General features: G+C 62.2%; 65 protein-coding genes (1 of these 65 only partly in view). 26 read left to right on the forward strand and 39 right to left on the reverse strand.

Annotation, left to right across the window (positions count from 1 at the left end; all coding sequences use genetic code 11):
- Positions 1-1,484 carry the 5' portion of a glutamine--fructose-6-phosphate transaminase (isomerizing) gene (gene glmS / locus NIBR502772_RS17880; RefSeq protein ID WP_141141187.1) on the reverse strand. It extends 409 nt beyond the left edge of the window, so only the first 1,484 of its 1,893 coding nucleotides appear in the window; the start codon lies at positions 1,482-1,484; its stop codon lies beyond the left edge, outside the window.
- 88 nt (positions 1,485-1,572) lie between these two features.
- Here glmS and coaA point away from each other — a divergent pair, with 88 nt between their 5' ends.
- The 3 genes from coaA to mscL all read left to right on the forward strand — a co-directional run bounded on the left by coaA (position 1,573) and on the right by mscL (position 3,890).
- Positions 1,573-2,538, forward strand: a complete 966-nt coding sequence (gene coaA / locus NIBR502772_RS17885; RefSeq protein ID WP_141141188.1) for a type I pantothenate kinase — start codon at positions 1,573-1,575, stop codon at positions 2,536-2,538.
- A 5-nt stretch (positions 2,539-2,543) separates the two neighbouring features.
- The gene (locus NIBR502772_RS17890) at positions 2,544-3,413 is read left to right on the forward strand and encodes a D-alanyl-D-alanine carboxypeptidase family protein (protein WP_141141189.1); all 870 of its coding nucleotides are present in this window, start codon (positions 2,544-2,546) and stop codon (positions 3,411-3,413) included.
- 87 nt (positions 3,414-3,500) lie between these two features.
- Positions 3,501-3,890 carry a large conductance mechanosensitive channel protein MscL gene (gene mscL / locus NIBR502772_RS17895; protein ID WP_141141190.1) on the forward strand — a complete coding sequence of 130 codons (390 nt, stop codon included), beginning with the start codon at positions 3,501-3,503 and terminating at the stop codon, positions 3,888-3,890.
- 65 nt (positions 3,891-3,955) lie between these two features.
- On the opposite strand, the gene glmM is transcribed toward mscL, so the two are convergent.
- From glmM to rplM, 3 genes are all read right to left on the reverse strand, one after another.
- Entirely contained in the window at positions 3,956-5,317 is a 1,362-nt protein-coding gene (glmM, locus tag NIBR502772_RS17900) for a phosphoglucosamine mutase (protein WP_141141191.1), read from the reverse strand.
- A gap of 138 nt (positions 5,318-5,455) precedes the next feature.
- Positions 5,456-5,962 carry a 30S ribosomal protein S9 gene (gene rpsI / locus NIBR502772_RS17905; RefSeq protein ID WP_056344277.1) on the reverse strand — a complete coding sequence of 169 codons (507 nt, stop codon included), beginning with the start codon at positions 5,960-5,962 and terminating at the stop codon, positions 5,456-5,458.
- A gap of 38 nt (positions 5,963-6,000) precedes the next feature.
- On the reverse strand, positions 6,001-6,444 hold the full coding sequence (gene rplM / locus NIBR502772_RS17910) for a 50S ribosomal protein L13 (protein ID WP_058931751.1): 444 nt from the start codon (positions 6,442-6,444) through the stop codon (positions 6,001-6,003).
- A gap of 339 nt (positions 6,445-6,783) precedes the next feature.
- Here rplM and NIBR502772_RS17915 point away from each other — a divergent pair, with 339 nt between their 5' ends.
- From NIBR502772_RS17915 to NIBR502772_RS18000, 18 genes are all read left to right on the forward strand, one after another.
- Positions 6,784-7,407, forward strand: a complete 624-nt coding sequence (locus NIBR502772_RS17915) for a prepilin peptidase (RefSeq protein ID WP_246848575.1) — start codon at positions 6,784-6,786, stop codon at positions 7,405-7,407.
- A 280-nt stretch (positions 7,408-7,687) separates the two neighbouring features.
- Positions 7,688-7,882, forward strand: a complete 195-nt coding sequence (locus NIBR502772_RS17920; protein WP_168223569.1) for a Flp family type IVb pilin — start codon at positions 7,688-7,690, stop codon at positions 7,880-7,882.
- A gap of 125 nt (positions 7,883-8,007) precedes the next feature.
- The gene (locus NIBR502772_RS17925) at positions 8,008-8,415 is read left to right on the forward strand and encodes a TadE/TadG family type IV pilus assembly protein (protein ID WP_141141192.1); all 408 of its coding nucleotides are present in this window, start codon (positions 8,008-8,010) and stop codon (positions 8,413-8,415) included.
- Positions 8,403-9,464 (forward strand): TadE/TadG family type IV pilus assembly protein, encoded by a 1,062-nt coding sequence (locus NIBR502772_RS17930; RefSeq protein WP_141141193.1) that lies wholly within the window; start codon positions 8,403-8,405, stop codon positions 9,462-9,464. Before NIBR502772_RS17925 ends, NIBR502772_RS17930 begins: the two co-directional genes overlap by 13 nt.
- Before the next feature lie 57 nt (positions 9,465-9,521).
- Positions 9,522-10,304, forward strand: a complete 783-nt coding sequence (locus NIBR502772_RS17935; RefSeq protein ID WP_141141194.1) for a Flp pilus assembly protein CpaB — start codon at positions 9,522-9,524, stop codon at positions 10,302-10,304.
- Complete coding sequence (locus NIBR502772_RS17940) at positions 10,304-11,503, forward strand: AAA family ATPase (protein ID WP_141141195.1); 1,200 nt, start codon at positions 10,304-10,306, stop codon at positions 11,501-11,503. Before NIBR502772_RS17935 ends, NIBR502772_RS17940 begins: the two co-directional genes overlap by 1 nt.
- A 149-nt stretch (positions 11,504-11,652) precedes the next feature.
- Positions 11,653-12,975 (forward strand): CpaF family protein, encoded by a 1,323-nt coding sequence (locus NIBR502772_RS17945; RefSeq protein ID WP_246848576.1) that lies wholly within the window; start codon positions 11,653-11,655, stop codon positions 12,973-12,975.
- A gap of 3 nt (positions 12,976-12,978) precedes the next feature.
- Positions 12,979-13,920 carry a type II secretion system F family protein gene (locus NIBR502772_RS17950; RefSeq protein ID WP_141141197.1) on the forward strand — a complete coding sequence of 314 codons (942 nt, stop codon included), beginning with the start codon at positions 12,979-12,981 and terminating at the stop codon, positions 13,918-13,920.
- A 10-nt stretch (positions 13,921-13,930) separates the two neighbouring features.
- Positions 13,931-14,809, forward strand: a complete 879-nt coding sequence (locus NIBR502772_RS17955; protein WP_141141198.1) for a type II secretion system F family protein — start codon at positions 13,931-13,933, stop codon at positions 14,807-14,809.
- Between the two features lie 264 nt (positions 14,810-15,073).
- The gene (locus NIBR502772_RS17960; RefSeq protein ID WP_141141199.1) at positions 15,074-15,274 is read left to right on the forward strand and encodes a Flp family type IVb pilin; all 201 of its coding nucleotides are present in this window, start codon (positions 15,074-15,076) and stop codon (positions 15,272-15,274) included.
- 119 nt (positions 15,275-15,393) lie between these two features.
- On the forward strand, positions 15,394-15,765 hold the full coding sequence (locus NIBR502772_RS17965) for a TadE/TadG family type IV pilus assembly protein (protein WP_141141200.1): 372 nt from the start codon (positions 15,394-15,396) through the stop codon (positions 15,763-15,765).
- Positions 15,753-16,793 carry a pilus assembly protein TadG-related protein gene (locus NIBR502772_RS17970; RefSeq protein ID WP_246848577.1) on the forward strand — a complete coding sequence of 347 codons (1,041 nt, stop codon included), beginning with the start codon at positions 15,753-15,755 and terminating at the stop codon, positions 16,791-16,793. The genes NIBR502772_RS17965 and NIBR502772_RS17970 overlap by 13 nt, the downstream gene beginning before the upstream one ends.
- Before the next feature lie 38 nt (positions 16,794-16,831).
- On the forward strand, positions 16,832-17,590 hold the full coding sequence (locus NIBR502772_RS17975; RefSeq protein WP_168223570.1) for a Flp pilus assembly protein CpaB: 759 nt from the start codon (positions 16,832-16,834) through the stop codon (positions 17,588-17,590).
- A complete protein-coding gene (locus NIBR502772_RS17980) occupies positions 17,587-18,783 on the forward strand; it encodes an AAA family ATPase (RefSeq protein WP_141141201.1) in 1,197 nt (398 codons plus the stop codon). The genes NIBR502772_RS17975 and NIBR502772_RS17980 overlap by 4 nt, the downstream gene beginning before the upstream one ends.
- Complete coding sequence (locus NIBR502772_RS17985; protein WP_141141202.1) at positions 18,783-20,300, forward strand: CpaF family protein; 1,518 nt, start codon at positions 18,783-18,785, stop codon at positions 20,298-20,300. Before NIBR502772_RS17980 ends, NIBR502772_RS17985 begins: the two co-directional genes overlap by 1 nt.
- Entirely contained in the window at positions 20,297-21,232 is a 936-nt protein-coding gene (locus NIBR502772_RS17990; RefSeq protein WP_141141203.1) for a type II secretion system F family protein, read from the forward strand. Before NIBR502772_RS17985 ends, NIBR502772_RS17990 begins: the two co-directional genes overlap by 4 nt.
- A 7-nt stretch (positions 21,233-21,239) precedes the next feature.
- Positions 21,240-22,124 carry a type II secretion system F family protein gene (locus NIBR502772_RS17995; RefSeq protein ID WP_141142148.1) on the forward strand — a complete coding sequence of 295 codons (885 nt, stop codon included), beginning with the start codon at positions 21,240-21,242 and terminating at the stop codon, positions 22,122-22,124.
- A 92-nt stretch (positions 22,125-22,216) separates the two neighbouring features.
- Positions 22,217-22,681 (forward strand): Hpt domain-containing protein, encoded by a 465-nt coding sequence (locus NIBR502772_RS18000; RefSeq protein ID WP_246848578.1) that lies wholly within the window; start codon positions 22,217-22,219, stop codon positions 22,679-22,681.
- A 4-nt stretch (positions 22,682-22,685) separates the two neighbouring features.
- Here NIBR502772_RS18000 and NIBR502772_RS18005 read toward each other — a convergent pair whose 3' ends face one another.
- Positions 22,686-23,489, reverse strand: coding sequence for a response regulator transcription factor (locus NIBR502772_RS18005; RefSeq protein ID WP_141141204.1), 804 nt, complete (start codon positions 23,487-23,489; stop codon positions 22,686-22,688).
- 255 nt (positions 23,490-23,744) lie between these two features.
- On the opposite strand from NIBR502772_RS18005, the gene NIBR502772_RS18010 reads away from it, so the two are divergent.
- On the forward strand, positions 23,745-25,406 hold the full coding sequence (locus NIBR502772_RS18010) for a cell wall metabolism sensor histidine kinase WalK (RefSeq protein ID WP_141141205.1): 1,662 nt from the start codon (positions 23,745-23,747) through the stop codon (positions 25,404-25,406).
- Between the two features lie 95 nt (positions 25,407-25,501).
- Here the strand turns inward: NIBR502772_RS18010 and NIBR502772_RS18015 are convergent, their stop codons facing one another.
- The 8 genes from NIBR502772_RS18015 to NIBR502772_RS18050 form a co-directional block, all read right to left on the reverse strand.
- Positions 25,502-26,347 carry a tRNA pseudouridine(38-40) synthase TruA gene (locus NIBR502772_RS18015; RefSeq protein WP_141141206.1) on the reverse strand — a complete coding sequence of 282 codons (846 nt, stop codon included), beginning with the start codon at positions 26,345-26,347 and terminating at the stop codon, positions 25,502-25,504.
- A gap of 78 nt (positions 26,348-26,425) precedes the next feature.
- Entirely contained in the window at positions 26,426-27,007 is a 582-nt protein-coding gene (gene rplQ, locus NIBR502772_RS18020; protein WP_141141207.1) for a 50S ribosomal protein L17, read from the reverse strand.
- Positions 27,008-27,084: 77 nt separating this feature from the next.
- Entirely contained in the window at positions 27,085-28,095 is a 1,011-nt protein-coding gene (locus NIBR502772_RS18025) for a DNA-directed RNA polymerase subunit alpha (protein ID WP_056344331.1), read from the reverse strand.
- Positions 28,096-28,227: 132 nt separating this feature from the next.
- Positions 28,228-28,629 carry a 30S ribosomal protein S11 gene (rpsK, locus tag NIBR502772_RS18030; protein WP_018769149.1) on the reverse strand — a complete coding sequence of 134 codons (402 nt, stop codon included), beginning with the start codon at positions 28,627-28,629 and terminating at the stop codon, positions 28,228-28,230.
- 51 nt (positions 28,630-28,680) lie between these two features.
- Positions 28,681-29,055: a 30S ribosomal protein S13 gene (gene rpsM, locus NIBR502772_RS18035; RefSeq protein WP_104062624.1), complete on the reverse strand. Its 375-nt coding sequence runs from the start codon at positions 29,053-29,055 to the stop codon at positions 28,681-28,683.
- A 177-nt stretch (positions 29,056-29,232) separates the two neighbouring features.
- Complete coding sequence (gene rpmJ, locus NIBR502772_RS18040) at positions 29,233-29,346, reverse strand: 50S ribosomal protein L36 (RefSeq protein WP_009358722.1); 114 nt, start codon at positions 29,344-29,346, stop codon at positions 29,233-29,235.
- A 69-nt stretch (positions 29,347-29,415) separates the two neighbouring features.
- Complete coding sequence (gene infA, locus NIBR502772_RS18045) at positions 29,416-29,637, reverse strand: translation initiation factor IF-1 (protein WP_009358723.1); 222 nt, start codon at positions 29,635-29,637, stop codon at positions 29,416-29,418.
- Between the two features lie 179 nt (positions 29,638-29,816).
- Positions 29,817-30,779, reverse strand: a complete 963-nt coding sequence (locus NIBR502772_RS18050) for a P1 family peptidase (RefSeq protein ID WP_141141208.1) — start codon at positions 30,777-30,779, stop codon at positions 29,817-29,819.
- A gap of 219 nt (positions 30,780-30,998) precedes the next feature.
- Between NIBR502772_RS18050 and NIBR502772_RS18055 the strand changes: the two genes are divergently transcribed.
- The 3 genes from NIBR502772_RS18055 (at position 30,999) to NIBR502772_RS18065 (ending at position 34,339) form a co-directional block, all read left to right on the forward strand.
- Complete coding sequence (locus NIBR502772_RS18055; protein WP_210412319.1) at positions 30,999-31,979, forward strand: carbohydrate ABC transporter permease; 981 nt, start codon at positions 30,999-31,001, stop codon at positions 31,977-31,979.
- The gene (locus NIBR502772_RS18060) at positions 31,976-32,881 is read left to right on the forward strand and encodes a carbohydrate ABC transporter permease (protein WP_141141209.1); all 906 of its coding nucleotides are present in this window, start codon (positions 31,976-31,978) and stop codon (positions 32,879-32,881) included. The genes NIBR502772_RS18055 and NIBR502772_RS18060 overlap by 4 nt, the downstream gene beginning before the upstream one ends.
- A 111-nt stretch (positions 32,882-32,992) precedes the next feature.
- Entirely contained in the window at positions 32,993-34,339 is a 1,347-nt protein-coding gene (locus NIBR502772_RS18065) for an ABC transporter substrate-binding protein (protein WP_141141210.1), read from the forward strand.
- Between the two features lie 103 nt (positions 34,340-34,442).
- Here the strand turns inward: NIBR502772_RS18065 and map are convergent, their stop codons facing one another.
- The 23 genes from map to rpsJ all read right to left on the reverse strand — a co-directional run bounded on the left by map (position 34,443) and on the right by rpsJ (position 47,521).
- Positions 34,443-35,270, reverse strand: coding sequence for a type I methionyl aminopeptidase (gene map, locus NIBR502772_RS18070; RefSeq protein ID WP_104062628.1), 828 nt, complete (start codon positions 35,268-35,270; stop codon positions 34,443-34,445).
- A gap of 71 nt (positions 35,271-35,341) precedes the next feature.
- Positions 35,342-35,911, reverse strand: a complete 570-nt coding sequence (locus NIBR502772_RS18075; RefSeq protein ID WP_181037244.1) for an adenylate kinase — start codon at positions 35,909-35,911, stop codon at positions 35,342-35,344.
- Between the two features lie 5 nt (positions 35,912-35,916).
- Positions 35,917-37,227 (reverse strand): preprotein translocase subunit SecY, encoded by a 1,311-nt coding sequence (gene secY, locus NIBR502772_RS18080; RefSeq protein ID WP_058931723.1) that lies wholly within the window; start codon positions 37,225-37,227, stop codon positions 35,917-35,919.
- 219 nt (positions 37,228-37,446) lie between these two features.
- The gene (gene rplO / locus NIBR502772_RS18085) at positions 37,447-37,929 is read right to left on the reverse strand and encodes a 50S ribosomal protein L15 (RefSeq protein ID WP_104062629.1); all 483 of its coding nucleotides are present in this window, start codon (positions 37,927-37,929) and stop codon (positions 37,447-37,449) included.
- Complete coding sequence (rpmD, locus tag NIBR502772_RS18090) at positions 37,930-38,136, reverse strand: 50S ribosomal protein L30 (RefSeq protein WP_056344352.1); 207 nt, start codon at positions 38,134-38,136, stop codon at positions 37,930-37,932.
- A 3-nt stretch (positions 38,137-38,139) separates the two neighbouring features.
- Entirely contained in the window at positions 38,140-38,877 is a 738-nt protein-coding gene (gene rpsE, locus NIBR502772_RS18095; protein WP_058931721.1) for a 30S ribosomal protein S5, read from the reverse strand.
- Positions 38,874-39,257, reverse strand: a complete 384-nt coding sequence (rplR, locus tag NIBR502772_RS18100) for a 50S ribosomal protein L18 (protein ID WP_104062630.1) — start codon at positions 39,255-39,257, stop codon at positions 38,874-38,876. Before rplR ends, rpsE begins: the two co-directional genes overlap by 4 nt.
- Positions 39,258-39,259: 2 nt before the next feature.
- Entirely contained in the window at positions 39,260-39,796 is a 537-nt protein-coding gene (gene rplF, locus NIBR502772_RS18105; protein ID WP_056344361.1) for a 50S ribosomal protein L6, read from the reverse strand.
- A gap of 18 nt (positions 39,797-39,814) precedes the next feature.
- Entirely contained in the window at positions 39,815-40,213 is a 399-nt protein-coding gene (gene rpsH, locus NIBR502772_RS18110; RefSeq protein ID WP_056344363.1) for a 30S ribosomal protein S8, read from the reverse strand.
- A gap of 78 nt (positions 40,214-40,291) precedes the next feature.
- Entirely contained in the window at positions 40,292-40,873 is a 582-nt protein-coding gene (rplE, locus tag NIBR502772_RS18115) for a 50S ribosomal protein L5 (RefSeq protein WP_141141211.1), read from the reverse strand.
- Positions 40,873-41,232 (reverse strand): 50S ribosomal protein L24, encoded by a 360-nt coding sequence (rplX, locus tag NIBR502772_RS18120; RefSeq protein WP_056344369.1) that lies wholly within the window; start codon positions 41,230-41,232, stop codon positions 40,873-40,875. Before rplX ends, rplE begins: the two co-directional genes overlap by 1 nt.
- Positions 41,233-41,235: 3 nt before the next feature.
- Positions 41,236-41,604: a 50S ribosomal protein L14 gene (gene rplN / locus NIBR502772_RS18125; protein WP_024366126.1), complete on the reverse strand. Its 369-nt coding sequence runs from the start codon at positions 41,602-41,604 to the stop codon at positions 41,236-41,238.
- Positions 41,605-42,150: 546 nt separating this feature from the next.
- Positions 42,151-42,459, reverse strand: coding sequence for a 30S ribosomal protein S17 (gene rpsQ / locus NIBR502772_RS18130; RefSeq protein WP_056344371.1), 309 nt, complete (start codon positions 42,457-42,459; stop codon positions 42,151-42,153).
- Complete coding sequence (gene rpmC, locus NIBR502772_RS18135) at positions 42,456-42,785, reverse strand: 50S ribosomal protein L29 (RefSeq protein WP_058931719.1); 330 nt, start codon at positions 42,783-42,785, stop codon at positions 42,456-42,458. Before rpmC ends, rpsQ begins: the two co-directional genes overlap by 4 nt.
- A gap of 2 nt (positions 42,786-42,787) precedes the next feature.
- Complete coding sequence (gene rplP / locus NIBR502772_RS18140) at positions 42,788-43,204, reverse strand: 50S ribosomal protein L16 (protein WP_056344375.1); 417 nt, start codon at positions 43,202-43,204, stop codon at positions 42,788-42,790.
- A complete protein-coding gene (gene rpsC / locus NIBR502772_RS18145; RefSeq protein ID WP_056344378.1) occupies positions 43,205-44,047 on the reverse strand; it encodes a 30S ribosomal protein S3 in 843 nt (280 codons plus the stop codon).
- Positions 44,048-44,413, reverse strand: a complete 366-nt coding sequence (gene rplV / locus NIBR502772_RS18150) for a 50S ribosomal protein L22 (protein ID WP_056344381.1) — start codon at positions 44,411-44,413, stop codon at positions 44,048-44,050.
- A gap of 38 nt (positions 44,414-44,451) precedes the next feature.
- Positions 44,452-44,733 (reverse strand): 30S ribosomal protein S19, encoded by a 282-nt coding sequence (gene rpsS / locus NIBR502772_RS18155; RefSeq protein WP_056344384.1) that lies wholly within the window; start codon positions 44,731-44,733, stop codon positions 44,452-44,454.
- A 12-nt stretch (positions 44,734-44,745) separates the two neighbouring features.
- Entirely contained in the window at positions 44,746-45,585 is an 840-nt protein-coding gene (rplB, locus tag NIBR502772_RS18160) for a 50S ribosomal protein L2 (protein WP_056344386.1), read from the reverse strand.
- A 29-nt stretch (positions 45,586-45,614) separates the two neighbouring features.
- Complete coding sequence (gene rplW, locus NIBR502772_RS18165) at positions 45,615-45,920, reverse strand: 50S ribosomal protein L23 (protein WP_018773664.1); 306 nt, start codon at positions 45,918-45,920, stop codon at positions 45,615-45,617.
- Entirely contained in the window at positions 45,917-46,540 is a 624-nt protein-coding gene (rplD, locus tag NIBR502772_RS18170) for a 50S ribosomal protein L4 (RefSeq protein WP_141141212.1), read from the reverse strand. The genes rplW and rplD overlap by 4 nt, the downstream gene beginning before the upstream one ends.
- A 4-nt stretch (positions 46,541-46,544) precedes the next feature.
- Complete coding sequence (rplC, locus tag NIBR502772_RS18175; RefSeq protein ID WP_056344391.1) at positions 46,545-47,195, reverse strand: 50S ribosomal protein L3; 651 nt, start codon at positions 47,193-47,195, stop codon at positions 46,545-46,547.
- Positions 47,196-47,212: 17 nt separating this feature from the next.
- Positions 47,213-47,521, reverse strand: coding sequence for a 30S ribosomal protein S10 (rpsJ, locus tag NIBR502772_RS18180; RefSeq protein ID WP_038464699.1), 309 nt, complete (start codon positions 47,519-47,521; stop codon positions 47,213-47,215).
- A gap of 446 nt (positions 47,522-47,967) precedes the next feature.
- On the opposite strand from rpsJ, the gene NIBR502772_RS18185 reads away from it, so the two are divergent.
- Complete coding sequence (locus tag NIBR502772_RS18185) at positions 47,968-49,419, forward strand: GH1 family beta-glucosidase (RefSeq protein ID WP_141141213.1); 1,452 nt, start codon at positions 47,968-47,970, stop codon at positions 49,417-49,419.
- A gap of 42 nt (positions 49,420-49,461) precedes the next feature.
- Here the strand turns inward: NIBR502772_RS18185 and NIBR502772_RS22950 are convergent, their stop codons facing one another.
- The 3 genes from NIBR502772_RS22950 to tuf all read right to left on the reverse strand — a co-directional run bounded on the left by NIBR502772_RS22950 (position 49,462) and on the right by tuf (position 55,185).
- Positions 49,462-49,587, reverse strand: coding sequence for a hypothetical protein (locus tag NIBR502772_RS22950; protein WP_256370759.1), 126 nt, complete (start codon positions 49,585-49,587; stop codon positions 49,462-49,464).
- A 30-nt stretch (positions 49,588-49,617) separates the two neighbouring features.
- A complete protein-coding gene (locus NIBR502772_RS18190; RefSeq protein WP_210412320.1) occupies positions 49,618-53,838 on the reverse strand; it encodes a hypothetical protein in 4,221 nt (1,406 codons plus the stop codon).
- 156 nt (positions 53,839-53,994) lie between these two features.
- A complete protein-coding gene (tuf, locus tag NIBR502772_RS18195; protein ID WP_141141214.1) occupies positions 53,995-55,185 on the reverse strand; it encodes an elongation factor Tu in 1,191 nt (396 codons plus the stop codon).
- Positions 55,186-55,406: the final 221 nt, after the last annotated feature.

Raw genomic sequence — 55,406 nt, forward strand, 5'->3', positions numbered from 1 at the left:
GGGAAGCCGACGTGGCGGCCCAGGAACAGCACAGACTTCGCGTCGGCCATGGACACGCCGAGTTCCTTGATTTGCGCCTCGTTGTCCAGGATTCGCTGGATCTTGGCCGGGATCTTGTTCAGGTCCGCCAGGATGTCCTTGATCTCGCCCTGGAACTTGTTCCCGCGCAGCTGCGCCAGGTACAGGCCCAGCAGGTACGCGGCCGTGATCTGGGCCAGGAACGCCTTGGTGGAGGCCACGGCGATTTCGGGGCCGGCGTGCGTGTACAGAACGGCGTCGGATTCACGCGGGATGGTGGAGCCGTTGGTGTTGCAGATCGAGACCGTCTTGGCGCCCTGTTCCTTGGCGTACCGGACAGCCATCAGGGTATCCATGGTCTCCCCGGACTGGGAGATGGAGACGATCAGGGTGTTCTCGTCCACGATCGGGTCCCGGTACCGGAACTCGTGGGAGAGTTCCACCTCGGTGGCGATCCGGCACCAGTGCTCGATGGCGTACTTGGCCACCTGCCCGGCATACGCCGACGTGCCGCAGGCCAGCACAATGATCTTGTCAACGTTCTTCAGCAGCTGCGGGTCAATGCGGAGCTCATCCAGGGTCAGCCTGCCGTTGACGTCCGAGCGGCCCAGCAGGGTCTGCAGCACGGCGTCGGGCTGGTCATGGATTTCCTTCTCCATGAAGGACGGGAAACCGCCCTTTTCCGCCGATTCCGGATCCCAGTCAACGTGGTATTCCTTGCCCTCGGCCGGGGCGCCATAGAAATCGGTGATCTCCACCGTGTCAGCGGTGATGGTGACAATCTGGTCCTGACCCAGCTCCACCGCACGGCGGGTGTAATCGATGAACCCGGACACGTCCGAGCCCAGGAAGTTCTCGCCCTCGCCCAGGCCCACCACCAGGGGTGAGTTGCGGCGGGCAGCAACCACGACGTCGGGCTGGTCAGCGTGGACCGCCAGCAGCGTGAACGCACCCTCAAGGCGCTGGCAGGCGTACTGCATCGCCAGCGTCAGACCGCCGTCGGACGCAACACCACCGAGCTTGTTGCGGAAAATATCGCCCAGCAGCACGGCCGCGACCTCGGTGTCCGTCTCAGACTCGAACACGTAGCCCTTGGCCACCAGCTCACGTTTGAGCTCGGCGAAGTTTTCGATGATGCCGTTGTGGATCAGGGCCAGCTTGCCGCCGTCGGCCAGGTGCGGATGCGCGTTCTGGTCCGTGGGCCCGCCGTGCGTGGCCCAGCGGGTGTGGCCGATGCCGGTCGTCGTCTCCGGCAGCGGACGCTCCTCCAACTCGGCCAAGAGGTTGCTCAGCTTGCCGGACTTCTTCCGGGACTCGATGGACCCCTCGGAGACCACCGCGACACCTGCAGAGTCGTAACCCCGATACTCCAGACGGCGCAATCCCTCAAGGACTACATCCAACGCACTGTGACCGGCATTCACACGGCCAGCAGAATGGCCCACATATCCAACGATTCCACACATGGGCTCCAGCTTATCGGCAGCGGCGTTGAGATCTAAACTTAGGGTGCTCCATTTCGCTCTCAGCCGCGCGAGGGGCAGAATCTCTAAAGTGACTTCGCAACGCAATGAAGCGAACGGTGAGGGTGTCTCCCCGTTCGTTGAGCTGGACCGCCAGACTTGGTCCCGGCTCGCCGCCCAGATGGAGCAGCCCCTTAACGAAGAGGACATTGTCCGTCTGCGTGGCCTCGGCGATCCCCTGGACATGAAGGAGATCCGTGAGGTCTACCTGCCCCTGTCCCGGTTGCTGCACCTTTATGTGGAGGCCGCGGGCCAGCTTCATTCGGCCACCACCACCTTCCTGGGTGAGCAGACCCAGCGCACCCCGTTTGTCATTGGCGTGGCCGGCTCGGTGGCCGTGGGCAAGTCCACCATCGCCCGCGTGCTCCGGGAGATGCTGCGGCGCTGGCCCGGCACCCCCAACGTTGAGCTGGTCACCACCGACGGCTTCCTCTATCCCCTCGCCGAGCTCAAGCGCCGCCAGCTGCTGGAACGCAAGGGCTTCCCCGAGTCCTACGACCGCCGCGCGCTGCTGCGCTTTGTGAGTGAGGTCAAAGGCGGCGCGGAGGAAGTCCGGGCGCCCTGGTACTCCCACGTTACGTACGACATCGTTCCGGAGAAGGAAGTGGTGGTCCGCCGCCCGGACGTGCTGATTGTGGAGGGCCTGAACGTGCTGGCCCCGGCCCGCCCGCGCCACGACGGCAAGCAGGGCCTGGCCGTGAGTGATTTCTTCGACTTCTCCATCTATGTGGACGCCAAGACCGCCTACATCGAGGAGTGGTATGTGGAGCGGTTCCGCAGGCTCCAGAGCACCGCCTTCGCGCAGCCGGAGTCCTACTTCCACCGCTACGCAACGCTTTCCCCCACCGAGGCCGAGAGCACGGCCCGGGACATCTGGAAGCGCATCAACGAGCCCAACCTGGAGGAAAACGTCCTCCCCACGCGTGGCCGCGCCCAGCTGGTGCTGACCAAAGACGCGGACCACTCCATCCGCCGCATGCTTCTGCGGAAGGTTTAACACACGTGTGCCACGCCTGCGTGGCAGGCTGCCCCTCGGGGGCCAGCCGCCGCTCCTTCGCCCGCTTCCTTGCGGCCGGAGCCGGGCTGACGGTCCTGGCAGCTTGCACGCCGGAGGCACGGTCCGGGGTGGCGCCGTCGTCGCCCTCCCCCGCCCCTGCGGTGACTTCCGCGTCCCCCACGGCCGGCGCGGTCCCTTCAGTGGAAAGCACGACGGCGGCAGCTGAGCCGCCGCCGCAGGCTCCCGTGCCGCCGTCGGCAGCGCTGCCCCGCCAGTTCTCGCTGACGGATCCGGCCAGCCCGTGGCTGGTGGTCAACAAACACCGTCCGCTGGCGCCAGCGGACTACGTTCCGGCAGATCTGGTCCAGCCCAACGTCCGGCTGGCGGTTTCGGGCGAGGCGGCCCTGCTGAACAGCACGACGGCGGCGGCCGCGGAAGCGATGTTCGCCGCGGCCGCGCAGGATGGCGTGGTCATGACGCTCGCCAGCGGTTACCGCTCCTACGGCACGCAGGTGGCCACGTACAACGGCTATGTGGCAGCGCGGGGACAGGCCGATGCCGACACCGCAAGCGCCCGCCCCGGCTACTCGGAACACCAGACCGGCTGGTCGTTCGATATCGGCGACGGCGGCGGGGCGTGCGGCTTCCAGCCGTGCTTCGCTGACCAGCCGGCGGCAGTGTGGGCAAAGGCGAACGGCCACCTGTTCGGATTTGTGGTGCGGTATCCGTGGATGCTCCACCCGATCACCGGCTATTACTATGAGCCGTGGCACCTGCGGTACATCGGCGTGGAGGCCGCCACCGACATGGCGACCCGGGGCATCAACACTGTGGAGGAGTACTTCGGCGTGGAAGCGGCGCCGGGGTACCTGTGACGCGTACAGTGCCCAAGGTCCCGGCACGCCAAGAAGGATTACACCGTTGTCATCCGCCGTTCACAACCGTGCGCTAACTTGGTTCTTATGCTTACAGGATTCAAGAATTTCATCATGAAGGGCAATGTCGTTGACCTTGCCGTAGCCGTTGTGATGGGCGCCGCATTCAGCGCCGTCGTCACCTCAATCGTCGAAGGTCTCCTCACACCCCTCATCGGACGCCTTTTCAGCGCGAAAGGCATGGCGGAAATGCAGTGGGAGGGCTTCATGTATGGGTCCGTCATCTCATCCGTCATTTCTTTCCTGCTGGTGGCCGCCTCCATCTACTTCGTGGTGGTACTTCCCATGAACCACATGATCGAGCTCCGTAACCGCAAGCTGGGAATCAACAAGGACGTCAAGGAAGAGGCTGCGGAAGACCCGCAGATCGCGCTCCTGACCGAGATCCGCGACTCGCTGCAGAGCCGTACCCCGTAACTTCACCGCAGACAAGTGTGGCCCGCTTCCTGACGGAGGCGGGCCACACTTGGTTGTGTCGTGGATCAGTCGGTGACCAGCTCGAGCGCGAGCTCGGTGCGGACAACCTGGGCCAGGCGTTCAGCGATGGAGTGGGCTGTTGCCTCATCCCCTGCTTCCACCATTACCCGCACTACAGGTTCGGTGCCTGAGGGGCGGAGCAGGACACGTCCGTTATCGCCCAGCTCGGTTTCGGCCAGGACCACGGCCTGCGCCAGCGCGTCGGAACTACCCACGCGGGTGCGGTCAACGCCCTTGACGTTGATGAGTACCTGCGGGAGCTTGGTCATCACTGTGGCGAGCTGCTTGAGCGGCCGGCCGGTCAGGGCGACCTGCGCGGCAATCTGGAGCCCGGTGAGGACGCCGTCGCCTGTAGTGGCGTAGTCAGCGAAGATCACGTGGCCGGACTGCTCGCCGCCGAGGTTGTATCCGCCGTCGCGCATCTCCTCAAGGACGTAGCGGTCCCCGACACCTGTTTCGCGGATCGTGATGCCTGCTTGGCGCAGTGCGATCTTGAGACCGAGGTTGCTCATCACGGTGGCCACCAGGACGTCGTCGATGAGCTTGCCTGAGGCTTTGAGGGCGACGGCCAGGATCGCCATGATCTGGTCGCCGTCCACCTCTGTGCCTTCGTGGTCCACGGCGAGGCAACGGTCGGCGTCGCCGTCGTGGGCGATGCCGAGGTCGGCTCCGTGCTTCAGCACGGCGGCTTTGAGCGGACCGAGATGGGTGGAGCCCACGCCGTCATTGATGTTGTGGCCGTCCGGCTCGGCGCCGATCACGATAACGTCGGCGCCGGCGTCCTTGAAGACCTGGGGCGAGCAGCCGCTGGCGGCGCCGTGGGCGCAGTCCAGGACTACCTTCAGGCCGTCGAGTCGGTGCGGGAGCGTCTGCAGGAGGTGGACGATGTAGCGGTCCTCAGCATCGGAGAAGCGCTGGATCCGTCCAACATCGCTGCCGACGGGCCGCTGCGGCTCCTTGCCCATCTGCTCCTCGATGGCGTTCTCCACGTCATCAGGAAGCTTCTGGCCGCCGCGCGCGAAGAACTTGATCCCGTTATCAGGGGCAGGATTGTGGGAGGCCGAGATCATGACGCCGAAGTCGGCGTCGAGGTCTGCCACGAGGTAGGCCGCGGCCGGCGTCGGGAGAACCCCGGCGTCGTAGACGTCGATACCCGAACTGGACAGCCCTGCCTCGACGGCGGCGGCGATGAACTCCCCGCTGGCGCGCGGGTCGCGTGCCACTACGGCGCGGGGCCGGGTGCCACTGGTATTGCGGTCATGACCAAGCACGACGGCGGCCGCCTGGGCCAGGTTCATCGCCAGCTCGGCAGTCAACAGGCCGTTAGCCAGGCCCCGGACACCATCTGTTCCAAATAATCTAGACATCGTGGACAAGTCTAGGTGATGGACGTGCGGGGCTTTGAACCGGCTGGTCAGAGTGACGCCGGCGTCACTGGGCGAAGCGCCGCCTAACGGCAGAAGCCCGCCCCGCCAATGGCGGGACGGGCTTCTGTGCAAGCGGGTTTAGCGCTTGGAGTACTGCTGAGCCTTACGGGCCTTCTTGAGACCGGCCTTCTTACGCTCGATGACGCGTGCGTCACGGCGCAGGTAACCGGCCTTCTTCAGGGTGGCGCGGTTGTTCTCGGTGTCGATCTCGTTCAGTGAACGGGCGATGCCGAGGCGCAGGGCACCGGCCTGGCCGGAGATGCCGCCACCGTGGATGCGGGCGATGACGTCGTAGGCACCATCAAGATCGAGGATCTTGAAGGGCTCGTTGACGTCCTGCTGGTGCAGCTTGTTCGGGAAGTAGTTGTCCAGCGCGCGGCCGTTGATGGTCCACTTGCCGGTGCCGGGGACGATGCGCACGCGGGCAACAGCTTCCTTGCGACGGCCAACTGCGGCGCCGGCAACGGTCAGTGCCGGGCGTTCCTTCTTCGGCGCTTCTGCTTCCGCAGGACCGCTCTCCGAGGTGTAGCTGGTCGGGTTTTCCTCAGCCACAACGGCCTCGGTGGTCTCTTCGTTCTGAGCCACGATTCTCCTTGTATAGATAAGTTGTTTGGTGGCCAGGACTACTGGGCGACCTGGGAAATTTCGAACGTCTTGGGCTGCTGGGCGGCATGCGGGTGCTCTGCACCGCGGTACACCTTCAGCTTGCCCAGCTGCTGTGCAGCGAGGGAGTTCTTGGGGAGCATGCCCTTGATGGCCTTCTCAACGGCGCGGACCGGGTTGGACTCCAGGAGTTCCGCGTAGTTGACGGAGGTCAGGCCGCCCGGGTAACCGGAGTGGCGGTATGCGCGCTTCTGCTCCAGCTTGGCGCCGGTCAGGGCTACCTTCTCGGCGTTGATGATGATGACGAAGTCGCCCATGTCCATGTGGGACGCAAAGGTGGCCTTGTGCTTGCCGCGCAGCAGGATTGCGGTCTGGCTCGCGAGACGACCAAGGACAACGTCTGTGGCGTCAATGACGTGCCACTGGCGGTTGATATCGCCGGGCTTCGGGGTGTACGTACGCACGGTTTTTGCCTCGTTCTTGTTCTGGCGTTCTTGTTTAGGTGTCACTCAAGCGTGTGCACCTACTATCTATGCGCTACCGGAACAGAGGTGAGGGCTCCATGTAACCAGTCATCCTGAAGTCCCGAATGTGCTCGTTGAGTAGTTATCCTGCAACCGGATTCTCAAGCGGGCACGCATCATCGAGAAAGGACACGCACAACGACTACCAATGTTAGCTTGAATCGGGCCTCAGGGTCAAAATGGGGTGACCGGCTGCTCATCCTTCAATCTGCCGGCCCGACGTAAGCAGGGGATGCAGTGACTTCTTGGGGCGACGCTGGCTCAGCCGGACCACTGTTCGTGGCCGTCATCGGCTTCTTGGGACTCATTCTCTCACCGGTGGCCGAGCTGCTCATTGCCAGACTTCTCCCCCGCGTCGGTCCACTGCCTGGCATGCGAACAAGGATCACGACGGCGGCGATCACCGCCGCGCTCTGCGCCGCCTTCGCATTCCGGGCCGACGCCGACGCCGCACTGCCGGCATTCATCCTTCTCATCGTTCTTGGCGTTCAACTGGCCAGAATTGATGTCGCACTGCATTTGTTGCCGAACCCTGTGGTTCTTTCCCTATTAGCAGGGGGCCTTTTGTGCCTCGTAGCGGCCACCTTTAGTGGGCAACCATGGCCTGACCTCGTGCGCGCAGTGGTCGGCGCCGCGATTCTCCTTGTCGTCTACCTGATTCTGGCTTTAATTTCGCCGGCGAGCCTTGGAATGGGCGACGTCAAGCTCGCGGCTCCAGTCGGCCTCTACTTGGGGTACCTAGGTTGGAGCCAGCTCCTCTACGGCGGCCTTCTGGGGTTCATTTTGAACGGCCTTGTTACCGTGCTTGTGGTGGCACGAAACCGCAAGCAACGCACGTCAGAGGTGGCTCATGGGCCGTCGATGATCGGCGCCGCCGTTGGCATAGGACTCGTGTTCTTCTAGTCCTGGGATCCGTCCCAAGCGTCGACCGTAGTCGCCAGTGAGACGGAATCCAAGTAGTCACCCATGGCTACGTTCACCAATCTGAGTACTCGCGTTTAAGTTCCGAGTACGTGCCGAAAAGCGCCCCTGAAAAAGTCGAGTACAACTACGCATTGTTGCCTAGAACCGCCAATGACAATCTCTTCTTAGCGAAGTCCAGCAACCGCTAAGAATTATGGGGGCAGCTGGAAATTCGTTGAAATATCACAAAAATCACTTTCATCGAATTAAGGAAAATAAAATGACTTCTCTTATGGTCTCCATGATGGCTTTTGTTGCCGGCGTCAAGGATCGTCTCTCATCTGAAAAGGGAGCGACGATGGTGGAGTACGGCCTGATGGTCGCTCTCATCGCGGTCATCGTCGCAGTCGGCGCCGGCATCCTGGGCATTGGCATCAACGATCTGTTCGTGGCGGTTGACGGCCAGCTCCCGTAAGTCACACACTGCCTGATGCTTCTGGTACCGGTCTGAAAGACCGGTACCAGAAGCACTTCAGCTCTCATTAATAGGAAAACTACGGGCTGCTAGCCTGCCGAAAATTTCATCCTTGGGAGACGGTCTTGAAACCGAAACACAAAGAGCGCGGCGCAGTGGCGGTGGAGATGGCAGTTCTCCTCCCGCTACTCCTACTCATCCTTATTGGCACGATGGAATTCGGCCGCGTCTTCAACGTTCAGAATTCGTTGACCCAGGCCGCTCGTGAGGGCGCCCGCCATGCTGCCATCCACTACAACGACGCAGACCTTGATGTCGGAGGCACGGCATTGGCAGCAGCTCCATCCCTAGCAGGGCTGGGTGTAGCGGTTGACGACGATGCCGACAGCTGTTCCCCAGGAGCGAATGTGACTGTGACCACCAGCGTCACGCTTGGTTCCCTTTCTGGCTTTCTTGATGCCGGCTTCTTCGGATCTCCAGGTATCTTCCCAATGGCGCTCGAAGGAGTAGGAGTGATGAGATGCGGTGGCTGAACCTGACTTCGAAGGTCGACGGTAAGGGTCCCGAACAAGTCCACGGGAAGGAGCGAGGGGCCGCTGCGGTACTCGTTGCAATCTCTATGGTGGTTCTACTGGGCTTCGGCGCGCTGGCGGTAGACGTCGGAGCCATGTATGCAGAGAAAGCTCAGTTGCAGAACGGAGCAGACGCGACTGCCCTCGCCATTGCAGGCGATTGCGCAAAAGGTCTTAACTGTGCCGCGGCAATGACTGACTCTGATAACCGGCTCGCTGACGACAACGCTAACGATGCCTCCAGCGGGGTTTTCTCGGTTACCCAACCAAATACCAACACTGTTCGCGTTGAGACCAACGCCCAAGCACCGGGTTCCACGGACGATAGCTTCGCCTTGTACTTTGCCCGGGTCTTGGGCCATGAGAGCAGCGTCATTCACGCCAGAGCTGAGGCCACCTGGGGCACTCCTTCAGTAGCGAAGACTTTGCCCTGGACAATCAGCGAGTGCGTGTTCAAGCAGTTTCTGTCGCCCTCGCAGCTTGCCGAATTCAACTCAACGCAGACCTTTACAGGTCTGCCTGTTCCCACTCGCATTCTTTTCCGCTATGACAACAATGTGCCAACGTACCCGGGCTGCGCTGCGGATAACGGCTATGCCCCTGGTGGGTTTGGCTGGTTGGACACCGACAGTGGCTGCACAACCGACATCGACGTGGCCAACAGCGAAGTGGGCAGCAACCCTGGCAACGACCTACCGAATGTCTGCCATGACATGCCGGCGACGATCAAAGACTCACCGGTCCTCATTCCGGTGTTCACCGATGCCACCCAGAATGGCCAGAAGACGCAGTACGAATTGGCTGGCTTTCTCGCGTTCCAAGTAACCGGCTTTAAGTTCGGCGGTGGTCCTGCGCTCACAGACCTCGACCCCCTCGCGCCCAACTGCCCTGGTGGCAACTGCCGCGGCATACAGGGCTATTTCACCCGCTTCGTCTCTCTAGAAGAGGGACTGTCTCTGTCTGGCGGGATACCTAATTACGGAGCGTCCGTAATTGCACTTTCGGAATGAATCCAAAGAATTCCGCCCGTTCAACCGACAAGCATCAATTCTAGAAGGAGCACTCAAGTGAAATCTCGCCTACTGGGAGGCATTGCGGCACTAGTGTTGGCAATCATTGGCACTGTACTACTCGCGGTTTATGTGCAGGGCGCCGACGCTAGAGCAGCGCAAGGACTCGAACCCGTAAATGTGCTGGTGGTCAAAGAATCCGTACCCGCCGGCACCAAAGCAGAAGACCTCAACAAATTCGTCCAGTTGGAAGCAATTCCGCAGGCTGCAGTTCCCGAAGGAGCGCTTGAGCGTCTCAACGATCAGACAGGCAAAGTTACCTCCGTCGCGCTGGAACCTGGAGAACAGCTCCTCGCTTCTCGGTTGGTCGATCCCCGAGAGCTTGTGCCAGGGACCGTTCCCGTTCCGGATGGATTGGAGGAGGTTACATTCCTACTTTCCCCTGAGCGCATCCTCGGCGGCCGAATTGAGGCTGGCGACACGGTCACTGTCTACACATCCTTCAAATCTGAGGACAGCATGCCGGCCGACGCCACTGTTCCAGCCGAGGTCAAGGGCTGGAAGCAGTCCACGGGACTTCTATTCCATGATGTCTTGGTGACCGCGGTGCAGAAGGCGGCACCCGATACCAAGAAGTCGGGGAGCAACGACGGCTCCGGGACCACAGAGAACGGCATCCAGATGCCAAACGGGTCCGCATTCATCACGGTCGCCAGGAGCGACGCTGATGCAGCCAAGATGGTATTTGGCGCTGAGTTCGGCACTATTTGGCTGGCCAAGCAGACAAACACAAGCGTGAAGGGTGACCCTCCGGTAACAACCTTTGGTGGGCTGTACTAATGAGCCGCTTTGTTGCCATCACAGCGGTTCGGGATTTTGAGGGCCGCGTTCGGCAGGCTATAACCGGCGCCCTGCACGGCGAACTGCAGACACTTACTCCGGACGTTCTGCGTGGTGGTCCAGATGACGTCTTCAAGCAGCTCAACGGAGCACCACCGGAAGTCCTGATTCTAGGCCCCGGCGTAGCACCAGACGACGCGCTGAAGCTGGCAACAGTCTTTGACCTCCAGTACCCGGAGGTCAGCCTCCTGCTTATAGCCGAGCCCACCCCCGATCTTGTGCTTCGTGCTATGCACTCTGGCATCAGAGACGTTGTCACTCCGGAAATCGTCGTTAACGACCTCCGCATCCTCCTCGAACGCGCGTGCCTCGCTTCTGCGAGTCGGCGTAGGGGAATGGCGCCGGCTGCCGAATCGGGGCAGGAGCGGGGACGCGTCATCGCCGTAATGTCCCCCAAGGGAGGAGTTGGCAAAACCACGGTGGCCACAAATCTGGCCATCGGGTTGGGCAAGGTCGCTCCGATGGGAGTGGTGATTGTGGACCTCGACCTACAGTTCGGAGATGTGGCTTCGGGGCTCATGCTTGAGCCTGAACACTGCATTACTGAAGCTGTACACGGCACTGCCTCCCAGGATTCAATGGTCCTCAAGGCGTTCCTCACCGTGCATCCCGCAGGCATCTATGCCCTCTGCGCTCCCCGGACACCAGCCGAATCTGACTACATAACAGCCGACCATGTCAGCCGCCTGATCAACCAGCTGGCAGGTGAATTCAAGTACGTCATTGTGGACACTGCTCCCGGGCTGGGGGAGCACGTCCTGGCCACGCTTGAACAGGCCACCGATGGCGTCTGGGTTTGTGGGATGGATGTGCCAAGCGTCCGGGGCCTCCGCAAGTCCTTCAGTGTCCTCAAGGAACTGCAACTCCTGCCGCAAGGCAGGCATACCGTACTTAACTTTGCGGACCGGAAAAGCGGACTCTCAGTGCAGGATGTCGAGGCCACTATCGGGGTCCCGATAGATGCCATCATTCCACGTTCACGGACGCTTCCGTTCTCAACTAATCGCGGCGTTCCGGTGCTGCAGAGCACCACCAGAGACTCAGCCTCAAAAGGCCTTATGAGGCTTGTGGATCGCTTCGACCCGCTTTGGGTGTCTTCAACCCACAACAAACTTCACCGAAGGGTGGTTGTATCGTGAGGCTTTCAGATCGGCTCTCCAGGTCAAACAACGACGGCGGCGCAGCCAGCCCAGAAGACATCGCTGCCACAGCAGTCGAAATCTCTCCGCCAACGCGGGGGCTTAAGGACTTGCCGCCAGCGCCGGCCCGCCCATCATTTGGATCACCGTTGGCATCTTTGAACGGAACACCAGCGCCGGTTGTCGATGCCTTGGCCGGACTCAAACAGCGGGCTGCGCTTGCGCTTTTCGAACGCATGGGAACCCGGTTCGGTGATTCCTCAGGGTCCGAAGAGGAGCTCCGAGCATCTGCAGTCGAGGAGCTTTCGGCGGTCATCGACGATGAACAAGTTCCGTTGTCGCCGGAAGAACGGCGCCGGTTGATCCGGGAGATTGCGGATGAGGTCATGGGCCTTGGGCCGCTTCAGCGTCTGTTGGAAGATCCATCTGTAACAGAAATCATGGTGAATCGATTTGACCAGATCTACATTGAGCGAAACGGCCACCTATCGCTAACTGGTTCGCGGTTCAGTTCCGATGACCATCTTCGGAAAGTCATCGAACGTATCGTCTCCAAAGTAGGCCGCCGGATCGACGAATCATCGCCCCTCGTCGATGCGCGTTTGGAGGATGGCTCTCGAGTGAACGCCATCATCCCACCCCTTGCGGTGAATGGCCCGTCCCTCACCATTCGTAAGTTCAGCCATGTGCCGCTGACGGTGCGTAACCTCATTGAGTGGGGTTCCATAACGGTGGAAATGGCGGAACTCCTTAGTGCGTGTGTCAAGGCCCGGCTGAACATCATCGTTTCCGGCGGAACAGGTACGGGTAAGACCACGCTGCTCAACGTATTGTCCTCTTTCATCCCAGAGGATGATCGCATCGTGACCATCGAAGACGCTGTCGAACTTCAGCTGCAGCAAGAGCACGTGGTTCGTTTAGAGAGCCGGCCGCCGAACATTGAGGGCAAGGGTGCGATCGGCATCCGCGAGCTCGTCCGCAATTCGCTCCGTATGCGCCCGGACCGAATCATTGTGGGTGAGGTCCGCAGCGGCGAGTCTCTTGACATGCTTCAGGCGATGAACACCGGGCACGATGGTTCCCTATCGACAGTGCACGCCAATTCTCCACGCGACGCCGTTGCCCGTCTGGAGACGTTGGTTCTCATGGCCGGAATGGACTTGCCGCTCCGAGCCATACGCGAGCAAGTGTCGTCAGCCGTCGATCTCATCATCCAGGTGACCAGACTTCGGGACGGGAGCCGCCGCGTGACGCACGTAACGGAGGTCCAGGGAATGGAGGGCGACATCGTGACTCTGCAGGACGTGTTCCTTTTCGACTATGCCGCGGGAATGGATGCGCAGGGGCGATTCCTCGGCAAACCCGTCTCCACAGGGATACGTCCCCGGTTTTTGGACCGATTCTCCGAACTCGGCATCTCCGTGTCGCCTGCCGTGTTCGGCGGCGCCATGAATCCACAGGGGAGGCGGTAGGTCATGGAGAATCCAACGGTGCTAATACTTGCCATCGTGGCGTGCTTCGGCGCATTGCTTGTACTCTTCGTTGTTGTTCTGAAGCCACGATATGGAGCAATTCCCGCAGACCGCAGGCGTCCCGAGTCGGCGCCGGATCAGTCATCATTCAGCAGAGTTTCACAATCAGTTGTCAATGGCATGGGCGGGGTCCTCGGCAAATCCGGCGGACCCTTCAACCAAAATTTACTGTACAACGCCGGCATAAAGATGGGACCGGCTGATTTCACCGTCATGGTGGCAGTCGTTTCCTTCTTGGCTGGTTTCATGGGGGCACTTCTGACCAACCCGGTGATCGGCGTCCTCATGGGGGCAGCGGTGCCGTTCATTACCCGTCTTGTCCTGAGTATCCGCACTGACAAACGCCGCGGCAAGTTCGAATCCCAACTCATTGACACCATCCAGATGCTTATTGGCGGGCTGCGCGCGGGTCACAGCGTTATGCGGTCTATGGAGGCTGCAGGCTTGGAATCCGAGGCGCCCACCTCTGAAGAGTTGCGAAGGATCGTTAACGAAACCCGCATCGGGATGGACCTCCGGCAGGCATTGGATGAAACTGCAGTACGGATGGACAGCGAGGACTTTCGTTGGATCGGGCAGGCCATCCAGATCAACAGGGAAGTTGGTGGCGACCTTGCCGAGGTACTTGAACAGGTGGCCGGAACCATACGCGAACGTAGTGAGATAAAAGGCCAGGTACGGTCCCTGAGCGCGGAGGGCAAGATGTCCGCCGTCGTCCTCATGGGCATGCCAGTTGCTGTGGCGGTCATGCTTTCGTTCATCAATCCGGGCTACATGAGCGTCTTCGTTGAGGAGCCCATAGGCAACGTGATGGTGGCCGTCAGCCTGGTCATGTTCGTCCTTGGTGGGTTCTGGATGAGCCGCACTATAAAGATCAAGTTCTAAGGAGACCGTCATGACTCCAATAGCGTGGCTTATCATCGCAGCCGTTGTCCTTCCGCTCGCATACTTCACTTGGGTGCTTGTGACGTTGGACCGACGCGGAGCCCTGGCCGTCCAGACAAATCTCGGCCAGGGATTCGCCCAGAACGGGGCACTTGCTGCAACGCGTCCTCCCCTGATGCTGGGAATGGCGAAAAGGCTAACGTCTGGCAGCTACGAAGCAAAACTGGATCGATGGCTTTCTCTGGCAGGCCGCCCCGTGTCGATGCCTCTGGAGAAGCTGATCGTAGCGAAACCGCTTCTTGCTCTGGCGGGAGCCGTACTCGGCATTCTGGTCTTTCGTAACTCACCAACGCCGCAGAATGTTGGCATCGGGCTCTTCGTGACCGTACTGGGCTACTTTGTTCCAGACCTGCTTGTCTACAACAAGGGGGTAAAGCGGCAGGAAGCCATAGAACTCGAGTTGCCGAACACCCTCGACCAAATGCTTATATCTGTGGAGGCGGGATTAGGCTTCGAAGCTGCCATGGCTAGGGCCGGGCAGTACGGGGAGGGACCTCTGGCCCAAGAGCTGATGCGGACACTCCAGGACATGCAAGTTGGGCGTCCTCGCCAAGAGTCTTACCAAGCCCTCGCAGACAGGTCTTCGGTGGCAGATTTGCGGAGCTTTGTTCGGGCTGTTGTCCAAGCCGATAAGTACGGCATTGGTCTCGCAAAGGTTCTTCGCACTCAGGCCAAGCAGGCAAGGGTAAAGCGTCGGCAGCGAGCGGAGGAAAAGGCCATGAAGCTCCCAGTCAAAGTCCTATTCCCCCTCTTGGTTTTCATTTTCCCTGTGCTCTTCATCGTCCTCCTCGGCCCAGCAGCCATCAACATCATGAACACGCTGCTCTAAGCCCGTCCCACCGCGCCACCTGGCGCCCCTAATGCCGGACCCTCTCGGAACCCAGAACCGAGGGGGTCCGTTTTGTGTGTCCGAGGAAACATGGCCAACCAAGCTTCACCACAGCAAAGGCCAAGGGAAAACGCAGGTAATGCGCAGGCGAAGAAATCTTTGCGCAGGAGGCTGCAAGTTCTCATCAACGTCGCATCAAGGATTGCTAACTTCGTTCTAGAGCTGGTGCAGGGCCAGCCATCCGACTCGCTCAGGAGTACGAAAATGCTTTCTCTCTACACCAACCTCATGATCCGCCTTCGCAGCGAAGAAAAGGGCGCCACAGCCGTCGAATACGGCATCATGGTCGCCCTCATCGCCGTCGTCATCATCGTCGCCGTTAGCAGCTTGGGTGGCACCCTGACGGGACTCTTCGAATCCGTCGACACCAAAATCACGCCGACGACGGCCCCGACCACCCCGTAGCGTCGCCCTCCGTCTCATCAAGCTCCACGACTTGTGCGGTGCAGGAGGCGTACCTGCACCGCACGTCGAGTTAATCCCCGCCTACGCCGAACACCGAGCTCTAGAAAAGGGTCCCTCCGATGCAGAACAACGAACGAGGGGCAGCCGCCGTCGAGTTCGCGATTCTGCTTCCTCTGCTTCTGATGCTCGTCCTCGGAACCATCGAATTCGGGCGTGCCTACAACGCCCAGATCACCCTCACCAATGCCGCCCGTGACGGTGTGCGCGTCATGGCTATCGCCAACAACCCCGCCGATGCGAAGACCGCGGCCAAAAATGCGGCAGCATCCGTCAGCACGGCGATTCCCACCTCCGACGTCACGCTAAGCACCGACGTCTGCAGCACCGGCACCCAGGTAACGCTGACCATCAAGTACACCCTGTCAACCATCACCGGCATTGCCGGCCCGTTTCCGATGACAGGAAAAGGAGTCATGCTGTGCGGCGGCTGACCAAGGATAAGCAAACTAAGGAACGCGGTGCGATCACGGTCATCGTGGCATTCCTCATGGTGGTTCTCCTCGGCTCCGTGGCGATCGCCGTCGACGTCGGAGTGATCTACTCGGAACGCGCCCAACTCCAAAGCGGCGCGGACGCGGCCGCCATCGGCATGGCCCAGAAGTGCGCCCGTGATGCCAGCGATCCGCTATGTTCGACGACGTCGACGCTCGCCAGCAGCCTAGCGAACCAGAACACGCTGGACGGCATGAGTAAGGTCCACTCCATCGCCCTGAACAAGACAGCCCGGACTGTGGCAGTGCAGACGTCGGCCAAGGAAACCGGCGGCACCGACAACTCGGTGTCACTGTTCTTTGCAGACGTCCTTGGTGTCCCCACCAAAGAGGTGGGAGCCCGGGCTTCAGCCGTTTGGGGCAGCCCGAAGGCAGGACGGACCGCATTCCCACTCGCCTTCTCCACCTGCCAGGTGAAGGGCCACGTGGACGGTTCACTGCAACTCCTTCAGGAACACGGCAAGAATGCCAACTTGGACTGCGACTACGGGCCGTCCGGAGCAGCCGTCCAGGGTGGCTTCGGGTGGCTCACACAGGATGCTGGCGTCTGCGGTGGAACCATCGACCTCGCCATCAGCGAAGGCGGTAGCGATCCAGGGAACAACGCCCCCGGCAACTGCTCCACCGAACTCAACCGTTGGGCCAGCGGAATCACATCTGGACGCGAGGTTATCGTCCTGCTTCCAGTGTTCAACAAAGTTACCGGCACTGGCGCCGGCGCCAGTTACGGCATGGTCTCATTCGCCGCATTCAAGGTCACCGGCTGGAAGTTCAGCGGAAACAGCGGGCTACCCTACGAATTCCGCAGCGAAATCTCTGCAACCACCGGCGTGACGTCGTCCACTGAATGTAAAGGCGACTGTCGCGGAATCATCGGCAGCTTCGTCAAGTACGTCTCCCTCGCCGACGGCTACACGCTCGGACCAGTGGACGAGTACGGCGCCACCATCGCCCGCATGACTCTGTAGCCCACTCGCACCCGCCAATCCCCAACCCAGGAGTACAAGTGAAGTCTCGCCTGCTGGCAGGAACGGCTGCGATTGCGTTGGCGATTGTGGGCGCCCTTCTCATCATCTTCTATGCGCAGGGCGCCGACCAGCGGGCCCTGGCCACCACCAAGCCCGTGGACGTCCTGGTGGTCAAGACCGCCATCCCGGCCGGCACCCCGGTCAACGACATGGCCGCCTCCCTCGTTATCGAGAAAGTGCCCACCGCCGGCGTCGCGGACACTGCGCTCAGCACCCTGGACAACTCCGCAGGCAAGGTCAGCGCCGTAACCCTCATCCCCGGCGAGCAGCTTCTCGCCGAACGGCTTGTGGCCCCGGAAGAGGCCAAGTCAGAGGGCGCCGTGAAAGTTCCGGCCGGCTTCCAGGAAGTCTCCTTCGAAGTTGAGCCGAAAAGGGTTGTCGGCGGACGGATCGACGTCGGCGATCACGTGGGCTTCTTCCTTTCGTTTGACAGCAAAGCTTACAAAGCCAAGCCTGAAGATGAGACCAGCCAGCTAACCGTCCGCAAGGCCCTCGTGACCGCCGTCCAGCGCGCGCCGCAGACCAAGCCCGCCGAAAAGCCCGCGGAAGGCGAGCCCAACCCCCAGGACACCACCCTCCCGGAGGGCTCACTCATGCTCACGGTTGCGGTCAACGACGTCGACGCCGGGAAGATCGTTTTCGCCTCTGAGTTCGGCCGCATCTGGCTTACCAAGGAACCCCTCGACGCCCAGGACAACGGACCCCGCATCGAACGTAAGGAAGTGGTGTACAAATGAGCCGCTTCGTCCTCCTCTCCCCCAATATCGATTTCGACCACAAACTACGCCAGGCCGTGGCGAACGGGCTCCGCGGCTCGGTGCAGACCATCGCCTCGGACATCCTTCCCGCTGGACCGCAGGAGCTGTTCGCCCTCCTCAACCAGGAGCAGCCTGAGGTCGTCATCATCGGGCCGGACGTCTCCCCCGACGAGGCGCTGCGATTCGCCAAGGTCTTCGATGTCCAGCTGCCCGGCCTCAGCATCGTGCTGGTCAGCGACGCCGATCCCGCCGTCCTCTTGCACGCCATGCGGGCCGGGATCCGGGACATACTGAGCCCCGGCGCGGATGCCGCCGAGATCCGCGTAATCCTGGAACTTGCTTGCCAGTCCTTCGCCACCCGCAACCGGACCTTCGGCGCACCGCCTGCGGAAAACAGCGGCAAGGGACTCGTCGTCGGCGTCTTCTCCCCCAAGGGCGGAGTCGGTAAGACCACCCTCGCCACCAACATCGCCATCGGCCTGGGCCAGATCGCCCCCATGAGCGTGGTCATCGTGGACCTTGACCTCCAGTTCGGCGACGTTGCCTCCGGCCTCTACCTCAATCCCGAGCACACCGTCACCGACGCCGTCAGCCCTGCCGCCGCGCAGGACTCCCTAGTCCTCAAAGCGTTCCTGACCGTTCACCCGGCCGGAATTTACGCCCTGTGCGCGCCGCCGAACCCGGTGGACGCGGACCACGTCACTCCCGACCAGGTCACGCACCTGCTGGAGCAGCTGGCGCGGGAGTTCCAGTACGTGGTGGTGGATACCGCGCCCGGTCTCCCCGAGATCGGGATTGCGGCTCTGGAACAGTGCACCGACGTGGTGTGGGTCAGCGCCATGGACATCCCCAGCCTCCGCGGCCTCCGGTCCGGACTGGAAGTCCTCCGCCAGCTCGAGATCATGCCCGAGTCACGGCACGTGGTACTCAACATGGCCGATGCCAATGCCGGCCTGACGGTCCAGGACGTGGAATCCACCATCGGCGCACCCGTGGACATCAGCATTCCCCGTTCCCGCGCCGTGGCGCTGTCCACTAACCGAGGCATCCCCGTCCTCCAGGAATCCAAAAAGGACCCGGCCGTCAAGAGCCTCAAACAGTTGGTGGAGCGCTTCAACCCCGTCTGGCGGACCCAGGCCCAACGCAAGCTGCACCGAAGGGTGGTCATCTAGTGAAACTCTCCGAACGGATCCAAACCGTCCAGGACCGGAACCAGGCCGCACAACCGGCTCTCGCCGTGCACCCCGCCGTTGCCAGCACGACGGCGACACGCATCACCGCGCCGGAGCGCACCGCGAGCGCGGGGCGAGTCGCGGAAACCGCCGGAACGCAACCTCCCGCCGTCGTACATTCGCATGCCGGTTCACCGGACCTGGCTCCCCAGGCACCCAAGGCGCAGCCGGTGGACGTTTTTGCCGCAATGAAACTCCGTGCCGCGAGTGCACTGTTTGAACGGATGGGCGCACGGTTCAACGACGCGTCAGTGACCGAGCAGGAGCTGCGGCGCACCGCGAAGGAAGAGCTCACCCTGATCATTGACGCAGAGCAAGTGCCCCTGTCTGCGGAGGAGCGCATCCGGCTGGTCCGCGATGTCGCCGACGACGTGCTGGGTTACGGCCCGCTGCAGCGGTTGTTGGACGATCCGGACGTCACGGAAATCATGGTCAACCGAATGGACCAGATCTACGTGGAGCGCAAGGGCAAGCTCACGCTCACCGAATCGCGCTTCAGCTCCGAAGAACACCTGCGCAAGGTGATTGAGCGCATCGTGTCCAAAGTGGGGCGAAGGATCGATGAGTCCTCGCCGCTGGTGGATGCCCGGCTCGAAGACGGTTCCCGCGTCAACGCCGTCATCCCGCCCCTGTCCGTGGGCGGGTCATCGCTGACCATCCGAAAGTTCAGCAAAGTCCCCCTGACGGTCCGCAACCTGATTGACTTCGGCACGCTGACCCCGGAGATGGCTGAGCTGCTGGATGCCTGCGTGAAGGCCAAACTGAACATCATCGTATCCGGCGGCACCGGCACCGGCAAGACGACCCTACTCAACGTCCTGTCCTCCTTCCTTCCGGCAGACGAACGGATCGTCACCATCGAGGACGCCGTGGAGCTGCAGATCCAGCAGCAGCACGTGGTCCGGCTTGAGAGCCGTCCTCCGAACACTGAAGGCAAGGGCGAAGTGACCATCCGCGAACTTCTCCGGAACTCGTTGCGTATGCGCCCTGACCGTATCGTGGTGGGCGAAGTCCGTGGGGGCGAATCCCTGGACATGCTGCAGGCCATGAACACCGGCCACGACGGTTCCCTCTCCACGGTGCACTCCAATTCACCCCGCGACGCCGTCGCCCGTCTGGAAACCCTGGTGCTGATGGCCGGCATGGACCTGCCACTGCGTGCCATCCGGGAACAGATCGCGTCCGCCGTAAACTTGATAGTCCAGATTTCAAGGCTGCGGGACGGGACCCGCCGCATCACCCATGTCACCGAAGTCCAGGGCATGGAAGGGGACATCGTGACCCTGCAGGACGCGTTCGTTTTCGATTACTCCGCCGGGATGGACGCCCATGGCCGGTTTCTTGGCAAACCTGTGGCCACCGGCATCAGGCCACGCTTCATCGACCGGTTCGAAGACCTCGGCATCCACGTCTCACCGGCGGTCTTTGCCGGCTCCCTCTCCCCGGTCATGAAATGACAGCTCTTCATATTGGGGTCGCCGTCCTGCTCGTGGCTGCCAGCCTCCTCGGCATCGCGGTACTGGCCCCCGGGGCGCCCGAGGTGCCGATGGACCGCCGTCGTCCGTTCGAATCAAACCCGCCCACTACGTTGACGCGCTTCGCAGCGTCCGCAGTGACCTCCTTCGAACGGATGCTCGAAGGACGCAACGTCCGGCTCTTCTCGCGTGCCCAGCTGGAAAACGCCGGTCTCCGGCTGACCCAGTCCGAATTCTTCATTCTGGTGGCGGCTGGCATGTGTGTGGGATTCCTGGTGGGCATTGTCACCGTGGGGCCGCTCGTGGGGCTGCTGTTCGCAATCCTTTCTCCTTTTGTAGGGCATCTGGTCCTTGGATATCTGTCCGGGAAACGGCGGGCCAAGTTTGATACGCAGCTCGGCGATACGCTGCAGCTGCTCTCGGGAGGCCTGCGCGCCGGCCACAGTATCCTTCGCGCCATCGACGCCGCAGCGGCGGAATCCCAGAAGCCCACCTCGGAAGAGATGCGGCGCGTGATCACCGAGACCAGCCTGGGCCGCGACCTCCTCGCAGCCCTGAACGACACCGCCCTCCGGATGAAGAACGAGGACTTCGTGTGGGTTTCCCAGGCTATCCAGATCAACCGCGAAGTGGGCGGAAACCTGGCGGAAGTCCTGGACCAAGTGAACGAGACCATCCGTGAGCGCAGTGAGATCAAAGGCCATATCAAGGCGTTGGCCGCGGAAGGCAAGTTCTCCGCCTACATCCTCATTGCCATGCCGTTCGGAATTGTGGGCATGCTGCTTTCGGTCAGTCCGGACTACATGAACCCGATGTTCGGCCATCCTCTGGGCTGGGCCATGATCGGCGGCTCGTTTGTCCTCATGACGATCGGCAGCCTGTGGATGCGCAAAATCATCGACCTGAAGTTCTGAAGACATGATGAACCCCCTGATTCTTCTATCCGTGCTCCTGGTCTGCGTTCCCGTGGCCGGCTTGGCTTGGGCCCTCCTGACCGCGGATCAGAAAGGTCGGGTGGCTACCGCCGAGCTGTTGAGCCGAGGTGCGGCCCTGTCCGGAGTTGTGGCGCCGCCAAGGACCAGCGTGCTCGAATCCATCGGGCGGCGGCTGACTCCGCCTGCTTACGTGGCGTTCCTGGACAGGCTCCTTTCGCTGGCAGGACGGCCAGTTTCCATGCCCCTGGGAAAGGTCCTGGGCTCCAAGCTCGCCATCGGACTGGCGGGTGCGTCCCTCGGGATCTACCTGAGCGCCGTCGGAAGCACACCGATCATGAAGCTCGCGGGCATCTTCCTGCTCTTCCTGGGTTACTTTATCCCGGACCTGATGCTCTACAGCAAGGGCACGGAACGCCAGAAGGCCATGCAGCTGGAGCTGGCCAACACGCTTGACCAGATGCTGATCTCGGTGGAAGCCGGCCTCGGTTTCGAAGGGGCTATGGCCCGGGCCGGCGAAAACGGCAAAGGTCCGTTGGCTGAAGAGCTGGTCCGGACCCTGCAGGACATGCAGGTGGGCCGCAGCCGCCGGGAGTCGTACCAGGCATTGGCTGAGCGGACCAGCATCCCTGAACTTCGGAGCTTCGTCCAAGCCGTAATCCAGGCCGATACCTACGGCATCGCCATCAGCCGGGTCCTGCGCATCCAGGCAAAGGTCATGCGGGTAAAACGCCGCCAGCGTGCCGAGGAGAAAGCCATGAAACTGCCCGTGATGATCCTCTTTCCGCTGCTGTTCTTTATTTTTCCCGTGCTCTTTATTGCCATTCTGGGGCCAGCCGTCATCAACACGGTTGTCACATTCAGCAGCCAATGACGGCGGATACTCAAGGTCAAGGATCACTCAAGGTTTCCACAGGATAGACCGAAAACGGACTTCGAAGTAACTACAGGAAGTAGCCTTGAAGCATGGATAGTCCACCACTCACCTCCAGCAGCGGGGGTGTCCCTGCCGAAGCGTCAGCTGCAGGGGCTGCTGCGGGCGTGGGCGCTGGCGTGCACCAGGCGGGCAATGACGCCATGCGCTGGGTCGAACCGGACATCCTGGCGGAGCTGGAAGAAGAACTGGACGGCCCGGAACTTGCCCTTGGATTCGCGCGCGATTACGCGTCTTTGTGGGACCAGCGCTTCAGCCGGCTGTCGGCAGCGGTCCACACCGAGGACCGCCCCGTTGCCTTGGACGCCGTCATCAGCCTGCGGATCGCTTCAGCCATGGTGGGCGGGATCCGTTTGTCAGTCCTGGCTCAAGCACTGGAGGATGCCATCCGCCGCAGCGACTTCGTCCAAGGCCAGGCACTGCTGGCAACCCTGGCAGAGCACGGCTTTCGTACAGTCTCAGAACTCCACGCGAACTACATCCTGAAAAACGACTAACCCTTCAGTGAGCAGCCCCCGGCCAGCCCTGCAGGTCGGTCCTCTTCGGTGCGAGCCGGTAGCCCACTCCGCGCACCGTCTGAAGCCAGCGCGGTGACATCGGATCCTCCCGAAGCTTGCGGCGCAGGTTCCCGACGTGGACTTCCACGGCCCGCTCGTCAGCCTCACTGATATACGCATCGGGCTCATAAAGGTCACCCCGGACAGCTCGCACCAGGTCCGTCCGCGTGCATACTGCCCCTTCGCCGCGGAGCAAAGTGTGCAAGAGGTCGAACTCACTGCGTGTGAGACCGAGGTTGACCTCCCCAATCACCACCGTGCGGGTCCGGTAGTTCAGAATGAGCCCGTTGTGCTGGAGAACACCCGTGTGGGTGAAGGTCGCCGGCGCGGCCGGAGGCTCGGCCCATGTAGCCTCTTGGGGTGGACTGGTGACCTCATGGCGCGGCCTGCGCATCATGGCAGCCACCCTGGCCCGAAGTTCCCGCGGCCTGAAGGGCTTCGCAATGTAGTCGTCCGCACCGGCGTTCAGGGCCGAGAGCAGATCGGGTTCCTCGGTCCGGCCGGTCAGCATTACTACGTAGGCATCACTGAAATTCCGGATGCGCCGCAGGACCTCAAACCCGTCAATGTCCGGAAGGCCGATGTCCAGCGTGACCACCTGGGCCTTGTTGTGCCGCACCGCTTCAACGCCGTCCCTCCCATCGACGGCGGTATGGACCTCAAAACCGGCCTGACGGAGGATCCCCTCAAGGAGGTTCCGCACATCGGCGTCGTCCTCGATTACTACTGCTACCCCAAGATCTTCCATGTCTATCCCCGATGCCAGGTGGAAGAGGCCCCCATCAGCCCAGCGCCAATCCCCTCAACCACTCCAACTCTCTATACGGTACAAGTATGAACGGCAGATAACACGCCTTCCAGAGATTAGTTTTGGAAAGTCAATTACCATGACAACACATGCATATCCGGATTCTGAAGATAGACCGCGTCAGCCTTCAGATATTCGGCTGCATCAATTCATTGGGGACGGAATGGGGGCCGTCACGAAAGTTGGAGATCCCCTATGCCCATACGTCCCTCGCCCCGGGCGGTGGCGCTCTATTTCAAGAAACTTGGCCCCCGGACGCAGGTTGCGTTGTGCCAGCTTCCGCTGTCGCTGATTGTCACCGTCCTCGGCGTGATGACACCCTTTACCTGGCCATCCTTACTGGTCAGTCCCCTCTACATGGCAGCAATCGCCCTTCACCTCATTCTTTTTGTGGCCTGTTTCCTCACTCCTTGGGAGCGACTGCCCCATAGCTCGTACTTGGTAATTCCGGTTCTGGACCTGCTCGCGATCGCACTGCTGCGAAATGGTGCCGCGCCCCTTCTCCCGGGCCTGGCAATTCTGGTCGTATTTCCGGTCATTTGGATGGCCGCTTCCGGGATCATGGTCCGCACAAGCCTCGTACTGAGCGCTCTGGGGCCGCTCCTAATAATGCTCCCCACAACGGCCGCAAAATTCCCCAACCTCACGGCATCGGACATCACGGCCCTCGTTCTTTTCCCCCTCGTTATGCTGGCTGTTTCACTCGCCATTCGCTTCGCCAGCGCCAACATGCGCGTCCAGCAGCGCGAGCTGCAAGCCATGGGCCAGGAACTGCGGGAGCTGCTCGCCGCGAGCCGGGAACGCGAGAAACTCCTGATGACCATCCTGGACGCTACCGACGTCGGCATTGTTGCCGTCGATTCGAACGGTGACCAGCTGCTGGCCAACAACATGATGCGCCGGTGGCAGCAGGCTGCAGCACCCACCGGCGCCGTGCCTGCCGACCACAGCGAACAGCGGGTCTTCGCCCAGGACAAAGTGACTCCCCTCCCGCCGGACAAGCGTCCCCTCCGGCGCGCCGTCGAGGGTGAATCGTTCGCGGACTATCTCGTCTGGATTGGCGATGTTCCACAGCAGCGCGCGGTGTCCACCGCCGCCAGGCCGTTAACGGACGACGACGGCCGCCTCACCGGAGCGGTGGTCGTCTACAGCGACGTGACGGGGCTGGTTGAAGCCATTGCCGCGAACGAGGAACTGGTGTCGAACGTGTCCCACGAATTCCGGTCGCCGCTGAATTCCATCCTGGGCAACATCGACCTGGTGCTCGAGGACAGCGACGGGCTCTCCGCCCTCACGGTCCAACGCCTGGCCGTGGTGCAGCGCAACTCCGAACGGCTGCTTGCCCTGGTCTCGGACCTGACGCTCGAGGCCTCCGCCGCCCTGAACGTCCACCCGAAACGGACCGATATTTCCGGCCTGGTGGAGACCAGTATCGGCTCAGCCCAGGCACACGCGGAGCGGTCAGCCGTAGCCCTGGTGGCCGACGTGCCCTCACCGCTCTGGGCCTTCGCCGACCCGCTGCGCATCGGGCAGGCACTGGACAACCTGGTCTCGAACGCCATCAAGTACTCCCCCGACGGCGGCACTGTGACCATCAGCGCAGCCGGCACCGAGGACTGGGTCAAGCTTGTTGTCCGCGACACCGGCATGGGCATGGCACCGGAGGATGCGGCCAAGGTCTTCAGCCGCTTCTTCCGTGCCGAGTCGGCCCGGGATGCAGCCATCCCGGGAGCCGGGCTGGGCCTCTCCATCACCAAGACCATCCTGGAACGCCACGGCGGTGCCATCGCCTGCGCCAGCGCCCTGGGCAGCGGCAGCACATTCACCATGACCCTGCCCGTCGAATCCGGTAGCTGAGCCTGCCGAAATCCCGGAACCCTCATCGATTGCTCCATAGGAGCCCTTTTCAAGGCCCAAAAGGGCGCTGACGGAGCAATCGATGGGGTCAGGGGTCAGTGCTTCCGGACTGCCCGGGTCAGCTCGGCGCGGGCCAGCATCTCGTCGTCGGACGGGTAGGCCACTTCTTCAAGGACCAGCGGGTGCGGGGCAGCCAGCACGGACTTGGCGTCCCGCTTCTTCGCCAGCAGGCGATCGTGCAGCCAGCCCGGCTCCTCGATGCCTTCCCCTACGAACAAGGCCGAGCCAACCAGGGACCGCACCATGTTGTGGCAGAAGGCGTCGGCCTGGACGGTGGCCACAATGACGCCGTCCTCACCGCGGTGGAACTCGAAGCGCTGCAGCTCACGGACGGTGGTGGCACCCTCCCGCGGCTTGCAGTAGGACAGGAAGTTCTGCAGCCCTAGCAGCTGCACGGCACCCGCGTTCAACAGGTCCACGTCCAGGGGGCTTTGGTGCCAGAGCGTGAAGTACCGTTCGAGCGGATCCCACAGGGCAGGTCCGTCCGCGATGCGGTAGCTGTACCGCCGCCACAGCGCGGAGAACCTGGCATCGAACCCCACGGGTGCCAAGGACACCAGGTGAACCTCGATGGCCCCGCTCAGGTCCCCCAGCCCCCTGCTGAGGGCGCCACGAATCCGACGTAAGAATGCGACGGCGGGGTCCAGTTCGTGCCCGCGAGGCAGCTTCAGCCACTCGGCCTCAGTCAGGTCCAGGTGGACCACCTGGCCGCGGGCGTGCACGCCGGCGTCGGTACGTCCCGCCACGGTGACCCGGATGGGCCGGCGGATCAATAGCGCCAGCGCCTCTTCCAGGATGCCCTGGACGGTCCGCAATCCCGGCTGCACTGCCCACCCATTGAAGGGGCCGCCGTCGTACGATAAATCAAACCGGACACGCAAAAACCCGCCGCCCCCAAAACGGGGGCAGCGGGTTTTTGGTGGTTCATAGACCTAAGTCTATGCGACGGAATTGGCGAATTACTTCGCTTCGTCCTCGTCCTTCTTCTTAGCAGCGGGAGCCTTGGCAGCCTTCTTGGCCGGAGCCTCTTCGGTTGCAGCTTCCGTCTCAGCTTCAGGAGCCTCGGGAGCTTCGGTCTCGACGACCTCAGCCTCGGGAGCTTCGGTTTCGACAGGCTCAGCAACCGGAGCAGCCTTGGCGGCAGCCTGGGTAGCCTCGGCCACAACGGCCTGCTTGGCGGAAACGGGCTCGAGAACCAGTTCGATGACAGCCATGGGAGCGTTGTCGCCCTTGCGGTTGCCGATCTTGGTGATGCGGGTGTAGCCGCCGTTGCGGTTCTCCACTGCCTGTGCAATGTCGGTGAACAGCTCGTGGACGATGCCCTTGTTGCTGATCAGGCCGAGTACACGGCGGCGGGAAGCCAGGTCGCCACGCTTGGCGAAAGTCACCAGGCGCTCGGCGTACGGCTTCAGTCGCTTGGCCTTGGTCACCGTGGTGGTGATCCGCTTGTGCTCGAACAGTGCGGCGGACAGGTTCGCGAGCATAAGACGCTCGTGAGCCGCTCCGCCTCCGAGGCGCGGACCCTTAGCGGGGGTAGGCATAATAGTTTCTCCTCATATGGAAGCCAGTAGGCTGCGCACACCGTGGTGCATCCAGCCAGCCGGCCAAGATCTGTTTGTTAGAGTTCGTCGTCGCCGAAAGCGGCGTCGTCCTCTTCAATTGCTGCGGCGCGTGCTGCGAGGTCAAAACCGGGAGGCGAGTCCTTGAGGGACAGGCCCAGTTCAACCAGCTTTGCCTTGACCTCGTCAATGGACTTCGCACCGAAGTTACGGATGTCCATGAGGTCAGCCTCGGAGCGTGCAACGAGTTCACCCACGGTGTGGATGCCCTCACGCTTGAGGCAGTTGTAGGAACGGACGGTGAGGTCCAGATCCTCGATCGGCAGTGCCATGTCCGCTGCCAGGGCAGCATCCGTCGGCGACGGGCCAATCTCGATACCTTCAGCTGCGGTGTTCAGCTCGCGGGCCAGACCGAAGAGTTCCACCAGGGTGGTACCTGCGGAAGCAACAGCATCGCGCGGGGCGATGGCCTGCTTGGTCTCGACGTCGACAATGAGCTTGTCGAAGTCGGTGCGCTGCTCAACACGGGTTGCTTCCACGCGGAAAGTAACCTTCAGTACCGGCGAGTAGATCGAGTCGACCGGGATACGGCCGATCTCGGAGTCGCCGGACTTGTTCTGAGCTGCCGAAACGTAGCCGCGGCCGCGCTCGATGGTCAGTTCGAGTTCGAACTTGCCCTTCGAGTTCAGCGTGGCAATGTGCAGATCCGGGTTGTGGAATTCGACGCCGGCCGGCGGAGCGATGTCCGCGGCGGTGACGACTCCGGGGCCCTGCTTGCGCAGGTAAGCCACAACCGGCTCGTCGTGCTCGGAGGAAACCGACAGGCTCTTGATGTTCAGGATGATCTCAGTGACATCTTCCTTGACACCCGGAACCGTGGTGAACTCGTGCAGCACGCCATCGATCCGGATGCTGGTTACAGCGGCACCGGGGATGGAGGAAAGCAGGGTACGACGGAGGGAGTTTCCGAGGGTGTAGCCGAAGCCCGGTTCCAGCGGTTCAATGATGAAACGCGAGCGGTTATCGGAGACTACCTCTTCGGAGAGGGTGGGGCGCTGTGCAATGAGCACTTAGGTTTCCTTTCGGCGAGCATCCGCTATATGACGCAACACAGGTGGTGGAAATTCGGTCTGAAGACTTAACGCGGCTGGGCTTGCCCGGACCATTGACGGTCCGGGCAAGCTCAAGCTGCTGGAAAAGCCTTAGACGCGGCGGCGCTTCGGCGGACGGCAGCCGTTGTGCGCTGCGGGGGTGACGTCCTGGATGGAGCCAACCTCCAGGCCAGCGGCCTGCAGCGAGCGGATTGCGGTTTCGCGTCCTGAACCCGGTCCCTTGACGAAAACGTCAACCTTGCGCATGCCGTGCTCCTGCGCACGCTTGGCAGCAGCTTCGGCAGCCATCTGGGCTGCGAACGGGGTGGACTTGCGTGAGCCCTTGAAGCCAACCTCACCTGAGGAAGCCCAAGAGATAACAGCGCCGTTCGGGTCCGTGATGGACACGATCGTGTTGTTAAAAGTGCTCTTGATGTGCGCCTGGCCCAGCGCGATATTCTTTTTGTCCTTCTTACGCGGCTTGCGAACCGCGCCACGAGTCTTCGGGGGCATTTTTTCTCCTACAGAAAGTTATTGGGGGAAGACGAGTCAATCCCGAGGGATTTAACGAGCCTTCTTCTTGCCTGCAACGGTGCGCTTCGGACCCTTACGGGTACGTGCGTTCGTCTTCGTACGCTGTCCGCGCACTGGCAGGCCCTTGCGGTGGCGAATACCTTCGTAGCTGCCGATTTCAACCTTGCGGCGGATATCAGCTGCTACTTCGCGGCGAAGGTCACCCTCAACCTTGTAGTTGCCTTCAATGTAGTCACGAAGTTCTACCAGCTGGGAATCGGTGAGGTCCTTAACGCGGACGTCAGCGCTGATGCCAGTGGCAGCCAGGGTTTCGTGTGCACGGGTCTTGCCCACGCCGTAGATGTAAGTAAGCGCAATTTCCAACCGCTTTTCGCGGGGAATGTCTACGCCAGCGAGACGAGCCATAGTGGCAGTGCTCCTTGAATAAACCGGAGGTCGTAGGCAGTACACCCGCACGTTCTGTGCGGCCCCAGCCTCCGACCGGGGGTTAGCTGTCCGGGCTCATACGTCCCAGTTCAGCTTGTGCTGCCTTTTATTTACTTGCGTGGGTTAGCAACCCAGGATTTCCTTCAGGGAAGGAAATTAGCCCTGGCGCTGCTTGTGGCGCGGGTTCTCGCAGATCACCATGACCCGGCCATTACGGCGGATCACTTTGCACTTTTCGCAGATCTGCTTGACGCTCGGCTTGACCTTCATGGCGTTCCTTTGCGTGTGGCAGTTGGTCAACTGGTGCAGCCGTCAGCTCACGCTGATGCCGCCCAGAATTTACTTGTAGCGGTAGACGATACGACCCCGAGTGAGGTCATAAGGGCTCAGTTCCACCACTACCCGGTCCTCAGGGAGAATCCTGATGTAGTGCTGGCGCATCTTGCCTGAGATGTGCGCGAGTACGATGTGCTTGTTGGTCAGCTCAACGCGAAACATCGCGTTAGGCAGCGCCTCAGTCACAACGCCTTCGATCTCAATGACCCCGTCCTTCTTGGCCATACCCTCCGCTAACTGTTGTTGCCGCAGCCCTGCCGGATTGCACCGGACATGACCACGAACGTTTTTGTTGGATCGGTCATCACCTCCGGCCCCAAACAGGGCACAGCTGGGCAGACAACCAACAAACCACTTTACTGTAAGTGGGTAGAAAGTCCAAACTAAATATGAAAGCACACACCTTACCCGGAAATCGAGCTTGCCGAAATCCCTTCGAGGATCGCCAAGCGTACGACGTCGGCTGCCGCACTCTGCAGGGTAATGAGACTCACCTGCCGGGCAGTTTCAGTACTCCGGTCCAAAGCCACCTCACCAGTGGCAAGGCAAAAAACAGTATCCCCATCAGCCAACGTGTGCGACGGATTGAGCGCCCGGGCCAGCCCAGCATGCGCAGCAGAAGCAGTCCGATAGCACTCGGCGGGGTCCAAGACAGCATTCGTAGCAACAACAACGAGAGTCGTATTGAGCGGCGGTGGGCCGCCATCACGGTCGGCAGGTTCCGGAACCCGGAAGCGCGCGTCTAAGGGAGGCACGACCGAGCGCGCGGAGGGTTCGGGATTCCCCGGAAGTGCCTCCACGGGAAACCCCAGAGCGTTCACCACGGCAAGCGCCCCAACAACCACGCCGTTCTCAAGCGTGACCGATGCCGTCCCCACCCCACCCTTGAACTGTCCGCGTCCGATCATCGCTCCGGTGCCGGCGCCTACGCTGCCGCGTCCGACGTCGTGCCCGTCCGTTTCCGCAGCAGCGGCGACGATGGCCGCATAGCCCATGTCCGCCGTCGGGCGCGCTGAGAAGTCGCCTCCCCGGCCCAGGTCGAAGATCGCGGCGGCGGGAACGATCGGCACCACTCCCCCGGTGACGGCGAATCCCCGGCCGTTTTCCTCGCACCAACGCTGTGCACCGTGGGCCGAGACCAGCCCGTAGGCGCTGCCGCCGGTGAGGACCACGGCGTCCACCGTGGACACCAGCGTGGTGGGATCCAGCGCGTCAGTCTCATGCGTGCCCGGGCCACCGCCACGGACGTCCACCGACCCGACAGTGCCCGGTGGCGGCAGCACCACGGTGACTCCCGTCAGCCAGCCGTCGCCGGTCTTCTGCTCATGGCCAACCCTGATTCCCGGCACATCCGTGATTGCTCCCATGGCTCCATTCTGCCCTGCGCCCGGTGGTTGAGCTTGTCGAAACCCGGGACTGTGGGCTCGCTCACCCGCGAAACCAAACGTTTTGTGAACGGGCTCCGAAGCCTGGGACAACAATTCGCTGGGCGGCCGCATCTGGTTCGGTCCGGCTTCCACGATGTGATGGAGTGATCTCAAATCCGTTCCACAGCCCTGCTGCGGCAGGCTTTCCGATTGAGATCCATGACACCACAGCTCACCGCCAAGCCGGGCAGTTCCCTGGCGCAGACGGCCACCGTCAGGGCAAAGGACCAGGCCGGCACCCTGCCCCGGAAGCGCAATCGCTGGTCGCGCCGGAAACGCCAGGACTTCTTCGTCTTCCTCGCGCTGGCCCTGCCGAACCTGCTGCTCATCGCCGTCTTCACCTACGTCCCGCTGTCCAACAACCTCTACTACTCCACGCTGAACTGGACGCTCGGCTCCGCGTCGGCCACCGTCGTCGGGCTGGAAAACTACGTCACGTTCTTCGCCAGCGCGGACGCCGCCCGGGTCCTTGGCACTACCGCCGTATTCACTGCCGCAACCGTGGGCGGCTCCATGGCGCTGGGCCTGCTGGTGGCGCTGGCCCTGAACTCGAAGGTCCGCGGCACCACCTTTGCCCGGTCGGCCGTCTTCGCACCGTATGTGCTGTCCGGGGTTGGCGTTGGCCTGGTGTGGCTGTTCATCTTTGATCCCGGCTACGGCGTGCTGGCCTGGATCCTGCGGGGCCTTGGACAGCAGAGCCCGCAATGGATCAACGATCCGGACCTCTCGCTGGTGATGGTCATCATCGTGTACGTCTGGAAGAACCTGGGCTACTGCGCGGTCGTGTTCCTCGCCGGGCTGCAGTCCCTGCCGCAGGATGTGATGGAGGCGGCGTCGCTGGACGGTGCCAGCAGTTTCCGGCGCTTCGTCAGCATGTCGCTGCCGCTGCTCTCCCCCACCACATTCTTTCTGCTGATCACCACCATGCTCAGCTCGCTCCAGGCCTTCGACCTCATCCGGATCATGACGCCCCTGGGCAGCGGCACCAGCACCCTCATCTACGAGGCGTACCTCCAAGCCTTCGGCGCCTACAACCGCGCCGGCTATTCCGCCGCCATCTCGGTGGTCCTGTTTGTCATCCTGCTGGTCATCACGGTGCTGCAGCTGCGGTTCGTCGAAAGGAAGGTGCACTACTCGTGAGCGCTCCCGCCGCCGTCCTTCCGGACCCTTCAACGCCCGACGCCGTCCCGCCCCTGGAGCGGCCGTTCTCCCGTGCCAACCTGGTCAGGACAGTCGCTGCCGGGTATGCGCCGCTGGCCGTCGCCGTCCTGGTGGTGTTCCTGCCGCTGCTGTGGATGGTGCTGAGCTCGTTCAAGCAGCCCGGCGAAATCGTCACCCTGGATCTGCAGGTGCTCCCGGCAGCCCTTGACCCGGAGAACTATCGGGTGGCCATGACCACGGTCCCGTTCGGTCAGTTCTTCCTGAACAGCACCATCGTCACCGTGGTGGGCGGCGGCGTCAAAGTGATCCTTGCCCTGCTGACCGCCTATGCCCTGGTGTTTGTGCGCTTTCCGTTCAAGAACCTGATCTTCGTCCTGATCCTCGTGGCCCTGATGGTTCCCGCGCAGGTATCCATCCTGCCGAACTACATCCTGATCGCCGGAATGGGTGGGAAGAACACCCTGTGGGGCATCATCCTGCCCGGCCTGGGCACTGCCTTCGGCACGTTCCTGCTGCGCCAACACTTCCTCACCCTGCCCGGTTCGATCCTGGAATCCGCGGAGATCGACGGCGCCGGCCACTGGCGGCGGCTCTGGCAGATCGTGGTTCCGGTGTCCGTTCCGTCCATTGCAACGGTTGCCCTGGTCACCGTAGTGAGCGAATGGAACGAGTACATCTGGCCGCTGATCATCACGGACAAACCGGAAAGCATGACGCTTCCAGTGGGCCTCACCCTGCTGCAGAACTCCGAGAGCAACGGCGCAGGCTGGGGAATCATGATGGCCGGCGCCGTCCTCGTGATCGTCCCCATCCTGGTCATCTTCGCCATGCTCCAGCGCTACATCGTCGCGGGCCTGACCCAGGGCAGCGTGACGGGCTAGCCTCCGGCGAGCACCGCCGTCGGGCCTTACCGGCGGGCACTGCCGTAGGGCATCCAAACCATCCATCCACCGCATCCAGCACCACCGAGGCACCCAACGAAAGGCAGCACCATGTCCTTTACCCTTGATCGACGGTTCTTCCTCACCCTGGCCGGCGCCGGGGCAGGCGCCGCAGCTCTCTCCGCCTGCGGCGGCCCGTCTACAACACCCGGAGCCGCGGCGACGACCGCTGCCAGCATCGACTTCAGCGGCGTCAAGCCGGCCGCCTCCATCGACTTCTGGTCCAACCACCCGGGCAAGTCACAGGACGTGGAAAAGAGCACCATCGAGAAGTTCCACGCCAAGTACCCGGACATCAAGGTGAACCTGGTGACCGCCGGCGCCAACTACGAGGAAATCGCCCAGAAGTTCCAGACAGCCCAGGCCGCCAAGTCAGGCCTCCCGTCCCTGGTGGTCCTCTCCGACGTCTGGTGGTTCCGCTACTACCTGAACGAGAGCATCATCCCGCTCGACTCCCTGGTCAAGCAGCTGGACGTCAAGCTGGACGACTTCCGCACGTCACTGGTGGACGACTACAAGTACGACGGCAAGCAGTGGGCACTCCCCTACGGCCGGTCCACGCCCCTGTTCTACTACAACAAGGACCACTTCGCGGCAGCCGGCCTGCCGGACCGTGCCCCCGCCACCTGGCAGGAATACGCCGGGTGGGCCCCGAAGCTCAAGGCGGCTTCCGGCGCCCAGTACGCCTTTATGCACCCCGCGCTGGCCGGCTACGCGGGCTGGACGCTGCAGAACAACCTGTGGGGCGAAGGCGGCGGCTGGTCCAAGGAATGGGACATCACGTGTGACTCAGCCGAGTCCGTGGCGGCACTGCAGGCGGCCCAGGATTCTGTGTACAAGGACGCCTGGGCCGGCGTTTCCTCCAAGGAATCCGCCGACGACTTTGCCGCCGGCCTTGCTTCGGCCACGTTGTCTTCGACGGGGTCGCTGATCGGCATCCTGAAGTCCGCCAAGTTCAACGTGGGCGTCGGGTTCATGCCGGGCGGCTCAAAGGTCACCACCGGCGTGTGCCCCACCGGCGGCGCCGGCCTGGGCATCCCCAGCGGTGTCACCAAGGAAGAGCAGCTGTCAGCAGCAATGTTCCTGCAGTTCATGACCGAGCCGGAGAACACTGCCGCGTTCTCGGCCGCGACAGGCTACATGCCCACGCGCACGTCCGCCGACATGACCGCCGTGCTCGCCAAGACGCCGCAGATCAAGATCGCCATGGACCAGCTGGCCGTGACCAAGGTCCAGGACAACGCCCGGGCGTTCCTGCCGGGAGCGGACCAGGAGATGGCCAAGGCTGCCGCCAAGATCCTGACGCAGCAGGGCGACGTGAAGGCCATCATGACCGAGCTGAAGGCGACCCTCGAGGGAATCTACACCAAGGACGTCAAGCCCAAGCTCAAGGCCTGACCCCTGGACGGCGCCGCCGCTGAACGCCCTGCGACACGCAAAATCCCTGCCGCTACCGGTATTCAGGTAGCGACAGGGATTTTGTGCGTCGACGGCGTCGAACCTACGGGATCGGGACGGGCACGACGCCGAGCGGCACCAGGTGCTCCGCTCCGCCGTCGGGGGCTGAGAGCACCCAGATCCCCTTTTCGTGGACGGCAACCGAGTGCTCCCACTGGCAGGAGCGTTTGCCGTCGGTGGTCACCACTGTCCAGTCGTCCTCCAGCACTGCCGTGTCGATGCTGCCGCGGACCAGCATGGGCTCGATGGCCAGGCACAGTCCGGGTTTGATCTTGGGACCGCGGTGGCTGGTGCGGTAGTTCAGGACATCGGGGGCCATGTGCATCTCGGAGCCGATGCCGTGGCCCACGTAGTCCTCCAGGATGCCCAGCGGCTTGCCCGGCACAGAGGAGACGTAGTCGTCGATGGCGGCGCCGACGTCGCCCACGTGGCTTCCCGTGGCCAAGGCGGCGATGCCGCGCCACATGGCTGCCTGGGTGACGTCGGAAAGCCGCTGGTCCTCGGGGTCGGCCTGGCCCACAATGACGGTGCGTGCAGAGTCGGAATGCCAGCCGTCAACAATCGCGCCGCCGTCGATCGAGATGATGTCGCCGTCGTTGAGGACCTTGCCGCCGGGGATGCCGTGCACCACTTCCTCGTTCACGGAGGTGCAGATGGTGGCGGGGAAGCCGTGGTAGCCGAGGAAGTTCGACTTGGCGCCGGCCTCGTTCAGCACTGCGGCGAAGACGTCGTCCAGCTGCTTGGTGGTAACGCCTGGAGCGGCTGCGGCCACCGCTGCGTCCAGCGCACGGTTCAGCACCAGCCCGGCGTCGCGCATGATGCGCATCTGGGCGTTGGTCTTGTATTCGATACGGGGCTGGCCGAAGGCCATGGTGTGTCCTCTCAATGGCTGAGGCTCCTCCCGGATGCCGGGAGGAGCCTCGGAAAAGCATGTTGCGGGGCTTAGGCGGCCTGGGCTGCCTTGATGGCCTGCATGACGCGGTCGGTGACCTCGTCGATGCCGCCGATGCCGTCAACCTGGGTCAGGATGCCGCGTTCGGCATACTTGGCCACAACGGCCTCGGTCTGCTCGTGGTACAGGTCAAGGCGGTGGCGGATCACGGCTTCGTTGTCGTCGCTCCGGCCGGTTTCCTTGGCACGGCCCAGCAGCCGCGAGACGAGTTCCTCGTCGTCGGCCGTGAGCTGCAGGACGACGTCGAGCTTCTCTTCGCTGTTCGCGAGGATCCCGTCAAGGTAGTCCACCTGCGCCGTGGTGCGCGGGTAGCCGTCCAGGAGGAAGCCGTTTTCGACGTCGGACTCGCTGAGGCGGTCGCGGACCATCTTGTTGGTGACGCTGTCCGGAACGAAGTCCCCGGCGTCCATGTACTTCTTGGCTTCAATGCCAAGAGGAGTTTCGCCCTTCACATTGGCGCGGAAGATATCACCGGTGGAAATCGCCACGACGCCGAGGCGCTCGGAAATACGTTCCGCTTGCGTTCCTTTTCCGGAACCGGGGGGTCCAATAATCAACATTTTCGTCATCGCAAAAGCCCTTCGTAGTGACGTTGCTGTAGCTGCGCATCTATTTGCTTGACGGTTTCAAGGCCAACGCCCACCATGATCAGGATCGAGGTGCCACCGAACGGGAAGTTCTGGTTCGCGTTGATCAGTACCAATGCCACCAGCGGAATCAGCGCCACGAAGCCCAAGTAGAGGGCGCCGGGCAGCGTGATCCGGGAGAGCACGTACTGCAGGTAATCCGCGGTCGGTTTTCCGGCACGGATACCCGGGATGAAACCGCCGTACTTCTTCATGTTGTCGGAGACCTCTTCAGGGTTGAAGGTGATCGCGACGTAGAAGTAGGTAAAGAACACGATCATGGCGAAGTACAGCGCCATGTAGATCGGGTGGTCTCCTCGGGTCAGGTTGTTGTTGATCCACTCAACCCACGGCGCGAGTGCCTCGCCGGCTTTGGGCTGGTTGAACTGTGAGATCAGTCCCGGCAGGTAAAGCATGGACGATGCGAAGATCACGGGGATCACGCCTGCCATGTTCACCTTGATGGGGATGTAGGTGCTGGTGCCGCCGACGGTCCGGCGTCCGATCATCCGCTTGGCGTACTGCACCGGGACACGGCGCTGGGACTGCTCCACGAAGACCACCAGGGCAACCGTCACCAGGCCGATCACCAGGACCATAAAGAACGTGCCCGGGCCCTGTGAGCTCCAGATGGCACCCAGGGACGTGGGGAAGGTCGCCGCGATGGAGGTGAAGATGAGCAGCGACATGCCGTTGCCCACCCCCTTTTCGGTGACGAGTTCGCCCATCCACATAATGAGCCCGGTACCGGCGGTCAGCGTGATGATCAGCAGGATGGTGGTGATGATGCTGTCGTCAGGAATGATCGGCAGTGCACAGCCCGGAAGCAACTGGCCTGAACGCGCCAGCGACACCAGCGTCGTGGCGTTCAGGAGGCCCAGGGCAATGGTGAGGTACCGCGTGTACTGGGTGAGTTTGGACTGCCCGGAGGCGCCCTCCTCGTACAGCTCCTGGAACCGGGGAATGACCACCCGGAGCAGCTGCACAATGATGCTGGCCGTGATGTACGGCATGATGCCCAGCGCGAAGATGGACACCTGAAGCAAGGCACCGCCGCTGAACAGGTTGACGAGCTGATAGAGCCCGCCAGCGGTCTGACCGTTCTGCAAGCATTGCTGGACATTCTGGTAGTTCACACCAGGCGAGGGGATGAATGCACCCAAGCGGAAGATTGTGATGATTGCCAGCGTGAACAACAACTTGCGTCGCAGATCAGGCGTGCGAAAGGCCCGGCCAAATGCGCTAAGCAAGCGTCCTCCTGTGTTGTTTATGAGCGTGGTGTGATGGGGGACAATAATCCCAACAACCGAGTCTAACGGGTGGATCGGCCATGCGAATAATCCGCGAACCCGCGATTGCGGCGAACGGGCGGAAATAGTCGGCGGGCGGATGCGAAAAAAACTCCCGGCGTGCAGGGCCCTGGGGCCCTGCACGCCGGGAGTTCAAAACGGGCGTTCGCCCACCGTCTACTAGAGAGCGGTGGTGCTTCCGCCTGCTGCTGCAATCTTTTCTGCGGCGCTGGCCGAGAATGCGTGGACGGTGACGTCAACCTTGACGGTGATGTCGCCGGTGCCAAGCACCTTGACGGGCTGGTTCTTGCGAACGGCACCCTTTTCGACCAGGTTCTCCACGGTGACTGTGCCACCTTCCGGGAACAGCTCGTTGAGCTTGTCCAGGTTTACAACCTGGAACTCAACCCGGAACGGGTTCTTGAAGCCGCGCAGCTTCGGCAGGCGCATGTGCAGCGGCAACTGGCCGCCGGCAAAGCCAGCCTTGATCTGGTAGCGGGCCTTTGTACCCTTGGTACCGCGACCAGCGGTCTTACCCTTGGAACCTTCACCACGACCAACTCGGGTCTTGGCGGTCTTGGCACCCGGGGCGGGACGCAGGTGGTGAACCTTGAGTGTGTTCTGCTTCTCAGCAGTCTCTGCGGCGATCTTTTTCTCTGCCATTTACTTCGCCTCCTCTACCTTTACCAGGTGCGGAACCGTGTTGAGCATTCCAACAGTCACGGCGTCGGCGGTGCGGACAACGGTGTGTCCGATCCGCTTCAGGCCGAGGGACCGAAGGGTGTCGCGCTGGTTCTGCTTGCCGCCAATGGCGGACTTGATCTGAGTGATCTCCAACTGAAGGTCGGAGGGAATCAGGTTCTTAGCCATGGCTTAGACACCCGCCTTCTGGTTCAGGATTGCCTTCACCATTGCCGGCGGAGCAACCTCGTCCAGCGGCAGGCCGCGGCGTGCTGCCACTGCTGCCGGCTCTTCGAGCTGCTTCAGCGCAGCAACAGTCGCGTGAACGATGTTGATGGCGTTGGAGGAACCCAGCGACTTGGAAAGGATGTCGTGGATGCCCACGCACTCCAAGATGGCGCGGACCGGACCACCGGCAATAACACCGGTACCGGCGGAAGCCGGACGCAGCATTACGACGCCGGCAGCGGCCTCACCCTGAACGCGGTGCGGGATGGTGTTCCCAATGCGGGGAACGCGGAAGAAGGACTTCTTAGCCTCTTCAACGCCCTTCGCGATTGCGGCGGGAACTTCCTTTGCCTTGCCGTAGCCCACGCCGACCATGCCGTTACCGTCACCAACGACGACCAGAGCGGTGAAGCTGAAGCGACGACCACCCTTGACCACCTTGGAAACGCGGTTGATGGTGACAACGCGTTCAATGAACTGGCTCTTCTCGGCTTCGCGGCCGCCGTCACGGCCACCACGGCCGCCACGGCCGCCATCGCGACCGCCCTGGCCCTTGTCGCCACGCTCGCCACGACGAGCGCCACCACGGCGGTCATCGGCAGCAGCTGCGGGCGCAGTGGTCTCAGTGGCCGGAGCAGCTACGGCTTCAGTAGCCTTCTGATCTGCAGACACAGTGTCCTTTTCCTTGTTTGCTTCCGTCACAGTGACAGCCCACCTTCACGTGCGCCGTCAGCGACAGCAGCAATTCGGCCGTGGTACTTGTTACCACCGCGGTCGAAGACAACTGCCTCGACGCCGGCAGCCTTGGCACGAGCGGCAACGAGCTCGCCAACGCGCTTGGCCTTGGCGGTCTTGTCGCCTTCGAATGCACGAAGGTCGGCTTCCAGTGTGGAGGCGCTTGCTACGGTCAGGCCCTTGGTGTCATCGACAACCTGGACGAATACGTGGCGTGCGGAGCGGTTGACGACCAGACGAGGACGTACAGCCGTGCCGGAGATGCGCTTGCGGATACGAAGCTGGCGGCGGCTGCGCGAAGCAGACTTGCTCTTGTTCGTACGCTTCTTGTTAATTGAGATGGCCATGGTTACTTACCAGCCTTTCCGACCTTGCGGCGGATGACTTCGCCTGCGTAGCGGATGCCCTTGCCCTTGTAGGGGTCCGGCTTCCGCAGCTTGCGAATGTTGGCAGCAACCTCGCCGACCTGCTGCTTGTTGATACCTGAAACAGAGAGCTTGGTCGGGGTCTCAACTGCAAAGGTGATGCCGTCCGGTGCGGTGACATTTACCGGGTGGCTGTAGCCGAGAGCGAACTCAAGGTCAGATCCCTTGGCCTGAACGCGGTAACCAGTACCAACGATTTCAAGCTTCTTCTCGTAGCCCTTGGTAACGCCCTCGATCATGTTGGAGATCAGGGTGCGGGTCAGGCCGTGGAGTGAACGGGAGGCGCGCTCGTCGTTCGGGCGGGCGACAGTCAGGGTCTCTGCTTCCAGGGAAACCTCGATCGGGCTGGCCACAGTGTGGTTCAGCTCGCCTTTGGCACCCTTGACGCTGACGACAGAGCCGTCAACCTTGACCTCAACGCCGGCAGGAACGGTGATGGGGAGACGTCCAATACGTGACATTATTCTCTTCCTTTCCCGTTACCAGACGTAGGCGAGGACTTCGCCGCCCACGCCCTTCTTGCCGGCTTGCTTATCAGTCAAGAGGCCGGAAGAGGTGGACAGGATTGCGACACCCAGGCCACCGAGCACGTGCGGGAGGTTGGTGGACTTTGCGTAAACACGCAGGCCCGGCTTGGAAATACGGCGAACGCCAGCGATTGAACGCTCGCGGTTCGGTCCGAACTTAAGGTCCAGGGTCAGCTTCTTGCCAACCTCTGCGTCTTCTTCTTTCCAGGAGGCGATGTAACCTTCAGCCTTCAGGATGTCGGCAACGCGTGCCTTGAGCTTGCTGTACGGCATGGACACGGAATCGTGGTACGCCGAGTTTGCATTGCGCAGACGCGTAAGCATGTCTGCGACCGGATCAGTCATTGTCATTTGGGCTCTTGCCCTTCCTCATAACGGTTTCCTCGCTGCCGCGTAAAGCTTCAGCGAAGGACCTGTTACGTAGTTAGATTAGTCTTCGGCCTTGAACGGGAAACCGAGTGCCTTAAGCAGCGCGCGGCCTTCGTCGTTGGTCTTGGCGGTGGTTACAACCGTGATGTCCATGCCGCGTACGCGGTCGATGGAATCCTGGTCGATTTCGTGGAACATAACCTGCTCGGTCAGACCGAAGGTGTAGTTGCCGTTGCCGTCGAACTGCTTGCCACTGAGGCCGCGGAAGTCGCGGATACGGGGCAGAGCCAGCGTGACCAGACGATCCAGGAATTCCCACATGCGGTCTCCACGCAGAGTTGCGTGTGCGCCGATGGGCATGCCTTCGCGCAGCTTGAACTGTGCGATCGACTTGCGGGCCTTGGTTACCTGCGGCTTCTGGCCGGTAATCAGGGTCAGATCGCGGACAGCGCCGTCGATCAGCTTGGAGTCCTTAGCGGCATCTCCAACACCCATGTTCACAACGACCTTCACCAGGCGGGGAACCTGGTTGACGTTGGTGTACTTGAATTCCTCAACGAGCGTGCTCTTGATGGAATCGGCATACTTGGTCTTCAGACGAGGAACGATCTTCGTTGCCGGAGTCTCGAGAGTCTCAGTCATTAGATGTCCTTCCCGGAGCTCTTAGCCACGCGGACACGCACGTCGCGCTTCACGCCATTGCGCTCAACGGTCTCGGTGCGGAAACCGACGCGGGTGGGCTTCTTGGTGGACGGGTCAACCAGAGCCACGTTGGAGATGTGGACCGAAGCTTCTACGACCTCGATGCCACCAGTCTTGGTGCCGCGCTGCGACTGACCGGCCTTGGTGTGCTTGGTTACGCGGTTAATGCCTTCAACCAACACGCGGTTGGTCTCGGGGAATACGCGCAGAACCTTGCCCTGCTTGCCTTTGTCGCCGCCGCGCTCAGCCTTGGCGCCAGTGATGACCTGAACCAGGTCACCCTTTTTGATCTTAGCCATGGACTAGAGCACCTCCGGAGCCAGAGAAACGATCTTCATGAACTTCTTGTCACGAAGTTCACGACCAACCGGTCCGAAGATACGGGTACCGCGGGGGTCACCGTCAGCCTTCAGGATCACAGCTGCGTTCTCGTCAAACTTGATGTAGGAACCATCCGCACGGCGGCGTTCCTTCTTGGTACGGACGATGACTGCCTTAACAACATCGCCCTTCTTTACGTTGCCGCCCGGAATTGCATCCTTGACGGTAGCGACGATGACGTCGCCAATGCCTGCGTAGCGACGGCCAGATCCACCGAGAACGCGAATGGTAAGGATTTCCTTAGCACCCGTGTTGTCGGCGACCTTGAGTCGCGACTCCTGCTGAATCACTATTTACTCCTTGCGTCGCGCCGGTTCTCAGACCGAAAATCTTTCAACGGAATGAGCCTTGCGGAACGGTTGATCGGGGTGTCTCTTGACCTGCCTGGATTTTGCCAGACCAGGCCTAAACTCCCGTGCCAAAAACATTTGCTTCCCAGGCGGATCCGGACAGGTCCGAAGCGCTAGGGGGCACTATGCCGTGGCACGATTGTTTACGAGGTTGATGACGGCGCACAGAGGGCGCCATACAAACTCAATATCCTAGCACAGTTGGGGCCATCTCCCATATCACACGGCGGCATCCAGAGCACAACCATTGGACACCAGGAAGCGCTGCAGTGCCGGCAACGCACGACGGCGTCACGCACGGCTCGCCTTCGGCCCACCGGCGGTGCCGTTCCCCGGAAACCCGGCCTCCCGCCGTCGGCCGTCCCCCAAAAAGCCTGCTCCGCGTGACACACCCGGCCAGCCCACCCGCCGGGAAATGCGGAAACCCCCGCTCCCAAAAGGGAACGGGGGTTTCCGGTGCAGTACCTGCAAGCAGGCTGCGGGGTGTTACTTGGCCTTTTCGAGGATCTCGACCAGACGCCACCGCTTGGTAGCGGACAGCGGGCGGGTCTCGGCGAGGAGAACGAGGTCGCCGATGCCGGCGCTGTTCTCTTCGTCGTGAGCCTTGATCTTCGTGTTGCGGCGGATGACTTTGCCGTACAAAGCGTGCTTTACGCGGTCTTCTACCTGGACAACGATGGTCTTTTCCATCTTGTCCGAGACTACGTAGCCACGCTTCGTCTTACGGTCACCGCGTTCGCCAGCCGTAGCTGCTGCGGAAACAGTTTCCGTCACGTTCTCGTCCTTTTCACTCACTTGGCATCCTCCTCGGCCTCAACCGTTTCAGCCGTTTCGGCCTTCTTGGTTGCAGCCTTCTTGGACTTCTTCTCTTCCTTGGCTTCCACAACCGGTGCGGCAACCTCGGCACGAATGCCCAGCTCGCGCTCACGGAGAACGGTGTAGATGCGTGCGATGTCCTTCTTTACCGCGCGCAGACGACCGTGGTTCTCCAGCTGACCGGTGGCGGACTGGAAACGCAGGTTGAACAGCTCTTCCTTAGCCTTCCGGAGTTCTTCAACGAGGCGCTCGTTGTCGAACGTGTCCAGCTGTGCAGATGCAAGTTCCTTGGATCCTACTGCCATTTCTATTCACCACCTTCGCGACGCAAAATGCGTGCCTTCAACGGGAGCTTGTGGATTGCCAGGCGCAGGGCCTCGCGAGCTACCGATTCCTCGACGCCGGAGATCTCAAAGAGAACCCGGCCCGGCTTGACGTTTGAGACCCACCATTCCGGCGAACCCTTACCGGAACCCATGCGGGTTTCGGCCGGCTTCTTGGTGATCGGACGGTCCGGGTAAATGTTGATCCAGACCTTACCGCCACGCTTGATGTGGCGGGTCATCGCGATACGGGCAGACTCGATCTGACGGTTGGTGACGTATGCCGGGCTCAGAGCCTGGATACCCCACTCACCGAAGGAGACCTTGGTGCCGCCCGTAGCAGCGCCGGAACGACCCGGGTGGTGCTGCTTACGGTGCTTGACTCGACGTGGGATAAGCATTTAAGCCTGTCCTCCTTCTACTGCAGCAGGTGCAGCCTCAACTGCCGGAGCCTCGGCAGCCGGAGCTGCCTCTGCTGCCGGACGGTCGGTACGACGGCGGCGGTCACCACGGTCAGCGCCGCCGGCGCCACCCGGGCGGCCCGGACGGTCGCTGGGACCGCGGCCGCGGGACGGAGCAGCAGCTGCCTGCTGAGCCAGTTCCTTCGCGGTGACGTCACCCTTGTAGATCCAGACCTTCACGCCGATGCGGCCGAAGGTGGTCTTGGCCTCGTAGAAGCCGTAGTCGATGTTCGCACGGAGGGTGTGCAGGGGCACACGGCCTTCGCGGTAGAACTCCGAGCGGGACATTTCTGCGCCACCCAGTCGACCGGAGCAGGCGATACGGATGCCCTTGGCACCTGCACGCTGAGCGGACTGCATGGCCTTCTTCATCGCACGGCGGAAAGCCACGCGGGAAGTCAGCTGCTCAGCAACGCCCTGGGCAACAAGCTGTGCTTCCATCTCGGGGTTCTTGACCTCGAGGATGTTCAGCTGGACCTGCTTGCCCGTCAGCTTCTCAAGCTCGCCGCGGATGCGGTCTGCTTCAGCGCCGCGGCGGCCGATAACGATACCGGGACGTGCCGTGTGGATATCCACGCGGACACGGTCACGGGTGCGCTCGATCTCGACCTTGGCGATACCGGCGCGCTCCATGCCAACTGACATGAGCTGGCGGATACGGATGTCTTCGCGAACGAAGTCCTTGTACCGCTGTCCGGGCTTGGTGCTGTCAGCGAACCAGTGCGATACGTGATCGGTGGTGATGCCGAGTCGGAACCCGTGCGGGTTAACTTTCTGTCCCACTTAGCGAGCCTCCTCTTTCTCAGGTGTAGCGACTACCACAGTGATGTGGCTGGTGCGCTTCTTGATCTGAAATGCACGACCCTGAGCACGCGGCTGGAACCGCTTCATGGTCGGGCCTTCATCAACGAACATTTCGCTGATGATGAGGTCGCTTTCGTCAAACGAAACACCGTCGCGGTCCGCGAGGGACCGGGCGTTTGCGATTGCCGACTGTACTACCTTGAATACCGGCTCCGAAGCTGCCTGGGGGGCAAACTTCAGAATTGCCAGAGCCTCATTCGCTTGCTTACCACGAACAAGGTTGACGACGCGCCGGGCCTTCATAGGCGTTACGCGGATGTGACGCGCAATTGCCTTGGCTTCCATTGCTTTCCTTCTCTCGTCTTTGACGTAAGTGCAGGCGCCTAGCGGCGCTTGCCCTTACGGTCGTCCTTGACATGGCCGCGGAATGTCCGCGTGGGAGCGAATTCGCCGAGCTTGTGCCCGACCATCGACTCAGTGACAAACACCGGAATGTGCTTGCGTCCGTCGTGTACGGCGATCGTGTGCCCAAGCATGTTGGGGATGATCATCGAACGGCGGGACCAGGTCTTGATGACGTTCTTGGTGCCCTTTTCGTTTTCCCTGTCCACCTTTACAAAGAGGTGCTGGTCAACGAAAGGACCTTTTTTCAGGCTGCGTGGCATGTGTCCAGGCTCCTATCGCTTGTTCTTGCCAGTACGACGGCGACGAACAATAAGCTTGTCGCTCTCTTTGTTGGGACGCCGGGTGCGGCCTTCCCGCTTACCGTTCGGGTTGACGGGGTGACGTCCACCGGACGTCTTACCCTCGCCACCACCGTGCGGGTGGTCAACCGGGTTCATAGCGACACCACGGACGGTCGGGCGAACGCCCTTCCAGCGCATGCGGCCGGCCTTACCCCAGTTGATGTTCGACTGCTCGGCGTTGCCGACCTCGCCGACGGTTGCGCGGCAGCGCACGTCAACGTTGCGGATTTCGCCGGAAGGCAGACGCAGCTGGGCGAAGCGGCCTTCCTTTGCTACAAGCTGGATCGATGCGCCGGCGGAGCGGCCCATCTTGGCGCCGCCACCCGGACGCAGTTCAACTGCGTGGATTACGGTACCAACCGGGATGTTGAGCAGCGGCAGGTTGTTACCGGGCTTGATGTCAGCACCGGAACCTGCCTCAACGACGTCACCCTGGGAGAGCTTGTTCGGGGCGATGATGTAACGCTTGGTGCCATCAACGTAGTGCAGGAGGGCGATGCGAGCCGTACGGTTCGGATCGTACTCGATTTCGGCAACGCGGGCGTTGACGCCGTCTTTGTCGTGGCGACGGAAGTCGATCAGACGGTACTGGCGCTTGTGGCCACCACCCTTGTGACGGGTCGTGATCTTACCGGAGTTGTTACGGCCGCCCTTTTTGGGCAGCGGACGTACCAACGACTTTTCCGGCGTCGACCGCGTGATTTCGGTGAAGTCCGCTACGCTCGAGCCACGACGGCCCGGGGTAGTCGGCTTGTACTTACGGATTCCCATAATTTATTTCCTCGTTAAAGTGGTCTCCGCTACGAGAGCGGACCGCCGAAGATGTCGATGGTGCCTTCTTTGAGGCTCACAATTGCACGCTTGGTGTTCTTGCGGGTACCCCATCCGAATTTGGTGCGCTTGCGCTTACCGGCACGGTTGATGGTGTTGATCGATTCGACCTTGACGGAGAAAATCTTCTCCACGGCCAGCTTGATCTCGGTCTTGTTCGAGCGGGGGTCCACCAGGAAGGTGTACTTGCCCTCATCGATCAGGCCGTAGCTTTTTTCCGATACGACGGGTGCAAGCACGACGTCGCGCGGGTCTTTGATGGTGGCTGCACTCACTTGGCATCCTCCTCGTTCTTTGCTACTGTCCGGTCAGCAACGAATGCTTCGTAGGCAGCCTTGGTGAAGACAACGTCGTCAGAGACGAGTACGTCGTAGGTGTTCAGCTGGTCTGCGTACAGAACGTGAACACCGGCGAGGTTGCGCACGGAAAGTGCTGCAACATCGTTGGCGCGCTCGATGACAACCAGCAGGTTCTTGCGCTCGGAAACTCCGCGCAGCGTTGCCAGTGCGTTCTTGACGGACGGCTTGGTGCCCTCCACCAGTTCAGCAACAACGTGGATGCGTCCGTTGCGTGCCCGGTCAGAGAGTGCGCCGCGCAGTGCAGCAGCAATCATCTTCTTGGGGGTGCGCTGGCTGTAGTCACGCGGTGTGGGACCGTGGACTACGCCACCACCGGTCATGTGAGGAGCACGGATTGAACCCTGACGGGCGCGGCCGGTGCCCTTCTGCTTGAACGGCTTGCGACCTGCACCGGAAACTTCGGCGCGGGTCTTGGTTTTGTGGGTACCCTGGCGAGCAGCAGCGAGCTGGGCTACGACGACCTGGTGCAGCAGCGGCACGTTGGTCTGAACGTCGAAGATCTCTGCAGGCAGGTCAACCTTGACAGTGCTAGTCATTGAACTAGGCTCCCTTCACGGCGGTGCGTACGAGTACGACCTGGCCGCGGGCGCCGGGGACGGCACCCTTGATCAGGAGCAGCGACTTCTCGACGTCAACTGCGTGAACCGTGAGGTTCAGCGTGGTGTGACGAACGGCGCCCATGCGGCCGGCCATTTTCATGCCCTTGAAGACGCGGCTCGGGGTGGATGCGCCACCGATTGAACCGGGCTTACGGTGGTTCTTGTGAGCACCGTGTGAGGCGGGAGCGCCGTGGAAGCCGTGACGCTTCATAACACCGGCGAAGCCCTTACCCTTGGTGGTGCCAATAACGTCGATCTTCTGGCCGGCTTCGAAGAGCTCAACAGAAAGCTCCTGGCCCAGCTCGTAAGTGTCAGCATCTGCAGTGCGCAGTTCGACGACGTGGCGGCGAGGCGTGACGCCTGCCTTTTCAAAGTGACCAGCCAGCGGCTTGGTGACCTTGCGGGGATCGATCTGGCCGTAGCCGATCTGAACAGCTACGTAGCCATCAGTGTCTGCGTTGCGCAGCTGCGTGATGACGTTCGAATCTGCCTGAACCACAGTGACGGGGATGAGCTTGTTGTTCTCGTCCCAGACCTGGGTCATGCCGAGCTTCGTGCCCAGCAGGCCCTTTACGTTACGGGTTGCGGTCATAGTCTCTCAGCACCTCCCTACAGCTTGATTTCGATGTTCACGTCGGCCGGCAGGTCGAGACGCATAAGCGAATCAACAGCCTTCGGCGTGGGATCGATGATGTCGATAAGACGCTTGTGCGTGCGCATTTCAAAGTGCTCGCGGCTGTCCTTGTACTTGTGCGGAGAGCGGATAACACAGTAAATGTTCTTCTCCGTCGGCAGCGGCACGGGGCCAACTACCGTGGCGCCTGCGCGCGTGACCGTCTCAACGATCTTCCGTGCTGAAACGTCAATGACCTCGTGGTCATATGACTTCAGCCGGATGCGGATTTTTTGTCCCGCCATGTCGCCTGACTCTCTTTCAGTTAGTGCTGCTCCCGGTGAGGGCTGCTCTGTTCACTTTCTTGTTGCATGTGGCTGCCGAAGCATTTGAAGTCTGAACTACCACCCGCCGCACAAGCTGAATCCGGATGAATCCGGGTTCCTCAACCTGCCGACGTAACCGACCCCCGCGGTCGGGCGTGTCGCGCTTAGCACGCATACAAATCCGCAGTTCCATGGGGAGTGGGTTATGTTTGGGCTTCCACTTGGACCCTGACACCCGGCATTATCCGGATCGGGACACGAAGAAGCGCTTGAACAACTCATCTAGTATGCCGGATATTATGCCCAGAAGCGAATCTGCAGGCTGACACCTCCCCGTACTGCAGATGTGCTAGCGCACTGCGCATTCGGGCCCTGCGCGACCTGGGGTCATTGCCTTCGGCAACATCCGAATGGATGATGGGGGAATGACCGTCGAAAATGACGATTCCGTCCAGGATCTGGCCGACCGTCTGCCCAGCTCGTTCACCCTCGGTGTTGCCGCGGCCGCCTTCCAGATCGAAGGCTCCCTCTCCGCTGACGGACGGGGTCCCTCCGGTTGGGACGCCTTCGCGGAGAAACCCGGCGCCATCATCGATGGACACTCCCCAGCAGTGGCCTGCGACCACTACAACCGCTCGCCCGAAGATGTGGCTCTGATGCGGGACCTCGGCGTGGATTCCTACCGCTTTTCCATCTCCTGGCCGCGGATCCAGCCGGACGGCCGCGGCGCGTTCAACAAGCAGGGCCTGGACTTCTACGACCGCCTGATCGACCAGCTGCTCGAAGCCGGCATCTCCCCCATGGCCACCCTCTACCACTGGGATACGCCACTGCCCTTGGAGCACCGAGGCGGCTGGATGAACAGGGCCACCGCCGAACGGTTCGCTGAGTACGCAGGCGAAGCCGGCCGGCGATTTGGTGATCGCGTAGACCAATGGGTAACCCTCAACGAACCAGCCTCGGTAGTCCTCAACGGCTATGCGCTGGGCGTCCATGCCCCCGGACGGGATCTCCTCTTTGATGCCTTTCCTGCTGTCCACAACCAGCTGCTTGCCCATGGCATGGCCGTCCAGGCGCTGCGCGCAGCAGGGGTCCGCGGCGGAATCGGCGTAACCAACCTCCACTCCCCCGTCCGGCCGGCCACGCGAAAAATCACGGACAAATACATCGCGCTGGTTTTCGACCTGATGCTCAACCGCATCTATGCCGATCCGGTCCTCCTGGGCCAATACCCCCGCCCGCCGCTCATCGCCAAGCCCTGGTTCCGGTCGTTCGGAAGAATCCCCGACGCCGACCTCCGCACCATCCACCAGCCCCTGGACTTCTACGGCGTGAACTATTACTACCCCACGAAGGTGGCAGCCGGACGGGGTCCGGCCGAAAGCCCCACGGGTCCTGCCGAGGCGATGGTGCGGGTGCCGTTCCATCAGGAGCCGTTCCCCGAATATGGCACCACGGGTTTCGGCTGGCCGGTAGCGCCGGAGCACCTTGGCATCCTGCTGCGTGAACTAAAGGACCGCTATAAAGGGGAGCTGCCCCCGCTGTACATCACCGAAAGCGGCGCCAGCTTCCCGGAGCCCGACCACGTCAGCGGCCCCATTCAGGACCTGGGGCGGATCAGTTACATCGCGGACCACCTGCGGCACGCGCTGGAGGCGACGGCACCGGGCGGAATCGCCCACGACGTGGACCTCCGCGGCTACTACGTCTGGACGCTGATGGACAACTTCGAATGGGCCGCGGGGTACTCCCAGCGCTTCGGCCTGGTGCACGTGGATTTCGACACCCTGGAGCGCACACCCAAGGAATCGTTCTACTGGTACCGCGCGCTCAGCCAGGCCCGGAAATCACTGGCCGGCGAAGGCCAGCCCGGCTGAGCACCGGCGAACACCCCGGCCGGCCGAGGCCCGGTGGCCTTGCTACTTGTCCTTGTTTGCCCGGTTGATGCGCTTGGCGCGGTCAATCTCGGTGCGGAAATGCCTCTTGGCCCAGAAAACTCCGGCGACCACGGCGACCACGATGATCAGAAAAATCAGCCATTCCATGATGTACTCCTCTCGCTGTCAGCAACAGTATCAGTGCCGGCGGGACGGTTCCCTGCGGTCGTGGGACGGCGGGCTGGACTCAGGACCCGGGGTCACCTCTGGTCCCGCCTCCGGCGCCTGACCGGCCGTTCCACGGTTCAGGCGCCAGACGGCAAAGACGATCAGGCCCACAGCGATGAACGCCAACAGCAGGAACGTGTACTGCCGCATGGCCCACAGAATGCAGGCGGCCACCCCTGCCGCGCCCCACCAGACGAAGAGCCGTTCCCCCAGTCCAAGGCCTGCCATGAGCAGCAGGGCGAGGAGCACCAGGACCCACAGCTGCTGCCCAGCGTTCCCGCCGAACACTATGCCCAGGCCGCTCAGCGAGAGCAAAACAGAGGACGCGCCCACCAGGAACCGGCCGGCAGCTTGGCTGCCGGCGAAGTAGCGCAAGCCACCGAGGACAGCGGCCAGGACCACGTACCACTGGACAACCCAGAAGGGACTGGGAAGGTCGGTCAATAGCCGGCCTGTGCGATGTTCAGGCGCGTCCAGTTCGAAGATGGCAGCGCGCTGGATGGCTACTGTGAGCAGCAACGCACCCACTTCGAGGACGATCCGTTGCGCCTTTGCGGGAGCCTCCCTGTAGGACACCCCGACGGCGGCGGCCAGCACGGCGGCCGCCGTCCAGGACGTTACATCGTGCCGGATTCCCACCAAGACCACCAGCACGAGGCCGAGGAACGCCGCACCGGCAAGCGACCAACGACGCACCGGCTCGGCCTGCAACGGTCCGCTGCGCATGAGCCGCACGGCATAGAGGGCAGCCGAAGCCACGCCCGCGCCGGTCAGCCATGGCAGGAATCCGTCCCAGACACCGGGGACATCCTGATACGCCTCCGCCGCCAAGGCGACGGACCCGCCGAGCGCGGCCACGGCTGCGGGCGGATACAGCACCGGCAGATCCTCGACGTGCGATGCGGTAAAGCACACGGCTGACAGGGCCAGGACAGCCGCACCCGTCACCCAGTCGGCCGCCAACGGCGAGATCAGCAGCCCAACACCGGCAAACGAGCCGGCGGTAACCAGCCAGATCCAGCGCTCGACGTCCGCGTCGCCAGCGGTCTCTTGGTGACCATTCTGCTCGTGCCCTCTCTGAGTGAGCCCGTTCTGAGTAAGCCCGTTCTGCCGGCCCGCGTTCTGCTGGTGCCGCAGGATGCCGGCAGCGGTCGCAAGCAGCGCACCACCGAGCAGAGTCACGGCAGTGCCGGTGTGGCTCAGGACCGCGGTCACAAGGAACGTCCCGCCGAACGTGAACAGCGGGCCCAGTGCGAGCACGCCGAACAGCGCAGCATACACAGCGAAGTAACGGGCTCCGTAGGCACTGAAGAGTCTCCTGGCTACCACAGCAGAGACCAGCAGCAACAGCAGTTCCAGCAACACCACCCAGCGGCCGCCGTCGTCGTCCTGCGCCAGCAGCCCGACGTCGCCCGGCCTGGTCACGTAGACCAGCGGCAGCAATGCCTGCCCGGCCAGGGTGATCCAGACTGCAGCCTGCTGGAAGGGGATGTCAGCCAGCCGTGTGCGCATCAACCAGCGGACGGCATGCTGGGCCGCGAGTACCAGGGCAAAGGTCACCGAAACCACAGTGGGCGAGGCGGTGATGTCGTAGCTAAGGACCACTGCGAGGCCTGCCGTCAGCACGCGGGCCGCCACAAAGTACCAGCCCTTCCTGGCCCGCTGTTGCTCGGCCACCACCATCAGCGTGGAGTAGACCGCGAAGATACCCAGGATCAGTTCCACCCGAAGCAGATCGCCATCGCTGAGGACCAGCTGCACAACAAATGCAAACGGGGCCAACCAGAGTGCACCCGCCACTCTGCGAAGGAAGTACCCCGAGGCCGCAGCGCCTAGGGCCACGAGTCCTGCAGCGTACGTTTCCTGCCAGTCTGCGGAACCTGACTGCAAGAGGCTGGCAATGCCGGCCAACTGGAGAAGGAGCACTGCGCCCGCGTCAGCAAGAATCCCGCGGGGAGCACGACGGCGCCCCGCAGCAACCAGCGGAAAGCACAGCTGAAGTGCCAGCACGGTCACCAGGACCGTTGCCGGGTGGACCACTTCGTCCGCGATGACCACCGGGCCGCCGTCCCGCTGCAGCTGGTGAAAAGCTGTCAGGGCAAGTACGGTGGCTGCCGCCCTGGCGAACCACCAGTAGGCCCAGTGGTGTTGGCGCAGGGGCAGACGAACCGCAGTGATGAGCAAATATGCAACCACCAACAACAACGCCGCATTCCCGGCGCCTTGTGAAACGGCTTGGAACGCGACCGTCGCAGCGACCACGGACATACCCAGCGGCAAGGCCTCCCATACCGTTGCAACCCAGTCCGGTTCCGTAGCCGGCCGTGGAACCACCAGGGCTCCGATGACAAAAGCGGCAGCAAGCTGGATGATCACGCAGACGGCTGTCAGGCCGTGGTCCGGCGAGGCCTCAATGAACGGCATCCCGGCCAGAACCAGCGCACCCCCGGCACCGAAGACGCCCAAGGTTGCCTCCGGCGCCAACATCCGCATGCCCGCGCGTTCCAGGAGCGCCGTCAGGAGTTGCTGGCACACGAGTGCCAGCAACAGCGCGAACACGGACGCCTCGGCCCGCCCGGGGCCGTCATCCATCACTGCCGCAACAGTTACAGGGACCGCACAGGTAAGGGCCAACCGGGACCCCAGAACCAGCCGGCCGCGGAAATCACCTGCCGCGAAAACCCCACGGATCGCCCAGAAGCCGGCCGCGGCGAGCAGCATTCCGGCTAGCGGCCACGCGCCCATCGAAGGCGAAACTATGCCGGCCAACACCAGTGCGGCCACGGGCGCCCATTCGGCCCGGCCGGCCCACTTGGCTGCCAGCATCATGCCCGTGGCCAAAGATAATGCCACCGGCACCCACAGCGGCACCGCAGTACCCGCTGCGACTGAACCGTAGCCATCCATAGCGCGGAAAAAGCCGACAGCGGTCTCCTGAACGCTGAACGCCGTGGTGGCAGCGAGTTGCAGAGCGAACGTCGCCCGGGCATCAACCTGCCAGCGTTCTCCAGCGGCGTTTGGGCTGTTGCCGGCGCCGGACGAGCCCGCCTGCTGCTGGGGAAACCAGCCCGTCAGCCTGGCCGACAGGAACGCCAGCCCCACTGCCTGGGCGGCGAACAGTACGCCGGCGGCGAGCAGGGCATCGGTCCCCCGGCCGGTCAGGTGCCAGATCTCGACGGCGGCAGCTACAGTCAGGGCGGCCCGTGCCGCATAGAAGTTGATCAGCCTGAACCGCCCCGGAACAGCGGCCAAAAGGGCAAAATAGACTCCGCACATCCCGATGACCAGCGCGTACTCAGCTTTGTCCAAGTGCAACGGCACGCAGGTAGCAGCGACGGCAACGGCCGGAACCACCAACGGGTGCAGGACCATCAGCGGCCTGACATACACCGGCGGCAGCCAACGCGGCCGGGCCAGGGCAATGCCAGTTAGCAGCACGGCGACGGCTATGAGCGCAGCGAAATACCAGACGAGCGCGCCACCCAGGATTGAAACGCCGGAGAACGCTGTGGAAGCCACAAACGTGAAGGAAAGGTACACGAGAACCCTGCTCTCCAGCCGGACCGCCGCCGCAACATAAGCCGCGGTACCGATCAGCGACGTGATCAGCCAGGCAGACGGGCCGTGATGCAATGCGAAGTTGTACAGTGCCAGCCCGGTCACAGGAACCAGGGCAAGCCCGGTGCCGGTGAACGCCACGGCAGCAGGCTTCAGCCGCGGGACCCGGGCGTGCAGAACAAATCCCGCGCCATAGAAAAGCGCCGTGACTGCGCAGACGCCGGCAAAGCGCAACATGGGCGGAAGGCTGGTGCCGATGAAGAGTGCTGCGGCAGCCACCAGCAGCAGGCTGGCCACGTACAGCGTGATGTTGATGTTCTGCCGGTCCCGCTTTTCACGGCGGGCCTGGAGCTCAGCCGGTGTCTCCGGAAATGTCTGGAACGAGGCGGCCGGAGACTGCGGCGGAATCCTCGGTGGCACTGGCGTGGCCGGCGTGGGCACACTGCTGGCTGCCGCCGTCTCACGCTGCCCCAGGGGCGGGCCCTCCCCCAGCCGTGAGTCAGCGTCGGCAGAACTTGGCGATTGTGTGGCCCCCGGACTGGGCTGGCCGGACGCCTGAAGCTTGGCCACGGCGTCACGCCACCCCTGAAGGTGACCGGCGCGGTACCCCGCTTCATATGATTCGTCCCTCATGGCGATCCCTTTCCAGAGGGCAGGCCTGCCTGCACAATTAATCCATTGATTGGATTAATTGTAGCAAAGAACAGCCCCGCTGCACTAGCAGCGGGGCTGTTCCAAACTTCGCGTCAGGCCGTCAGACGGCGATCAGCTCCGTAATCAACAAGTAAATTACTTGATGATCTTGGTAACGCGTCCTGAACCAACGGTGCGGCCGCCTTCGCGGATAGCGAAGCCGAGGCCCTCTTCCATGGCGATGGGCTGGATGAGCGCAACGGTCATCTCAGTGTTGTCGCCAGGCATAACCATTTCCGTGCCTTCCGGCAGGGTGATAACGCCGGTTACGTCCGTGGTGCGGAAGTAGAACTGCGGGCGGTAGTTCGAGTAGAACGGGTTGTGACGTCCGCCTTCGTCCTTGGAGAGGATGTAGACGTTGGCCTCGAAGTCGGTGTGCGGGGTGATGGAACCCGGCTTGACGACAACCTGGCCACGCTCTACGTCATCGCGCTTCAGACCGCGGAGCAGGAGGCCACAGTTCTCGCCGGCCCATGCTTCGTCGAGCTGCTTGTGGAACATCTCGATACCGGTAACCGTGGTCTTCTGGACCGGGCGGATGCCGACGATCTCGACCTCGGAGTTGATGGCGAGAGTTCCACGCTCGGCGCGGCCCGTTACAACGGTGCCACGGCCGGTGATCGTGAAGACATCTTCGATCGGCATCAGGAACGGCTTGTCACGGTCACGTACGGGGTCCGGAACGGACTCGTCGACAGCTGCCATGAGGTCCTCGACGGACTTGACCCAAACCGGGTCGCCTTCGAGGGCCTTCAGACCGGAAACGCGAACAACGGGAGCTTCATCGCCATCGAAGCCCTGAGCCGAAAGCAGCTCACGAACTTCCATTTCAACGAGGTCCAGCAGCTCTTCGTCGTCAACCATGTCCGACTTGTTCAGCGCAACCAGCAGGTAGGGAACGCCAACCTGGCGGGCAAGCAGAACGTGCTCGCGGGTCTGAGCCATCGGGCCGTCAGTGGCGGCAACCACGAGGATTGCACCGTCCATCTGTGCAGCACCGGTGATCATGTTCTTGATGTAGTCAGCGTGACCCGGAGCGTCTACGTGTGCGTAGTGGCGCTTCTCGGTCTGGTACTCAACGTGGGAAATGTTGATCGTAATGCCACGCTGGCGCTCTTCCGGAGCAGAGTCAATCGACGCGAAGTCGCGCTGCTCGTTGAGAGTCGGGTACTTGTCGTACAGCACCTTGGAAATGGCGGCAGTCAGCGTCGTCTTACCGTGGTCAACGTGACCAATGGTGCCGATGTTGACGTGCGGCTTAGTCCGCTCGAACTTTGCCTTTGCCACAGGTTCCTCCTAGAACGTTTTCAAATGACTTACCCTTCGACCGCGCTTATCGCGGCAGAAACTCAGGCAAGTCTACTTGGGGGGCTTTGGATTGGTGAAATTGCAGATTCAGGAACTAATACTAGTCCCTCGAGCCTGTTCGCGCAGATGGCCGGGGCCCGGCTTGACCGGACCCGGCCACCTGCACCAGGTGAGCTTCCGTAAACCGGAAACGCACCCGA

Origin of the sequence: Pseudarthrobacter sp. NIBRBAC000502772, assembly GCF_006517235.1 — a bacterium.
Lineage (GTDB): Bacteria > Actinomycetota > Actinomycetes > Actinomycetales > Micrococcaceae > Arthrobacter.

What these genes read in the sequence shown, in the direction of transcription:
- mscL (WP_141141190.1), top strand. Translation starts at nt 3,501, where the DNA reads ATGCTTACAGGATTCAAGAATTTCATCATGAAGGGCAATGTCGTTGAC.
- glmM (WP_141141191.1), bottom strand. Translation starts at nt 5,317, where the DNA reads ATGTCTAGATTATTTGGAACAGATGGTGTCCGGGGCCTGGCTAACGGC.
- NIBR502772_RS17920 (WP_168223569.1), top strand. Translation starts at nt 7,688, where the DNA reads ATGACTTCTCTTATGGTCTCCATGATGGCTTTTGTTGCCGGCGTCAAG.
- NIBR502772_RS17930 (WP_141141193.1), top strand. Translation starts at nt 8,403, where the DNA reads ATGCGGTGGCTGAACCTGACTTCGAAGGTCGACGGTAAGGGTCCCGAA.
- NIBR502772_RS17940 (WP_141141195.1), top strand. Translation starts at nt 10,304, where the DNA reads ATGAGCCGCTTTGTTGCCATCACAGCGGTTCGGGATTTTGAGGGCCGC.
- NIBR502772_RS17950 (WP_141141197.1), top strand. Translation starts at nt 12,979, where the DNA reads ATGGAGAATCCAACGGTGCTAATACTTGCCATCGTGGCGTGCTTCGGC.
- NIBR502772_RS17955 (WP_141141198.1), top strand. Translation starts at nt 13,931, where the DNA reads ATGACTCCAATAGCGTGGCTTATCATCGCAGCCGTTGTCCTTCCGCTC.
- NIBR502772_RS17960 (WP_141141199.1), top strand. Translation starts at nt 15,074, where the DNA reads ATGCTTTCTCTCTACACCAACCTCATGATCCGCCTTCGCAGCGAAGAA.
- NIBR502772_RS17965 (WP_141141200.1), top strand. Translation starts at nt 15,394, where the DNA reads ATGCAGAACAACGAACGAGGGGCAGCCGCCGTCGAGTTCGCGATTCTG.
- NIBR502772_RS17980 (WP_141141201.1), top strand. Translation starts at nt 17,587, where the DNA reads ATGAGCCGCTTCGTCCTCCTCTCCCCCAATATCGATTTCGACCACAAA.
- NIBR502772_RS17990 (WP_141141203.1), top strand. Translation starts at nt 20,297, where the DNA reads ATGACAGCTCTTCATATTGGGGTCGCCGTCCTGCTCGTGGCTGCCAGC.
- NIBR502772_RS17995 (WP_141142148.1), top strand. Translation starts at nt 21,240, where the DNA reads ATGAACCCCCTGATTCTTCTATCCGTGCTCCTGGTCTGCGTTCCCGTG.
- NIBR502772_RS18000 (WP_246848578.1), top strand. Translation starts at nt 22,217, where the DNA reads ATGGATAGTCCACCACTCACCTCCAGCAGCGGGGGTGTCCCTGCCGAA.
- NIBR502772_RS18005 (WP_141141204.1), bottom strand. Translation starts at nt 23,489, where the DNA reads ATGGAAGATCTTGGGGTAGCAGTAGTAATCGAGGACGACGCCGATGTG.
- NIBR502772_RS18010 (WP_141141205.1), top strand. Translation starts at nt 23,745, where the DNA reads ATGCCCATACGTCCCTCGCCCCGGGCGGTGGCGCTCTATTTCAAGAAA.
- rplQ (WP_141141207.1), bottom strand. Translation starts at nt 27,007, where the DNA reads ATGCCTACCCCCGCTAAGGGTCCGCGCCTCGGAGGCGGAGCGGCTCAC.
- rpsK (WP_018769149.1), bottom strand. Translation starts at nt 28,629, where the DNA reads ATGCCCCCGAAGACTCGTGGCGCGGTTCGCAAGCCGCGTAAGAAGGAC.
- rpsM (WP_104062624.1), bottom strand. Translation starts at nt 29,055, where the DNA reads ATGGCTCGTCTCGCTGGCGTAGACATTCCCCGCGAAAAGCGGTTGGAA.
- rpmJ (WP_009358722.1), bottom strand. Translation starts at nt 29,346, where the DNA reads ATGAAGGTCAAGCCGAGCGTCAAGCAGATCTGCGAAAAGTGCAAAGTG.
- infA (WP_009358723.1), bottom strand. Translation starts at nt 29,637, where the DNA reads ATGGCCAAGAAGGACGGGGTCATTGAGATCGAAGGCGTTGTGACTGAG.
- NIBR502772_RS18050 (WP_141141208.1), bottom strand. Translation starts at nt 30,779, where the DNA reads ATGGGAGCAATCACGGATGTGCCGGGAATCAGGGTTGGCCATGAGCAG.
- NIBR502772_RS18055 (WP_210412319.1), top strand. Translation starts at nt 30,999, where the DNA reads ATGACACCACAGCTCACCGCCAAGCCGGGCAGTTCCCTGGCGCAGACG.
- NIBR502772_RS18065 (WP_141141210.1), top strand. Translation starts at nt 32,993, where the DNA reads ATGTCCTTTACCCTTGATCGACGGTTCTTCCTCACCCTGGCCGGCGCC.
- map (WP_104062628.1), bottom strand. Translation starts at nt 35,270, where the DNA reads ATGGCCTTCGGCCAGCCCCGTATCGAATACAAGACCAACGCCCAGATG.
- NIBR502772_RS18075 (WP_181037244.1), bottom strand. Translation starts at nt 35,911, where the DNA reads ATGTTGATTATTGGACCCCCCGGTTCCGGAAAAGGAACGCAAGCGGAA.
- rplO (WP_104062629.1), bottom strand. Translation starts at nt 37,929, where the DNA reads ATGGCAGAGAAAAAGATCGCCGCAGAGACTGCTGAGAAGCAGAACACA.
- rpmD (WP_056344352.1), bottom strand. Translation starts at nt 38,136, where the DNA reads ATGGCTAAGAACCTGATTCCCTCCGACCTTCAGTTGGAGATCACTCAG.
- rplR (WP_104062630.1), bottom strand. Translation starts at nt 39,257, where the DNA reads ATGGCCATCTCAATTAACAAGAAGCGTACGAACAAGAGCAAGTCTGCT.
- rplF (WP_056344361.1), bottom strand. Translation starts at nt 39,796, where the DNA reads ATGTCACGTATTGGACGTCTCCCCATCACCGTTCCTGCCGGCGTTGAG.
- rpsH (WP_056344363.1), bottom strand. Translation starts at nt 40,213, where the DNA reads ATGACAATGACTGATCCGGTCGCAGACATGCTTACGCGTCTGCGCAAT.
- rplE (WP_141141211.1), bottom strand. Translation starts at nt 40,873, where the DNA reads ATGACTGAGACTCTCGAGACTCCGGCAACGAAGATCGTTCCTCGTCTG.
- rplX (WP_056344369.1), bottom strand. Translation starts at nt 41,232, where the DNA reads ATGGCTAAGATCAAAAAGGGTGACCTGGTTCAGGTCATCACTGGCGCC.
- rpmC (WP_058931719.1), bottom strand. Translation starts at nt 42,785, where the DNA reads ATGGCAGTAGGATCCAAGGAACTTGCATCTGCACAGCTGGACACGTTC.
- rplP (WP_056344375.1), bottom strand. Translation starts at nt 43,204, where the DNA reads ATGCTTATCCCACGTCGAGTCAAGCACCGTAAGCAGCACCACCCGGGT.
- rplV (WP_056344381.1), bottom strand. Translation starts at nt 44,413, where the DNA reads ATGGAAGCCAAGGCAATTGCGCGTCACATCCGCGTAACGCCTATGAAG.
- rpsS (WP_056344384.1), bottom strand. Translation starts at nt 44,733, where the DNA reads ATGCCACGCAGCCTGAAAAAAGGTCCTTTCGTTGACCAGCACCTCTTT.
- rplB (WP_056344386.1), bottom strand. Translation starts at nt 45,585, where the DNA reads ATGGGAATCCGTAAGTACAAGCCGACTACCCCGGGCCGTCGTGGCTCG.
- rplD (WP_141141212.1), bottom strand. Translation starts at nt 46,540, where the DNA reads ATGACTAGCACTGTCAAGGTTGACCTGCCTGCAGAGATCTTCGACGTT.
- rplC (WP_056344391.1), bottom strand. Translation starts at nt 47,195, where the DNA reads ATGACCGCAACCCGTAACGTAAAGGGCCTGCTGGGCACGAAGCTCGGC.
- rpsJ (WP_038464699.1), bottom strand. Translation starts at nt 47,521, where the DNA reads ATGGCGGGACAAAAAATCCGCATCCGGCTGAAGTCATATGACCACGAG.
- NIBR502772_RS18185 (WP_141141213.1), top strand. Translation starts at nt 47,968, where the DNA reads ATGACCGTCGAAAATGACGATTCCGTCCAGGATCTGGCCGACCGTCTG.
- NIBR502772_RS22950 (WP_256370759.1), bottom strand. Translation starts at nt 49,587, where the DNA reads ATGGAATGGCTGATTTTTCTGATCATCGTGGTCGCCGTGGTCGCCGGA.
- NIBR502772_RS18190 (WP_210412320.1), bottom strand. Translation starts at nt 53,838, where the DNA reads ATGAGGGACGAATCATATGAAGCGGGGTACCGCGCCGGTCACCTTCAG.